Source organism: Variovorax sp. GW821-FHT09B05 (assembly GCF_059418265.1).
Genome location: NZ_JBWKPN010000004.1, coordinates 392,463 through 449,175, shown reverse-complemented (window position 1 = coordinate 449,175; position 56,713 = coordinate 392,463). Strand labels below are relative to the sequence as shown.

49 protein-coding genes (2 of these 49 only partly in view) are annotated in these 56,713 nt (G+C 70.5%); 27 read left to right on the top strand and 22 right to left on the bottom strand.

The window, feature by feature from the left end; genetic code table 11:
* On the bottom strand, positions 1-663 hold the 5' portion of the coding sequence (locus AC07RM_RS13805) for an ABC transporter permease (protein ID WP_209542168.1). Its footprint begins 264 nt before the window's first position; only the first 663 of its 927 coding nucleotides appear in the window; its start codon is at positions 661-663; its stop codon lies off the left edge, out of view.
* Between the two features lie 15 nt (positions 664-678).
* Complete coding sequence (locus AC07RM_RS13800; RefSeq protein WP_495334880.1) at positions 679-1,854, bottom strand: polyamine ABC transporter substrate-binding protein; 1,176 nt, start codon at positions 1,852-1,854, stop codon at positions 679-681.
* Positions 1,855-2,097: 243 nt separating this feature from the next.
* On the opposite strand from AC07RM_RS13800, the gene AC07RM_RS13795 reads away from it, so the two are divergent.
* From AC07RM_RS13795 to AC07RM_RS13785, 3 genes are read left to right on the top strand one after another with little or no spacing between them, the layout of a single operon-like run.
* On the top strand, positions 2,098-2,802 hold the full coding sequence (locus tag AC07RM_RS13795) for a DUF1989 domain-containing protein (RefSeq protein WP_495334879.1): 705 nt from the start codon (positions 2,098-2,100) through the stop codon (positions 2,800-2,802).
* Entirely contained in the window at positions 2,799-3,692 is an 894-nt protein-coding gene (locus tag AC07RM_RS13790) for a polysaccharide deacetylase family protein (RefSeq protein ID WP_495334878.1), read from the top strand. The genes AC07RM_RS13795 and AC07RM_RS13790 overlap by 4 nt, the downstream gene beginning before the upstream one ends.
* Positions 3,680-5,026 carry an amidase family protein gene (locus AC07RM_RS13785; protein ID WP_495334876.1) on the top strand — a complete coding sequence of 449 codons (1,347 nt, stop codon included), beginning with the start codon at positions 3,680-3,682 and terminating at the stop codon, positions 5,024-5,026. The genes AC07RM_RS13790 and AC07RM_RS13785 overlap by 13 nt, the downstream gene beginning before the upstream one ends.
* 25 nt (positions 5,027-5,051) lie before the next feature.
* Here the strand turns inward: AC07RM_RS13785 and AC07RM_RS13780 are convergent, their stop codons facing one another.
* Positions 5,052-5,960 carry a LysR family transcriptional regulator gene (locus tag AC07RM_RS13780; protein WP_208512720.1) on the bottom strand — a complete coding sequence of 303 codons (909 nt, stop codon included), beginning with the start codon at positions 5,958-5,960 and terminating at the stop codon, positions 5,052-5,054.
* Between the two features lie 141 nt (positions 5,961-6,101).
* Here AC07RM_RS13780 and AC07RM_RS13775 point away from each other — a divergent pair, with 141 nt between their 5' ends.
* From AC07RM_RS13775 to AC07RM_RS13760, 4 genes are all read left to right on the top strand, one after another.
* Complete coding sequence (locus tag AC07RM_RS13775) at positions 6,102-6,653, top strand: cupin domain-containing protein (RefSeq protein ID WP_209542178.1); 552 nt, start codon at positions 6,102-6,104, stop codon at positions 6,651-6,653.
* 20 nt (positions 6,654-6,673) lie between these two features.
* Positions 6,674-7,507, top strand: a complete 834-nt coding sequence (locus AC07RM_RS13770) for an alpha/beta fold hydrolase (protein WP_495334875.1) — start codon at positions 6,674-6,676, stop codon at positions 7,505-7,507.
* A gap of 44 nt (positions 7,508-7,551) precedes the next feature.
* Entirely contained in the window at positions 7,552-8,538 is a 987-nt protein-coding gene (locus tag AC07RM_RS13765) for a Bug family tripartite tricarboxylate transporter substrate binding protein (RefSeq protein WP_495334874.1), read from the top strand.
* Positions 8,539-8,625: 87 nt separating this feature from the next.
* Positions 8,626-9,858: an MFS transporter gene (locus AC07RM_RS13760; protein WP_495334873.1), complete on the top strand. Its 1,233-nt coding sequence runs from the start codon at positions 8,626-8,628 to the stop codon at positions 9,856-9,858.
* Between the two features lie 6 nt (positions 9,859-9,864).
* On the opposite strand, the gene AC07RM_RS13755 is transcribed toward AC07RM_RS13760, so the two are convergent.
* The 17 genes from AC07RM_RS13755 to AC07RM_RS13675 form a co-directional block, all read right to left on the bottom strand.
* A complete protein-coding gene (locus tag AC07RM_RS13755) occupies positions 9,865-11,022 on the bottom strand; it encodes a PepSY-associated TM helix domain-containing protein (RefSeq protein ID WP_495334872.1) in 1,158 nt (385 codons plus the stop codon).
* Between the two features lie 10 nt (positions 11,023-11,032).
* A complete protein-coding gene (locus AC07RM_RS13750) occupies positions 11,033-13,429 on the bottom strand; it encodes a TonB-dependent siderophore receptor (RefSeq protein WP_495334871.1) in 2,397 nt (798 codons plus the stop codon).
* A gap of 122 nt (positions 13,430-13,551) precedes the next feature.
* Positions 13,552-14,688, bottom strand: a complete 1,137-nt coding sequence (locus AC07RM_RS13745; protein WP_495334870.1) for a FecR family protein — start codon at positions 14,686-14,688, stop codon at positions 13,552-13,554.
* Positions 14,689-14,758: 70 nt separating this feature from the next.
* Positions 14,759-15,280 carry an RNA polymerase sigma factor gene (locus tag AC07RM_RS13740; protein WP_495334869.1) on the bottom strand — a complete coding sequence of 174 codons (522 nt, stop codon included), beginning with the start codon at positions 15,278-15,280 and terminating at the stop codon, positions 14,759-14,761.
* A 149-nt stretch (positions 15,281-15,429) separates the two neighbouring features.
* Positions 15,430-16,581, bottom strand: coding sequence for a helix-turn-helix transcriptional regulator (locus AC07RM_RS13735; RefSeq protein ID WP_495334868.1), 1,152 nt, complete (start codon positions 16,579-16,581; stop codon positions 15,430-15,432).
* A gap of 32 nt (positions 16,582-16,613) precedes the next feature.
* Positions 16,614-17,240, bottom strand: coding sequence for a hypothetical protein (locus AC07RM_RS13730; protein ID WP_495334867.1), 627 nt, complete (start codon positions 17,238-17,240; stop codon positions 16,614-16,616).
* A 256-nt stretch (positions 17,241-17,496) separates the two neighbouring features.
* A complete protein-coding gene (locus AC07RM_RS13725) occupies positions 17,497-18,000 on the bottom strand; it encodes a gamma-glutamylcyclotransferase family protein (RefSeq protein ID WP_495334866.1) in 504 nt (167 codons plus the stop codon).
* Between the two features lie 51 nt (positions 18,001-18,051).
* Positions 18,052-19,254 carry an amidase gene (locus AC07RM_RS13720; protein ID WP_495334865.1) on the bottom strand — a complete coding sequence of 401 codons (1,203 nt, stop codon included), beginning with the start codon at positions 19,252-19,254 and terminating at the stop codon, positions 18,052-18,054.
* Entirely contained in the window at positions 19,254-19,877 is a 624-nt protein-coding gene (locus tag AC07RM_RS13715) for an ANTAR domain-containing response regulator (RefSeq protein ID WP_495323244.1), read from the bottom strand. Before AC07RM_RS13715 ends, AC07RM_RS13720 begins: the two co-directional genes overlap by 1 nt.
* On the bottom strand, positions 19,877-20,995 hold the full coding sequence (locus tag AC07RM_RS13710; RefSeq protein ID WP_495334864.1) for a transporter substrate-binding domain-containing protein: 1,119 nt from the start codon (positions 20,993-20,995) through the stop codon (positions 19,877-19,879). The genes AC07RM_RS13715 and AC07RM_RS13710 overlap by 1 nt, the downstream gene beginning before the upstream one ends.
* The gene (locus AC07RM_RS13705; RefSeq protein ID WP_495334863.1) at positions 20,988-22,436 is read right to left on the bottom strand and encodes an amidase; all 1,449 of its coding nucleotides are present in this window, start codon (positions 22,434-22,436) and stop codon (positions 20,988-20,990) included. The genes AC07RM_RS13710 and AC07RM_RS13705 overlap by 8 nt, the downstream gene beginning before the upstream one ends.
* Positions 22,423-22,638 (bottom strand): hypothetical protein, encoded by a 216-nt coding sequence (locus AC07RM_RS13700; RefSeq protein ID WP_495334862.1) that lies wholly within the window; start codon positions 22,636-22,638, stop codon positions 22,423-22,425. The genes AC07RM_RS13705 and AC07RM_RS13700 overlap by 14 nt, the downstream gene beginning before the upstream one ends.
* 2 nt (positions 22,639-22,640) lie before the next feature.
* Positions 22,641-23,651, bottom strand: a complete 1,011-nt coding sequence (locus AC07RM_RS13695) for an alpha/beta fold hydrolase (RefSeq protein WP_495334861.1) — start codon at positions 23,649-23,651, stop codon at positions 22,641-22,643.
* A 43-nt stretch (positions 23,652-23,694) separates the two neighbouring features.
* Positions 23,695-24,390, bottom strand: a complete 696-nt coding sequence (locus AC07RM_RS13690) for an ABC transporter ATP-binding protein (RefSeq protein WP_495334860.1) — start codon at positions 24,388-24,390, stop codon at positions 23,695-23,697.
* A complete protein-coding gene (locus AC07RM_RS13685) occupies positions 24,374-26,221 on the bottom strand; it encodes an ABC transporter permease subunit (RefSeq protein WP_495334859.1) in 1,848 nt (615 codons plus the stop codon). The genes AC07RM_RS13690 and AC07RM_RS13685 overlap by 17 nt, the downstream gene beginning before the upstream one ends.
* A 19-nt stretch (positions 26,222-26,240) precedes the next feature.
* Positions 26,241-27,107 carry a branched-chain amino acid ABC transporter permease gene (locus tag AC07RM_RS13680; protein WP_398493517.1) on the bottom strand — a complete coding sequence of 289 codons (867 nt, stop codon included), beginning with the start codon at positions 27,105-27,107 and terminating at the stop codon, positions 26,241-26,243.
* A gap of 12 nt (positions 27,108-27,119) precedes the next feature.
* Positions 27,120-28,367: an urea ABC transporter substrate-binding protein gene (locus AC07RM_RS13675; protein WP_495323237.1), complete on the bottom strand. Its 1,248-nt coding sequence runs from the start codon at positions 28,365-28,367 to the stop codon at positions 27,120-27,122.
* A 386-nt stretch (positions 28,368-28,753) separates the two neighbouring features.
* On the opposite strand from AC07RM_RS13675, the gene AC07RM_RS13670 reads away from it, so the two are divergent.
* Both AC07RM_RS13670 and AC07RM_RS13665 read left to right on the top strand, forming a co-directional pair.
* On the top strand, positions 28,754-29,449 hold the full coding sequence (locus AC07RM_RS13670) for a TetR/AcrR family transcriptional regulator (RefSeq protein ID WP_495334858.1): 696 nt from the start codon (positions 28,754-28,756) through the stop codon (positions 29,447-29,449).
* Between the two features lie 51 nt (positions 29,450-29,500).
* Positions 29,501-30,019: a hypothetical protein gene (locus tag AC07RM_RS13665; RefSeq protein ID WP_495334857.1), complete on the top strand. Its 519-nt coding sequence runs from the start codon at positions 29,501-29,503 to the stop codon at positions 30,017-30,019.
* A 54-nt stretch (positions 30,020-30,073) separates the two neighbouring features.
* Here the strand turns inward: AC07RM_RS13665 and AC07RM_RS13660 are convergent, their stop codons facing one another.
* Positions 30,074-31,405, bottom strand: coding sequence for an aminotransferase-like domain-containing protein (locus AC07RM_RS13660; protein WP_495334856.1), 1,332 nt, complete (start codon positions 31,403-31,405; stop codon positions 30,074-30,076).
* 89 nt (positions 31,406-31,494) lie between these two features.
* Between AC07RM_RS13660 and AC07RM_RS13655 the strand changes: the two genes are divergently transcribed.
* Positions 31,495-32,253: a sulfite exporter TauE/SafE family protein gene (locus tag AC07RM_RS13655; RefSeq protein WP_495334855.1), complete on the top strand. Its 759-nt coding sequence runs from the start codon at positions 31,495-31,497 to the stop codon at positions 32,251-32,253.
* A 49-nt stretch (positions 32,254-32,302) separates the two neighbouring features.
* Here the strand turns inward: AC07RM_RS13655 and AC07RM_RS13650 are convergent, their stop codons facing one another.
* The gene (locus tag AC07RM_RS13650; RefSeq protein WP_495334854.1) at positions 32,303-32,968 is read right to left on the bottom strand and encodes a TetR/AcrR family transcriptional regulator; all 666 of its coding nucleotides are present in this window, start codon (positions 32,966-32,968) and stop codon (positions 32,303-32,305) included.
* Between the two features lie 180 nt (positions 32,969-33,148).
* Between AC07RM_RS13650 and AC07RM_RS13645 the strand changes: the two genes are divergently transcribed.
* The 17 genes from AC07RM_RS13645 to AC07RM_RS13565 all read left to right on the top strand — a co-directional run.
* Positions 33,149-34,981, top strand: a complete 1,833-nt coding sequence (locus AC07RM_RS13645) for a flavin-containing monooxygenase (protein ID WP_495334853.1) — start codon at positions 33,149-33,151, stop codon at positions 34,979-34,981.
* Complete coding sequence (locus tag AC07RM_RS13640) at positions 34,978-36,243, top strand: MFS transporter (RefSeq protein WP_495334852.1); 1,266 nt, start codon at positions 34,978-34,980, stop codon at positions 36,241-36,243. The genes AC07RM_RS13645 and AC07RM_RS13640 overlap by 4 nt, the downstream gene beginning before the upstream one ends.
* Positions 36,240-37,190 (top strand): alpha/beta hydrolase fold domain-containing protein, encoded by a 951-nt coding sequence (locus AC07RM_RS13635; protein ID WP_495334851.1) that lies wholly within the window; start codon positions 36,240-36,242, stop codon positions 37,188-37,190. Before AC07RM_RS13640 ends, AC07RM_RS13635 begins: the two co-directional genes overlap by 4 nt.
* A gap of 112 nt (positions 37,191-37,302) precedes the next feature.
* The gene (locus AC07RM_RS13630) at positions 37,303-38,445 is read left to right on the top strand and encodes an epoxide hydrolase family protein (RefSeq protein ID WP_495334850.1); all 1,143 of its coding nucleotides are present in this window, start codon (positions 37,303-37,305) and stop codon (positions 38,443-38,445) included.
* A complete protein-coding gene (locus tag AC07RM_RS13625) occupies positions 38,438-39,337 on the top strand; it encodes an alpha/beta fold hydrolase (protein ID WP_495334849.1) in 900 nt (299 codons plus the stop codon). Before AC07RM_RS13630 ends, AC07RM_RS13625 begins: the two co-directional genes overlap by 8 nt.
* A 78-nt stretch (positions 39,338-39,415) precedes the next feature.
* On the top strand, positions 39,416-40,075 hold the full coding sequence (locus AC07RM_RS13620; RefSeq protein WP_495334848.1) for a hypothetical protein: 660 nt from the start codon (positions 39,416-39,418) through the stop codon (positions 40,073-40,075).
* A gap of 504 nt (positions 40,076-40,579) precedes the next feature.
* On the top strand, positions 40,580-48,064 hold the full coding sequence (locus AC07RM_RS13615) for a non-ribosomal peptide synthetase (protein WP_495334847.1): 7,485 nt from the start codon (positions 40,580-40,582) through the stop codon (positions 48,062-48,064).
* A gap of 10 nt (positions 48,065-48,074) precedes the next feature.
* The gene (locus AC07RM_RS13610; RefSeq protein ID WP_495334846.1) at positions 48,075-49,388 is read left to right on the top strand and encodes a glycosyltransferase; all 1,314 of its coding nucleotides are present in this window, start codon (positions 48,075-48,077) and stop codon (positions 49,386-49,388) included.
* 36 nt (positions 49,389-49,424) lie between these two features.
* Positions 49,425-49,625 carry an MbtH family protein gene (locus AC07RM_RS13605; RefSeq protein WP_057591017.1) on the top strand — a complete coding sequence of 67 codons (201 nt, stop codon included), beginning with the start codon at positions 49,425-49,427 and terminating at the stop codon, positions 49,623-49,625.
* 28 nt (positions 49,626-49,653) lie between these two features.
* Positions 49,654-49,821, top strand: a complete 168-nt coding sequence (locus AC07RM_RS13600; RefSeq protein WP_398493477.1) for a hypothetical protein — start codon at positions 49,654-49,656, stop codon at positions 49,819-49,821.
* A 57-nt stretch (positions 49,822-49,878) separates the two neighbouring features.
* Positions 49,879-50,814, top strand: coding sequence for a LysR family transcriptional regulator (locus AC07RM_RS13595; RefSeq protein ID WP_495334845.1), 936 nt, complete (start codon positions 49,879-49,881; stop codon positions 50,812-50,814).
* Positions 50,815-50,984: 170 nt separating this feature from the next.
* Positions 50,985-51,992 carry an acrylyl-CoA reductase (NADPH) gene (gene acuI, locus AC07RM_RS13590; protein ID WP_495334844.1) on the top strand — a complete coding sequence of 336 codons (1,008 nt, stop codon included), beginning with the start codon at positions 50,985-50,987 and terminating at the stop codon, positions 51,990-51,992.
* On the top strand, positions 51,989-54,118 hold the full coding sequence (locus AC07RM_RS13585) for an acetate--CoA ligase family protein (protein ID WP_495334843.1): 2,130 nt from the start codon (positions 51,989-51,991) through the stop codon (positions 54,116-54,118). Before acuI ends, AC07RM_RS13585 begins: the two co-directional genes overlap by 4 nt.
* A gap of 12 nt (positions 54,119-54,130) precedes the next feature.
* Complete coding sequence (locus AC07RM_RS13580) at positions 54,131-54,949, top strand: enoyl-CoA hydratase/isomerase family protein (protein ID WP_495334842.1); 819 nt, start codon at positions 54,131-54,133, stop codon at positions 54,947-54,949.
* 34 nt (positions 54,950-54,983) lie between these two features.
* A complete protein-coding gene (locus AC07RM_RS13575; protein ID WP_209542205.1) occupies positions 54,984-55,751 on the top strand; it encodes an ABC transporter ATP-binding protein in 768 nt (255 codons plus the stop codon).
* Positions 55,748-56,587 (top strand): ABC transporter permease, encoded by an 840-nt coding sequence (locus AC07RM_RS13570; protein ID WP_495334841.1) that lies wholly within the window; start codon positions 55,748-55,750, stop codon positions 56,585-56,587. The genes AC07RM_RS13575 and AC07RM_RS13570 overlap by 4 nt, the downstream gene beginning before the upstream one ends.
* Positions 56,588-56,625: 38 nt before the next feature.
* Positions 56,626-56,713: the 5' portion of an ABC transporter substrate-binding protein gene (locus AC07RM_RS13565; RefSeq protein WP_093354963.1), read on the top strand. Its footprint extends 1,016 nt past the window's final position; 88 of the gene's 1,104 nt are visible here — the first part of the coding sequence; the start codon lies at positions 56,626-56,628; the stop codon falls past the right edge of the window.

Below are 56,713 nucleotides of genomic sequence, written 5' to 3'. Positions count from 1 at the left end.
GCGCAGCGGCGCGCAGCCGAGGTTGCGCGCGGCCTCGACCTGGCTGCGGTCGACCAGCAGCAGGCTCATGGTCTGGATCAGCACCACCAGCGGCAGCGTGAGCGTGAGGTAGCCGATCTGCGTGCCCAGCGCGGTGTTGAGCATGCGCGCCGGACCGAGCCCCAGCGCGCCGAGCAGCGCGTTGATCACGCCCTCGTCGCTCAGGAAGATCTGCCAGGCATAGACGCGCACCAGGTAGCTGGTGAAGAAAGGGATCACCAGCAGGAACATGCACAGCCGCCGCCGGCGTTCCGAGAGCTGGAAGGCGATCGCGAACGAGGCCGGGAACGCGATCAGCGACGCCAGCACGGTGGCGAGCAGCGCGTAGCCGAAGGTGCGCGCATAGGTCTGCCACACATGCGGCTGGCCGAGCATGCGCTCCCAGTTGATCCACGCGAAGGCGGGCTCGATGCGGAAGTCGCGCACGGTCCAGAAGCTCAGCACCAGCAGGAACAGCAGCGGGCCGAGGAAGAAGGCCAACTGCCACGCGGGCAGCGGCAGCGCATGCAGCAGCGCGAAGCGGCGCCGGCGCGCGCGCTCGTGCCGGGCTGCCTTCGCCCGGTCGGTGGCGACCGGGGTCGTCGCTGGCAACGGCGGGCCCGCCGTGGAAGTGAGGGTGTTCATGGCGTGCTCCCCGGCTCAGGCGTTCTTGTAGCGCGACCAGAAATCGCTCCAGTCCTCGAGCGACTGGCGCACCGGCAGCGCGCGGTTGGTGATGCGGCCTTCGCGGATGTCGTCCATCGCGTTGCGCTTGCCGGGCTCCATGCGCGAGCGCTTCGCCTCCTGCGGCTGCTGCTGCGCGAGCAGTTCCCAGCCCTTGCGGTTGGGCACCAGCGCGGGATAGGCCTGCATGGTGGCCGAGCGCACCTGCCCGGCCGGCGAGGCCATGTACTGGATGAAGGCACGGGCCAGCTCGGCCTTCCTCGAGCCCTTGCCGATCGAGAACGACTCGGTCCACTGCAGCCCGCCTTCGTCGGGCAGCACGGTGCGCACGGTGGCGCCGTTCTTCTCGAGCACGCCGGTGATCCAGTCGCCGATGCCGGCCATCAGCACCATCTGGCCGTTGCGCAGCGAGGCGAAGGTGCCGCCGTAGTCGAAGAAGCCGCCGACATTGCGGCGCATGCCCATCATCTGCTGCTGCACGCGGCCCCAGGCGGCGGCATCGATGTCGAAGGGCTTGCGCTGGCCGTCGAGCAGGCTGGCCTGGCCGATGCTCGGCAGGTGCCAGTCGAAATGGCCGACCCGGCCCTTGTACTTGGGATCGGCATAGACCTTGTAGCTGCGCGCCTCCTTCTCGCTCACGGCCGTGGTGTTGTAGGCCACGCCGAGGAAGCCGAAGCGGATCATCACCGCGTAGAGCCGGTCGCCGTCCCAGTGGCCGGGGAAGCGATGGAACTCGGGAAAGAAGTCGTCGAACGGATAGTCGGCCGGCTGCAGCCGCTCGACATGGCCCGCGCGCACCAGCTGCTGCACGTACTCGGCGTCGGCCTGGATCAGGTCGTAGGTGCCGGGCGGCGACTGCGAGATCAGCGCGAGCATGTTGTCGCCGCCCACGTAGTACTTGGGGCGGATCTTCACGTTGTGCTGCGCCTCGAACTCGGCCACCACGTCCTTCTCGGCATGGCCGTACCAAGCGAGCATGGTGAGTTCGGTGGGCTTGGCCTGCGCGAAGGCACGCTGCGCGAGGCCGGGCAATGCCAGCGCGGCACCGGCCGCGGCCGCGCCGCGGATCAGCCGACGCCGCGCGGTTTGCACGGCGCTCGCGTCGTCGGGCGAAGCCGGTGCGTCGGACACGGCGAAAGGAGGATTCTTCATGGACTTGTCTCCGGGGGTTCGGTTCGTCGAAGGCCGCGATGGATGCGGCCGGGGTCGAAGCTTCGGGGCCGCGGGCCGCGGCGACAACTGATGAGTTCTCGGCGTCGGGCTGAGATTTGTTCGTCGTGGCACCTGCGCACGGGCCATGGGTGAGCGGGGCTCATCCCCGGCTGAGAAATTCCCGTTTGTCGCGACCACGGTCCGCGCGAACACTCGCCGCCACGCACCACGGAGACGAAGCGCATGGACTGGATCAATCCCCACTACACCGACAACGGCCACGCCGACGGCGAGAACGACACGCTGCACACGCCGATCTCGCCCGACGGCACGCCCGAGCCCGGGCAGCTCTACACCCTGCCCGCGCGGCAGGGCCGCGCGGTCGCGCTGCGGCGCGGCCAGCAGCTGGCGCTGGTCAACACGCACGGCACCCAGGTCTGCGACCTCTGGGCCTTCTGCCGCGATGGGCTGCACGAGGCGCTGTCGATGGAGCACCTGCGCGCCGGCCTCGGCCGCACCACGCCGCGCGTGGGCGACGAACTCCTCACCAACCGCCGCCGCGCGATCCTGCGGCTGGTGGAGGACAGCTCGCCCGGCGTGCACGACACGCTGATCGCGGCCTGCGACCTGCCGCGCTACCGCGCGCTGGGCGTGCACGGCTACCACGACAACTGCAGCGACAACCTGCGCCTGGCACTGCGCGCCATCGGCCTTCGCACCACCGAAGTGCCCGCGCCCTTCAACGTATGGATGAACAACCCCGTGGCCGCCGATGGCACCATCGGCTGGGCGCCGCCGGTGTCCAGGCCCGGCGATCGCACGGTGTTCGAGGCTTGCCTCGACTGCGTCGTCGTGATGTCGGCCTGCCCGCAGGACATGGTGCCGGTCAACGGCGCCGACTGCGTGCCGAAGGCTCTGCAGTTCCGAGTGACGGGGGCCGCCGCATGAGCAGTTCGACGACCAAGGAGATCCTCTGCGCCTACAGCGTGGACTTCGATGCCGTGGCCGGCTGGCTCGGTTCCTACGGCGGCCAGGATTCGCCCAGCGATGTGTCGCGCGGCTTCTTCGCGGGCGAGGTCGGCGTGCCGCGCCTGCTGAAGCTTTTCGCGAGCCGCGGCATCGCCACCACCTGGTTCATGCCCGGGCACTCGATCGAGAGCTTTCCCGCGCAGGCGCGCGCCGTGGTCGAGGCCGGCCACGAGGTCGGCCTGCACGGCTACACCCACGAGAACCCCACCGCGATGAGCCGCCAGCAGCAGGCCGACGTGCTCGACCGCTGCATCGCGCTGATCACCGACCTCACCGGCCGCGCACCGGTGGGCCACAACGCGCCCTGGTGGGAGTTCAGCGCCGACACGCTCGAGCTTCTGCTCGAACGCGGCATCGTCTACGACCACAGCCTGATGCACCGCGATTTCGAGGCCTACTTCCTGCGCCGCGGCGACCGCTGGACGCCGATCGACTACGGCCAGCCCGCCGCGAGCTGGATGAAGCCGGTGGAGCGCGGCACCGAGACCTCGCTGCTCGAGATCCCCGCCAACTGGGAGCTCGACGACATGGAGGCACTGCTCTACATCAAGTCCTTCGCCAACGCGCAGGGCTACGTGGGCGCGCGCAACCTCGAGGTGCAATGGCGCGACCAGTTCGATTACGTCTGGCGCGAATACGACTTCGCGGTGTTCCCGATGACCATCCATCCCGACGTGTCGGGCCGCGCGCAGGCGGTGCTGATGCACGAGCGGCTGATCGACTACTTCCTGAGCAAGCCCGGCGTGCGCTTCTGCACCTTCGCCGAGATCGACCGGCGCGTGCGCGAACGGATGGCATGCGGCGCCTGACGGTCGCGGGCCTCGCGGCGGATTTCCGAAGCGGCGCGCGCGGGCCATCGGAGGTGCTCGACACCTGCCTCGCGGACGCGGCGCTGCCCGCGGCGCGGTCGGTCTTCATCGCGACCACCGCCGAACGCGCCCGCGTCGAAGCGGCCGCGGCCGACGCGCGCCTGGCGCGCGGCGCGGCCCTGGGCCCGCTCGATGGCGTACCCGTGTCGTGGAAGGACCTGTTCGATCTCGAGGGCCTGCCGACCACCGCCGGCTCGCGCGTGCTGCCGTCGGCGCCGCGCCCCGCCGACGCAGCGGCCGTGGCCCGCCTGCGCGCGGCCGGCGCGGTGTGCGTGGGCAAGACCAACCTCAGCGAATTCGCCTTCTCGGGCTTGGGCCTGAACCCGCATTTCGGCACGCCCGCCAATCCTTTCGGCAGCCAGGCCGAACCGCGCGTGTGCGGCGGCTCCTCGAGCGGCGCGGCGGCCTCGGTCGCGCTGGGGCTGTGCGCGGTCGGCATGGGCACCGACACCTCGGGCTCGGTGCGCGTGCCGGCCGCCTTCACGGGCCTGTGCGGATTCCGCGCGAGCCGCGGCCGCTATCCGATGGCGGGCCTGCAAGGCCTGTCGCCGCTGCTCGACACCCTCGGCGTGCTCGCGCGCAGCGTGGAGGACATCGCGCGGGTCGACGCGGTGCTTGCCACCCGCACGCCGCCGGACGAGGACATCGGCCCGCTGCGCATCGTGCTGCTCGACGACTTCATGGACGACACGGTGGACGCGGCGCAGCGCGCCCACTGCCTCACGCTGTTCGAGCGGCTGCGCCGCTCCGGCTTCGCCGTCTCGCGCGGTCGCTCCGCGCCGCTGACCGCCGCGCGCGAGGCCATGGCGCGCCACGGCACGGTGGTGGCCGCGCATGCCTTCCATCGCCGTCGCGCGCTGCTCGACGGTCCCGCGGCCGCGCGCATCGATCCGCACATCCGCGCACGCCTGGAAAGCGCGCGCGGCTTCCTCGCGGCCGACTACCTCGCGCTGCTCGCGGCGCGCGACAGCGGCCTGCGCGCGCTGCGTGCCTGTGCGCCCGGAACGCTGTTCATGTTCCCCACCACGCCCATCGTCGCGCCCACGATCGACCACGCCTCGGATCCCGCGCGGCACGCGGCCCTCAACGCACGCGCGCTGGCCCATTGCATGGTCGGCAGCCTGCTCGACATGCCGGGCATCGCGATGCCCAGCGGCTTCGATGCCCAGGGCCTGCCCACCAGCGTGCTCTTCAGCATGCCGCGCGGCCGCGATGCGGAGCTGCTGCGCGCCTGCGCGCGCATCGAGGCGATATCCGCCGCCGAGGCCGCCTGAGCCGACGCGGCGCCGGCCGCATCGCTCAGGCGTCGCGCGCGCAGGCCAGCATCAGCTCGCGCAGCCACTCGTGCGCCGGCGAATGGTCGGTGCGCGGATGCCAGACCATGCGCACGTCGAACAGCGGCAGGTCCAGCGGCAGGTCGAAGGCCTCGACCTCGGCCATGCGCGACATGCGGCGTGCGAGCCGCGCCGGCACGCTGGCCACCATGTCGGAGGTCTCGAGCACGAAGGGCAGCGCGAGGAAGCTCGGCTTGATCATCTGCACGCGCCGACGCAGGCCGTGCGGCTCGAGCGCGGCATCGATCTGCACGTTGTAGATCTGCGAGGCGTCGGGCTCGATCGTCACGTGCGGCAGCGCGCAGAACGAAGGCACGTCGAGCGCCGCGCCATGCACGGGGTGCGAGCGCGCGGCCAGGCCCAGGAAGCGGTCGGAGAACAGCTTGCGGCCCTTGACGTAGGTGGGCGCGTTCGGGAAGTAGGTCAGCGCCAGGTCGAGCTCGCCGGCCGCCATCATCTCGCCGAAGTGATGCGGGTTGGTCTGCAGCATGTGCACCCGCACGCCCGGCGCCTCCTGGCGGATGCGGCGCATGACCGAGGGCATCATCAGCAGGTCGATGTAGTCGATGACGATAAGCCGGAACACCTGCGTCGAGGTCGCGGGGTCGAAGCGCACGGGCTCGGTCAGGCGCTCGAGCGCGGCGATCGCCTCCTGCACGCGCGGCCACAGCACGAGCGCGAGCTCGGTCGGCATCCAGCCGGTGCCGGCGCGCATCAGCAGCTCGTCGCCCAGCAGGTCGCGCAGCTTGGCGAGCGAGACGCTCATCGACGACTGGCTCATCTCGAGCCGCTCGCCCGCGCGCGTGACGTGCCGCTCGCGCATCAGCGCATCGAAGGCACGCAGCAGGTTCAGGTCGAGGTCTTGCAGCTTCATCGGGGGCGATAGCGGGGCGCGGGCGGGTAAACCCGCATGGATCATCATGAACGCGATGCCGGGCATCGGCGGCTTCGATGGACCGCGCGGCCGCGGCCTCGAATACTGGCGGCCATTATTCACTCCGCCAGAAAGATCGCCATGGCCATTCCCCAGATCCGTGTCACCCGCGAAGAGATGCGCCAGCGCGTCGCCTACTTCAAGGACCTCAAGGGTTTCGACGGCGGGCTGCCCGACAGCCGCCATCCGAGCGCCGAGCGCAAGCTCTACAACGCGGTGGGCTTCCAGCCGCCGCGCGGCAAGGGCGGCGACGAGGTGGTCTCGCCGGTCGGCGCGCAGGCGGCCGAGAACGCCGCCATCCGCATCAGCGAGGGCTTCAACCTCGGCTTCTGCGAAGCGAAGCCCGGCAAGGGCCCGATGATGCACAACCACGACACCAACGAGACCTTCATGCCGCTCACGGGCCGCTGGCGCTGTTCGTGGGAGCTCGACGGCCGCGAGGAGTACTTCGACGTCGGGCCGTGGGACATCTTCTCGTTCCCGGCCGGCGTCAACCGCCGCTTCGAGAACATCACGCACGAGGAGCCGGGCAAGACGCACTTCCTGATGTTCGTGATCGGCGGCAACGCGCCCGAGGCGGACTTCACCGAAGAAGCAAAGAAGACGCTGCGCGAAGAAGGCCTGCTGGCCTGATGCGCGCGACGGCCCACCGCATGACAACGATCGCCGAAGACCTGCCCGCGATGCCCGAGGCCCTGCATCGCTTCGTCGCCGCGCAGCCGCTGCATCGCTTCACCGACACGCGGGGTTTGGCCTGGTCGCTGCGCGACAGCGGCGCGCGCGGCGACACGGCCACCGCCGAGCCGCCGCCGCTGGTCCTGCTGCCGGGCGCGCTGGGCAACGGCGACAGCGCCTGGCGCATCGCGCAGGCCTTCGCCGCCGAGCGCCGCGTGCTGAGCATCACCTACCCGGGCGGCGTCGCGCCCGAGCTGCTCGCGCTCGGGCTCGAGGAACTGCTGCGCGAACGGCGCACCGGCGCGGTCGCGCTCTGGGCCTCGTCGTACGGCGCCTGGTGGGCGCAGGCCTTTGCACTGCGTTTTCCTGATCAGGTGGCGGCGCTCTGGCTCGGCAACACCTTCGTCGACGGGCGCGACGTGGCGCAGCATCCGCTGTTCGACGCGGGCTGGCTCGCGGCCAGCGACAGCGCCACCGTGATCGCGCGCTGGGACCAGGCGCTGCGCGCGCGGCCCGACGACCTGCTGCGCGCGGTGCAGCTGCACATGCTGCATGCCGGCCTGCCCGCTTCGGACTTCCACGGACGGCTGCGCCAGGTGGCGGGGGCGGCCGAGCTGCCGGCGCCGCAGGCGATCGCCAACACCGTGGTCTTCGAATGCGAGGACGACGCGATCATCGCGCCCGCGACCCGTGCCCGCGTGCGGGCGCGCTATCCGAAGGCCCGCCATCTCGCGCAGGCGCAGGGCGGCCACTACCCGCACATCGTCGCGGCCGAATTGCTGGTCGAGCGCATGCGCGACTGGCTGCAATGACAACACTCATGACACCTGCATCGACCCACGCTGAGGAGTTCCCCATGCCCGTCTCTCGTTCCCGGCGCCTCGCGCTCCAGCGCCTGGGCCTCGCGGCCCTGGCCGCCACCACGGGCCGCGCGGCCTTCGCGCAGGCCGCCTGGCCCACCAAGCCGATCAAGCTCGTCGTGCCGTTCTCGGCCGGCGTGTCGCCCGACGTGGTGGCGCGCATCCTCAGCGAGCCGCTGGGCCAGGCGCTCGGGCAGCCGATCGTCATCGACAACCGCGCCGGCGCGGCCGGCATCATCGGCGCCGAGGTCGCGGCGCGCAGTCCCGGCGATGGCTACACCCTCTTCATGACCGTCAACTCGATCATGGGGATCAATCCCAACGTCTACGCCAAGCTGCCCTACGACACCTTCCGCGACTTCGCGCCCGTGACGCAGGTCGCGCTGGTGCCCTATGTGCTGATCACCGGCCCGGGCCAGCCCGACGCCAGCCTGCGCGAGCTGCTGGCGCGCGCCAAGGCCAAGCCGGGCTCGGTCGACTACGGCTCGCTCGGCGTGGGCTCGGGCCCGCACGTGGTGATGGAGATGATGAACAACATGGCCGGCGTGCAGATGGTGCACGTGCCCTACAAGGGCAGCCCGCTGGCCGACGTGATGGCCGGCCAGATGCCGATCGCCTTCGAGCCCGCGACCACGGCGATCCCGCTGGTGCGCAGCGGCAAGCTCCGCGCGCTCGCGGTGACGAGCGCCAGGCGCAGCGCGCTGCTGCCCGAGGTGCCGGCCGTGGCGGAACTGCTGCCCGGCTACGACGGCGACGGCTGGCAGGGCTTCTACGTGCCGGCCGCGACGCCCAAGCCCATCGTCGCGCGCTACAACCAGGAGTTGGTGAAGATCCTGCGCAACCCCGAGGTGCAGCGCAAGCTCACCGAGCTGGGGCTGGTGCCGGTGGGCAATTCGGTCGAGCAGTTCGGCGCGATCTCGCGCAGCGAGTTCGAGAAGTGGGGACGCATCGCGAAGGCGAATCGGATACGCATCGACGGCTAGCGCAGCCAATCGCGCCATCTTTGTTACTCCCCTTGTCACGTGCACGGGGGTAACCTGAGCCCTCGTTGAACCCATCGAGGACTCACCATGACTTCCTGGCCCGATGCAATGCGCACCCACTACCGCTGGATCATCGTGGCCGCGGGCGGCGCCCTCGGCTGCGTGGCGATCGGCGGGCTGTTCTCGCTGCCGGTGTTCCTGCGGCCGATCGCGCAGGACACCGGCTGGTCGAGCACCGGCATCTCCACGGCGATGACGCTCGCCTTCGTGGCGCTGGCGCTCGGCAGCATCGCCTGGGGCGCCCTCAGCGACCGCGTGGGTCCGCGCCTCGTGGTGCTGGTGGGTGCCGTGCTGCTCGCGCTCGGGCTCGCGCTGGCCAGCCTGGCGACGTCGCTGCTCGCCTTCCAGCTGCTGTTCGGCGTGGTCGTCGGCATCGGCGCGGCGGCGATCTTCGCGCCGATGATGGCCTGCGTGACCGGGTGGTTCGACACGCACCGCAGCCTGGCGGTGTCGCTGGTGTCGGCCGGCATGGGCGTGGCGCCGATGACCATGTCGCCGCTGGCCGCGTGGCTCGTGCAGACGCACGACTGGCGCAGCGCGCTGCAGATCATCGCGGCGCTGGCGGCGGTCACCATGATTCCCCTGGCCCTGCTGGTGCGCCGTCCGCCGGCGCTGCTGCAGGCCGCCTCCGCCGCGGCACCGGAGGCCTCGCGCGAATCGTCGCTGTCCGTCGCGCAGGCGCTGCGCTCGCCGCCCTTCCTGATCCTGGTGCTGACCAGCTTCCTGAGCTGCGCCACCCACTCGGGGCCGATCTTCCACACCGTGAGCTATGCGGTCACCTGCGGCATTCCGCTGATGGCCGCCGTGTCGATCTACAGCATGGAAGGACTCGCGGGCCTGGGCGGGCGCCTCGTGTTCGGGCTGCTGGGCGACCGGTTCGGCGCGGCGCGCGTGCTGGTGCTGGCGCTGCTGGCCCAGGCGATCGTGGTGCTGGGCTACGTGTTCGCGCGGCAGCTGGGCAGCTTCTACACCGTGGCCGCGCTGTTCGGTTTCACCTACGCGGGCGTGATGCCGCTGTTCGCGGTGATCGCGCGCGACAACTTCCCGCTGCGCATGATGGGAACGGTGATCGGGAGCACCACGATGGCCAGCAGCCTCGGCATGGCACTGGGCCCGGTGCTGGGCGGCCTGATCTACGACACGTACTCGAGCTACGCGTGGCTGTTCATCGGCGCGTTCTCGCTGGGCATCGGCGCCTTCCTGGCCGCCTTCGCGTTCACGCGGCTGCCGCGGCAACGGCCGATCGCCGCGGCCGCCTGAACGGCGTCAGGCCGGCCTCCCGAACCGCTCCGCTCGCCCGGCGCGCTGCCGGCGCCGCGACACCCACAGATAAACCCCGCTCCCCAACACCACGATCGTGATCAGGTCGAGCGCCGCCCAGATCAGCTTCAGCGGCAGCCCGCCGTAATCGCCGAAGTGCAGCGGCCGCGACACCTCGAGCGCGCGCAGGTACCAGGGCATGCGCACGACGGTGGTCAGCGCGCCGGTGCGCGCATCGACCAGCACGGGGCTGAAGAGCCGGCTGGTCAGCGCGGTGTCGCCCTGGGTCCACAGCAGGAAGTGATAGGGGCTGCCGAAGGGATTGCCCGGGAACACCACGCTGGTGATGCGCATCGTGGGCACGGCCGCCTGTGCCGTGTCGAACGCGGCCTGGGCCGAGGCCAGGTCCTCGAACTTCGGCGGCGGCTTGCCGGCGTACGGTGCGAGCATGGTGCGCACGTCGGTCAGTTGCCAGATGCCGAACAGCGGCTTCGAGAGCTCGTTGATGAAGCCGGTCGCGCCCACCACCAGCGCCCACACCAGCGTGACGATGCCCAGCAGGTTGTGCAGGTCGAGCCACTTCAGCCGCGGCGAACGCGTGTCGCGCACGGTGCCGAAGGCCAGCTTGCGCATGTAGGGCGCGTAGAGCAGCACGCCCGAGACGGTGGCGACGACGAAGCACAGCCCCACCACGCCGAGGAACAGCTCGCCCGCGAGCCCCGCGAACAGGTCGGTGTGCAGCGAGAGCATCACGTCCATGACACCGCGGCTGTGCGCGATCGGCAGCATCTGCTTGAGCTCGCGGCCGGTGTGCAGGTCGTAGCGGATGCGCCGCCGGGTCTCGATGCCGGCCGTGGCCGAGGGCCGCATGAAGACGGTGGCGTAGGGCTTGTCCTCGTCGAGCACGACGAAGTCGGTGGTCCAGCCCGGCAGGCGCTCGCGCGCGGTCGCGACGATACGGTCGATGCTCAGCGCCGGCGTGCCCGCGGGCACGGTGGCGGCGGGCAGGCCGTCGTCGAACCCCGCCTCGATCTCCTCCGAGAAGATCAGCGGCAGGCCCGTGAGGCAGATCAGCAGCAGGAACAGCGTGCAGGCCAGGCTGGTCCACTTGTGGAGGGCACTCCAGCGTTGCAGGGCCGTGCGGTGGCCGTCGCGCGCGTTCATGGCCCGGTGCCTACCAGTTGTACTTGAGCGTGGCGTAGACCGCGCGGCCCAGGCCGTAGCGGCAGCCGATGGCCGAGCAGATCGAGATGTACTCCTTGTCGAACAGGTTCGAGACGTTGAGCGCGGCCTTCAGCCCGCGCAGCGAGGGGTCGAGCACGCCGAAGTCGTAGCGGACCGCCGCATCGAACACGGTGGCGCCCGGAATGAGCTGCGTGTTGGCATTGGTGGTGTAGGCGGAGCCGATGCGGCGCACGCCGCCGCCGATGCTCAGGCCCTTGAGCGCCTCGCCGCGAAAGGCGTAGTCGGCCCACAGCGAAGCCTGCTCGGCCGGCGTGCCGGCCAGGCGGTTGCCCAGCGTCGAGGTGGTGGTGGTCTTGCTGATCTCGTTGTCGAGATGGCTGTAGGACGCGCGCAGCTTGAGCTGCTCGCCGAGGTTGGCGACGGCCGAGAGCTCGATGCCGCGCGAGCGCACCTCGCCGGTCTGCACCGTGAAGTTGGCATGCAGCGGATCGGGCGTGCCGACGTTGCTCTGCCGCAGGTCGTAGGCCGCGGCGGTGAACAGCATGTCGGTGTTCGACGGCTGGTACTTGAGGCCGATCTCGGTCTGCTTGCCCTTGGTCGGGAGGAAGGCGTTGCCGTCGAAGCCGGTGCCGGCCTGCGGCTGGAACGAAGTGGCGTAGCTGACGTAGGGCGCGACGCCGCTGTCGAACAGGTAGAGCAGGCCGGCACGGCCGGTGAAGGCATCGTCGCGCTGGCGCGTGACGCTGCGCGCCACGTAGTTGTCGGTGTCGGTGCGCGTCCAGTCCTTGCGCGCGCCGAGTTGCAGCCGCAACCGGTCCCAGGCGATCTCGTCCTGCGCATACAGGCCAATCTGGCTCTGCTTCTGGTGCGCGTTCTGGAAGATGCCCGGCAGCGCGATGACCTGGTTGTAGTTGGGCGCGAGGATGTCGAGCGTGGGCGCATTGCCGAAGCGCGTGAGGTTGTCCCAATCGAGGTGCTGGTAGTCGATGCCGGTCAGCAGCTTGTGCGCGAGCGCGCCGGTGCGGAAGCGCCACTCGGCCTGGGTGTCGAGCGTCAGCGTGTCGAGCTGCTCGTTGGCGGTGTAGGCCTGACGGTTCATCGTGCGGTAGTCCGCCTGCAGCCCGAGGCCCTGCACCGAGCGATAGTCGATGTCGAGGTGGCGATAGCGCAGGTTCTGGCGCACGGTGAGGTGGTCGTCGACCTGGTGCTCGGCGGCCCAGCCCAGCGAGTACTGCGTGCGCGCGAAATGCTCGAACGAGGACTGGCCGGTGTAGAAGCTGCGGTCGATGCGGCCATAGGGATTCGGCAGCAAGGTGCCCTGGTAGGGCAGCAGGTTCCAGAAGCCGCCCGAGGGATCGCGCAGGTAGTCCGCCATCAGCGTGACCTTGGTGCGCGCATCGGGCTGCCAGGTCAGCGAAGGCGCGATCGCGATGCGCCGCTCCTTGAGGTCGTTGACCTCGGTCTCGCTGTCGCGCACCACGCCGGCGATGCGCGCCGACAGCGTCTTGTCGGCATCGATCGCGCCGCCGATGTCGAAGGCGCCTTCCTTGAAGGCGTTGCTGCCGTACTGCAGCTGTACCTCGCGCACCGTCTCCGGGCTCGCGCGCTTGCTCACGAGGTTGAGCACGCCGCCGGGCGAGGCCTGGCCGTAGAGCACCGACGACGGCCCCTTGAGCACCTCGACGCGCTCGAGCAGGTAGGGCTCGACCTTGGTCACCGACCAGGTGCCGGCGATGGTCTTGAGGCCGTCGAGGTACTGGTCGAGCGCGAAGCCGCGCGAGCTGATGGTGTCGAGCCGGTTGTCGGCGTCGTCGCTGATGCTCACGCCGGGCGCGAAGCGCAGGGTGGCGCGCACGGTCTGCGCCTGCTGCGCATCCATTTCCTCGCGCGTGATCACCGCGACCGACTGCGAGGTCTCGAGGATCGGCGTGTCGGTCTTGGTCGCGGTCGCGCTGCGGCGCGCCACGAAGCCGGTGGCCGGGCCCCAGGGCGATTCCTGTTCCACGCCGGCCGTGACCGTCACCGCGGGCAGCGCCGAGGTGCCCGCCTCGCCTTCGCGCCGCACCGTGACGGCACCGCCGTCGATGTCGGCCACGAGGCCGCTGCCGGCCAGCAGCCGGTCGAGCGCCTGGCGCGGCGTCAGCCGGCCCGACACGGCCGGCGCCGTGCGGCCCGCCACCAGCGCGGGCGACACCACCAACGTGACGCCGGTCTGGCGCGCGAGCTCGGTCAGCGCTTGCGACAGCGGCTGCGCGCCGATGGCCACCTGCGCGGGCGCACCGGCCGAGGGCTGCGCCCGCGCGGGCAGCGCGGCGGCCAGGGCCAGGCAGGCCGCGAGCGCGAACGGCAACGGGCGCAGCGGAAAGGACGAATCACGGAACGACATCGAAACGATCTCCAGGGGAACGACGCAGGGCCGGAATCGGCGCCTTTCCGATGAAGACGGATCGCCGCGCGCGATCCTGACGTGGAGTGAAGAAAAAAGTTGGACGGCGCGCCGGCGCCTCGTCAGCGCTTCGCCAAGACGATTTCTGTCGTGCCCTGCCGGCGCTCCAGCCGCACCGGCAGCACCTGCGGCAGGCTGCGCACGAAGTCGCCCATGCGCTGCAGGTCGACACTGGCCGTCACCGGCAGCGCGGCCACGGCCGGGTCGTGCACCGCGATGCCGACGTCGCCGTAGCGGCCGAGCTCGGCCAGCACGGCGGACAGCGGCAGGTTGTCGAAGCTCAGGCGGTTGCTGCGCCACGCGGCGACGCCCTCGGGCTCGATCCGTGCGACCGGGCCGGGCCGGCCCTGCGCGTCGGCCGCCACCGTCTCGCCCGGTGCCAGCTCGATCGCGGCCGGCGCGGCTTCGTTGCCTGCCGCGGCCACGCGCACGCGGCCTTCCTGCACCGCGACCTGCACCTCGGGACGGCCGATGGACGGCGTGTAGCGCACCGAGAAGCGCGTGCCCACCACCGTGACGCGCGTGCCGCCCGCGCGCACGTCGAAGGGCCGCGCCTTGTCGGACTGCACGGTGAACATCGCCTGTCCCTCGGCGAGGCGCACCTCGCGACGGCCGCGGTACAGGCTGACCTCGGCCGTGGTGGCCGTGTCCAGCCGCATCTGGCTGCCGTCGGGCAGCGCCACGTCGAGCTGCTGGCCGCGCTGCGTCTGGTAGCGCTGCTCGAACACCGGCTCGCTGCGCCAGGCCTCCCAGCCGAACCAGCCGCCGCCCGCGGCCGCGAACACCGCCGCGGCGGCGGCGAGCGCGCGACGGCGCGTGGGGCGCGGCGGGGCCGGCGGCGTTGCGGGCGCAACGGGCGCGGCGGCATGGGTGGCCGATTCGCCGGCCCGGTCGATCGCCACGCGTGCCTGCAGCCGCGCCGCGCCCGCCGCGGGCATCGCATCGATCGCCTCGCTCACGCCGGTCATCTCGTCGTAGGCCGCCTGGTGCGCGGGATCGGCCCGGCGCCAGGCCTCGAACTCGGCGCGCTCGGCGGCATCGAGTCCGTCGCCGAGGCGCACCGACCAGCGCAGTGCCTCGAACTCCGCGGGCGACAGCTCCTCGAGCAGTTCCTCGCCCGCGGTGTCCGGCACGTCCGGCATGCGCGCGCCATCGCGCGCCGGCATGCCGGGGGCGGTGGGTCGCGTGCGATCGTTCATCGGGGTGCGGAAATTCGGTGTCTCGGCCTGGATGATGACGGATCGGGAGCGCCGATCCTGAGGCGGCGACTCAAATTTTCTCGGGCCGCGCCGGCATGGGCTCAGGCGCTTCGGCCGTGTCGCGCAGCCGCTTGCGACAGGCCGCGACCGCGATCATCACGTGCCGCTCGACCATGTTGCGCGAGATGCCCATGCGCTGCGCCACCTCGGCCTGCGGCAGGCCCTCGATGCGGTGCAGCACGAAGGCCTCGCGGCAGCGCGGCGGCAGGTTCTCGATCGCCGCGACCAGGAGCCGCATGCGCTGCGTCGCCGCATAGGCCACCTCGGGGTTGTCGGCATCGGGCGCCGGCATCTCGAGCAGCACGTCGTCGCTGTCGTGCGCGCGCACGATCTGCTGGCGATGGTGGTCGACCAGCAGGTTGCGCGCGATCTGGTAGAGCAGCCCGCGCACCTCGACCACCGGCTGCGCGCCATGGCGCTCGAAGGCGGCGAAGCGCGCGTAGACCTCCTGCACGATGTCCTGCGCCAGCGCGCGGTCGCGCAGGTACCGGTTGCAGAAATTGAAAAGCTCCAGGTAATAACGTGCCGCCACGATGCACTCCAGCCACACCGGCTCAGTTGAATCCGTCCGGGTGCTGGCGATGTGGCGGCGGCTGGATCTGGCGCGGGCCGGGCGGGAGGGTCGCGATTATAGGAAGGCGAGCGGATGGGCGTGGGCGGCTCGCGGCATCGCCCCCTGCTTCAACGTCCCGACAGCGCCAACGGCCCCAGCAACCGGATCAACTCGCTCTGCCGCCGCACGCCCGTCTTGTCGAAGATGTTGCGCAGGTGGGTGCGCACGGTGTTGATCGAGATGCCGCAGCGCTCGGCGACCTGGGCCGGCCGCGCGCCTTCCGAGAGCTGAACGACCAACTGGAGCTCCGAAGGCGTGAGCCGGTACTGCAGCGCGAGCGCCTCGAGCCGGCGGTCGCTGGCCTCGCGTTCGGGCGGCTCCTCGACCATCAGCAGCGCCACCGCATGCGGCCAGGCGAGGCGGCAGGCGTTGCCCTCGTCCAGCGGCACCAGCCGCGCGATGGCCGGCGCGCTCGGCCGCGCGGTTTCGGGTGTCCACAGCACGTGGGTCTGGATCAGGCCGCGCGCCACCTCGCGCAGCGAGGCCTCCACCGCTTCCGGTCCCAGCTGGCCCAGGCGCGCCAGCTTGCCGTTGCGGATGCCGATCCAGTCGCTGCGCGACAGCAGGGCCGCGGCCGCGACGTTGGCATGCAGGATCGCGCCCGTGGCCGCCAGCACCACGAGCGGCTTGGGCACCACGTCGAAGGCGTCGGCGGTGGCCTTCTCGACCGGCGTGGAGCGCACCAGCGACCAGTGCGCGTGCAGCGCGAGCTGCAGCGGCTTGTGCACCGCCTCGAAGGCGCGCTTGTCCTGGTAGCTGAACTCCTCGAGCCCGGGCCGGCGATAGAGACCGATCGCCGTGAGCGGCGCCTGCGCGGGCCGGCTGCCGTCGTCGACGATCATCGCCAGCAACCCGTGCACACCGGTCGGTGCCGCGAACTCGTGGTAGTAGTCCATGCGCTCCAGCTCGCTCCATTCGCAGAGTTCGCGGCCGATGCCGCATTCGCCGGTGCGCACGCAGATTTCCTTGGTCGCGGCGCCCGCGAACCACGGGTCTCTTTGCGACCAGTAGTCGATGTAGTCGGGCACCGTGTGCTGGGGCAGCCCGATGTCGACGAACAGCGGCTTGCCGGCCGGCGCACCGCGCGGCGTGTGGATGGCCGCGGCGGTGGCGCCGAAGCGTTCGCACAGCGCCTCGAGCATGGTCTCCCAGCGCGAGGCATCGGTGGCCGCCGCGCAGGCGGCTGCGATGGCGGGGTTCAGGCCGGAGTCCCAGCTCATGGCTTGTCGCGAACGTGTTCTCGGCGAACCGTTCAACGCCCGCCCTTGTAGGTGAAGACCTGGACCACGCCCTTGCCGGGCGCGTAGATGTACCCGTAGTCGAGGCCGTTGTTCGTGCGCCAGCGGTATTGCAACGCGCCGGCGATACCGTCGTAGGTGCACGAGAGCTTCTCGATCTCGAGCGACGACACGGCGCTGCGCGTGTTGTAGAGCGTGTCGTAGCTCTTCTTCTGGCCCTGCTGCCACTTGCCGACGGGAAACTTCCCCTCGTTGTAGGCGTTGCCGAAGCGCTGGTCGTACACCCGGCCGATGGCGCTCCTGTCCTCGGTCAGCGCGAAGCGCTCATGCGCCCGCGGTACCTTGCGCTCGTAGACCTCGAACTCGATGCCCCGGTAGCCCGACCACTTCATCGGTCCCTTGAGCGCGACCTCGCCGGACCCCACGCTGCCGTCGGGCAGCACGTCGACGAAGGGATAGGTGCGATCGACCTCGCCGAAAGTCAGCGCCTGCGACTCGGGCGCGGGCAGCGGCAGGCCGGTGAGCAGCTCGACGGGGATGAAGCGCTCGGTCACCGTGGTGTCGTGCGCGCACACGAGCGCATCGGCGGCATGGGCAGCGCCCGTGCCGGCCGCCACGAGCACCGCGGCGGCGACGGCCATTGCAGGCGACCGGGGCCGGCACGCCGCAACGCCGATGCAGGAACGCTGGAATGCACGCGCCATGGTGAGAAGCTCCTCGTTGTAGATCCTGGTATCCGGGCTCGCCCCTCCGAGCGCCCTGTAGGCCAGTGTTCTTGAATACGAAGGCACTCACATCATGCAAATGAATGAGAGGCGCAGGCCGGCGGGCCTGGGAGCGGCGCTACGGGATACGGTGGCGTTCCGTGGCGCTGCTATCGCCGAAAGCCGCCGTGGCTCAGGGCATGGCCGAGCGCGAGCGATAGAGCCCGGCATGCGCCATCGTGTATTCGGTCAGCGGGCCCAGCCTCGCCTGCGCCCCATCGAATTGCTCGGGCGGCTTGACATAGGCGTGAACGATCCTTGGCTGGCCGGATGCCTTGCCGATGCCTTCGACGCCGATCGGCACACGCCGATAGCCGTCCACCTCGCTGACCCGCTCGAGCAGGTCCATGGCCGCCAATACGGCATCGTCGACCTCGAACAACTGGCCGACGACGCGCTCCCCTTCGCCGGGCAGAAAGACCAGCCATGGCGAGAAGCGCTCGCCCATCAGGTACAGCGGATAGCGTTCGAGCGTGACGAAGTCGCCGGGGATGCGGCGACCGCGGTTGGTGGCGAAGTTGGGGTAGCCCTCTTTCAGAGTGCCGAAGACGAAGACGAGGTGGGGCATGCGAGATGCAAACTCGCCGCGCTTCATCTCCGCGATCGACTGGAGCAGATCCTTCTCGAACTGCTCCATCTCCTTATCCCTGGTCCTTGGCATCGATGGCCTCCTTCAGCCGAATGTAGATCAAGCCCTCGCCGTCTTGGTCCCATCGTCGGATGCGATCCGCCCCACCAACGCCAGCAGATCCCGATCCCTCCCCCGCCCCGCGATCAGCCCCAGCCCCACGGGCAGGCCATCGACCCACCCCAGCGGCAGGCTGAGCTGCGGCAAGCCGCACAGCCCCGCGATGCAGGTATGGGCCAGCACGCGCATGCGGGTCTGCGCATCGGGCTGCGTCGAAGCGCCCAGCCGCGGCGCCACGTCGGGCGCGGTCGGCAGGCACAGCACGCCGTCGTGCCCGAGCAGGTCGTCGATGTTCGCGCGCAGCGCGTCGGCCTCGCGCCGCGCGGCCTCGATCTCATGGGCCGTGACCTGCGACGCGGCGCGCAGCCGCGCCGCGATCTCGGGCGCCATCGATGGCCGGGTGCGCTCGAACCATTCGCCATGCGTGCGCCAGACCTCGGCGCTCTGCAGCACGCGGTAGGCCTGTGCCGCAGCGGCCAGCGCCAAGCCTTGCGCGGGCGCATCGAAGGCCAGGCCCAGCGACGCCAGGCGATGAAGCGCGAGACGAAGCGCTGCGGCCACGCCCGGCGCGGCATCGTCGAAGGCATCGACGATCGGCACGATGCGTCGCAGTGACCGTATCTCGCCCGGCGGCAACAGCACCACGCCCACGCGCTCGAGCACCGCCGCGGTCGCGGCGAACCAGCCGACCGTGTCGAAGGCCGGCGCCAGCGGCGTCACGCCATGCGCATCGATCGTGCCATGCGTGGGCCGCAGGCCGTACAGGCCGCAGTAGCTGGCCGGGATGCGCACCGATCCCGAGGTGTCGGTGCCCAGCGCGAAGTCGACGCAGCCACCGGCCACGGCAGAGGCCGAGCCGCTCGATGAACCGCCGGGCACGCGGCCGGGTGCGCGCGGGTTCAGCGGCGTGCCGTAGTGCAGGTTCTCGCCGGCGAGCGAGAACGCAAGTTCGTCGCTGAGCGTTCGCCCTTGCAACCGCGCGCCGGCCTCGAGCAGGCGCGCGACCGCGGGTGCATCGGCCTTGGCCGGCGCATGCGTGCGCAGCCAATCAGGGTTGCCCGAGCGCGTGACGTGGCCCGCGAGGTCGAACACCTCCTTGGCGGCGAAGCTGAGGCCGCTCAACGGGCCATCGCTGCACGGATCGCGCGCGAACGAAGGATCGAGTCCGAAGCGTTCCGGACTCTGGACGGGAGCGCGGGCCATCACTCGGCCGGGTCCGAAGCGCCGCGATCGGGCGGCAGCCCGTAGATCGCTTCCGCATGCACGATCGACTCGGCCATCGACGACACCGGCAACTGCTTGCGCATGGCCTCGCGCCGGATGATGGCGTAGGCCTCGTCCTCCGAGATGCCCTGGCGCGTGGCAAGGATCTTCATCGCGCGCTCGACGATGCGGCGCGTGCGCAGGGTCTCGTCGAGCTTGGCGATGCGGTTGAGCAGCCGCTCCTCGTAGCGGAACAGCATGCGCGCGACGTACAGCGTGGCGAGCACGCCGAAGGGCCGGATCGGCTTGGGCAGCACGCCGTGCACGTTGGCGGCCGCCGCGGCCTCGAGCACGGCCGGGTTCTCGTAGGCCAGCAGCGCGATCAGCACGGCGTGCGAGGAACCGGCCAACCACGGGTGCGCGGCATCGCGCTCCGACTGGATGCTGAAGAACACGGCCTCGGTGCCCTCGGGCAGGTGGTTCGGCTCGGGCCACAGCGCGGTGACGCGACAACCGAAGCGGCGCAGCTGCTCGCACAGCACGCGGGCGTCCTCGTCGTCGGGATGGATGACGGCGACCCGGATGTCACGCAGGGAGCGCAGCTGGATCGGATCGGGCGACATCAGAGGATCTTCCGTTCGTAGGCGACGAGGTAGGGATCGGGGCGGACGATGGAAGCATCCTCCCACAGCAGGTCGAAACCGCCATCCTCGCGCGAGCGCCCGATGCGGGCCTTGAGCGCGGTGTGGTTGGTGTCGGCGTCGATCTCGACCTCGCCCTGGGCCGAAGCATGGCGCGTGCCACCGAGGCTGCGCACGATGCGGTCGGGGTCGGGCGCGCCCTCGCGCGGCACGGCGCGTGCGAACAGGTGCACCTGCAGGTAGCCGGCCTCGGCATACATGTTGGGCCGGCGGCCGGCGCCGTAGCGCTTCTCGTAGAGCGCGGTGAAGCGCGCGCTGGCCGGGCTCTCGATGCCCGCGAAGTAGGGCGCGACCGTGAGGTGGCCCGCGCGCGCGGCCGGGCTCAGCGGCGCGATCTCGGCCTCGCTCGCGGTGAGGCTCGCGATCGGGTGCCCGGCCGAGGTGGCGCCGATGGCATGGCAGGCCGCATAGAGCCGCGCGGTGTCGGCGCCCACCACGGTGCTGAGCACCACGTCGGGCCGCGCGGCGGCGATGCGCTCGGCCACCTCGGCGAAGGCGCTGTCGGGCGCGCCCATGGGCAGGTAGGTCTCGCCCGCGACGCTGCCCGCGCTCTCGAGCAGGAACTCCTTCGCGATGCGCGAGATCTCGCGCGCGAACACGTATTCGGAACCGACCAGGAAGAAACGCCGCCCGTGATGCGCGAACAGGTACTTGATCAGCGGCACGATGGTCTGCGCGGGCGTGGGCCCGGTGTAGATCACGTTGGGCGAATACTCGAAGCCCTCGTACACAGAGGGATAGAACAGCACCGCGCCGTGGCGCTCGACCACCGGCAGCACGGCCTTGCGGCTGGCCGACGAGCAGCAGCCGAAGATCACCGGCACCTGGTGGTGCAGCACCATGCGGCGCGCGATGTCGCGGTAGCTCGCGGGATCGGGGCCCGGGTCCTCGATGATCGGCACGATGGGCCGGCCCGCGACGCCGCCGCCCGAGTTGATCTCGTCGATGGCGACCAGCGTGCCGCTCAGCAGCGCCTGCTCGGTCACGGCCATGTTGCCGGTCTGGGCGAACAGCACGCCCACGCCGATCTCATCAGACATGCGCACCCTCCTCGCGGCCCATCGCCGTCGCATGGCCGGGCCGCATGGCATGCCAGGCGGTGTCGTCCTGGAAGGCCGCGGCCAGCCCGAGCAGCGCGAACTCGCCGCCGGCATGGCCGATCAGCGTGAGACCCACCGGCAGGCCCGTGTCGCCGAAGCCGCAAGGCAGGCTCACCGCCGGCAGGCCGGTGAAGTTGGCGAGGCAGGGCATGGCGGTCATGGCGTCCTGGACGGTGGTCGTGCGGCCGGCGAATTCGATGCGCGATTCTGCCAAGGGCGGCGCGGTCACGGGCAGCGTCGGCAGCACGAGCGCGTCGAGCCCCGCCATGTCGCGCGCGAGCGCGGCGCAGAAGGCGCCGCGGAACTGCTGCGCCGCGAGGTAGTCGACGGCCGACACGCTCTCGCCCGCATGCAGCAGCGCGCGCACGTCGGGGGCGTAGTGCTGTGCCCGGTCGTGCATCAGCGGGCGGTGGAAGGTGCTGGCCTCCGCGTACATGATGGCCTTCCAGGCCGCGAACACCGCCGCCATGCCGCGCACCGGCACGGGCACGAGATCGCCGCCGCGCTGGCCGAAAACTTCGAGCGCCGCCTCGAAGGCCCGGCCCACGTCGGACGCGGTCTCGAAGCCATCGCCCGCCAGCACGCCGATGCGCAGCCGGGCGCGGCCGCGCGCCTCGCGGAACTGCGCGGCATGGCGCGACGAATCGCCAACCGAGCCGGGCAGCATCGCGTCGAGCCCCAGCCACAGGTCCTCGGCGCTGCGCGCCATCGGCCCGGCGGCATCGAAGCTCCAGGCCAGCGGCAGCACGCCCTCGCCCTCGACGCGGCCGGTGCCCGGCTTGATGCCCGAGATGCCGCAGGCCGCGGCGGGAATGCGGATCGAGCCGCCGGTGTCGGTGCCGATGGCCAGCGGCAGCAGCCCGTCGGCCACGCAGGCGGCCGAGCCGCCGCTGGAGCCACCAGTGATCGCGCGCGGGTCCCAGGGATTGCGCGTGGGGCCATGGTGCGATCCCTTGTTGGTCGCGCCGTAGGCCCACTCGTGCATGTTGGTCTTGGCCACCACGATGGCGCCGGCCCGGCGCAGCCGCGCGACCAGCGGCGCCTCGCCCTGCAGCGGCGCGTCGGCCAGCACGGCCGAGGCCGCGCCGCTGCCGAGGCCGGCGGTCAGCACGTTGTCCTTCACCGCGATCGGCACGCCATGCAGCGGCCCCAGCGGCAGGCCGCGCGCCAGCGCGCGGTCGGCCTCGCGCGCCTGGGCCAGCGCGCCTTCGGGGTCGACGGTCACGAAGGCATTGGTGCGCGCGGCGCGGCGCTCGATGTCGGCCAGCCGGCGTTCGGCGAGCTCGACCGCGCCGAGCTCGCCGCGGCGGATCAGCGCGGCCAATTGCGCCACGCCCGCGCGGTCGATGTCCTCGACGGGGGACCGCTCAACGATGGACATGATCGGTCTCCGTCGACGGTGGAACGAGCGCGAACCAGGCACGCCCGGGCAGCTCGCGCAGGCCCGTGCGCAGGTCCTCGAGGATCGTCGCGACCTCTCCGCACAGCGCGGGGTCGAGCGCCGCGAGGCCTGCGGCGCGGCGATGCGCGGCCACGCTGTCGGCGTTCCATGGCGCCGCGATCTTGGTGGGAAGGTCTGCCATGGTCATGCCGCCAGCAGTTCGCGCAGCGCGTTGTCGATGAACGCGTTGTCGGGTTCGTGCAGGCCCTTGCCCGCCAGGTGGCCCCAGTCGGAAGGCAGCACGCGCAGCTCGGCGTTGGGCATGTGCGCGACCTCGAAGGCCGAATCCTCGGACGGGAAGTAGAGATCGCTCGACGAGGGCATGACGATGGCGCGCGCCTTGATCGCCGACAGCGCCGCGACGAAGTCGCCCCGGTAGACCGGGTTGTCGGCGATGTCGCCGTGCTGCCCGGTCCACAGCGACGCGACCAGGTTGTTCGCATCCTTCGACAGCAGCCAGCCTTCCCAGAACTCGATCAGGAAGTCCTCGAGCGAGGCGAAGCCCAGTGCCTCGATGTCGAGCCGGTCACGCAGGAACTTCTGCGAGAAGCCCCAGCCCGCGTATACCCGGCCGGCGGCGCGCAGGCCGCGCTCGGGCTGGCGCTCGTAGAAGCCCTCGCGCCATTCGGCGTCGGCCTGCAGCGCGGCCTTCACGCCCGCGAAGAAGACCTGGAAGTGGCGCGACGCGCGCGCCGCGCCCTGGAACGGCAGCAGCCGCTGCACCATGTCCGGGTACAGCGCGGCCCAGTGGAACGCATGCACCGCACCCAGCGACCAGCCCGTGACCAGCCGCAAGGTGTCGATGCCCAGGTGCTCGGTCACCAGCCGGTGCTGCTGCACCACGTTGTCGTAGACGGTCACGTCGGGGAAGCGGCCGCGGTCGTTGGGCGCGGGCTGGTTGCTCGGCGAGCTCGAGACGCCGTTGCCGAAGGAGTTCGGCACGACGATGAAGTACTCCGACGGATCGAGCGCCTTGCCGGGCCCGATCAGCCATTCGTTGTCGGCGTGCGTGCTCGCGAACCAGGTCGGGTAGACGATGGCGTTGTCGCGCCTGGCATTGAGCTTGCCGTAGGTCTTGTAGGCCAGCTTCGCGTTGCGCAGCATGCGGCCCGATTGCAGGGCGATGTCGCCCGCCTCGAAGATCTCGTGGTCCATGGTGTTCGTTCCTCTCTTTGGATGTGTGCGTGGATGTGGGGGCTCAGACGCCGAGCAGTTCCTGGAGGAGCGCGCGGTCGCCCTCTAGCTCGGCCTTGCGCGTCTCGCGCACGATGCGGCCCTGGTCCATGACGTAGGCGCGCTCGGCGATCGAGAGGCAGAAGTTCAGGTCCTGCTCGGCGACCAGCACCGACAGGCCGTCGCGGCGCAGCCGCAGCAGCACCTCGGCGATCTCGTCGACGATCGAGGGCTGCACGCCCTCGGTCGGCTCGTCGAGCAGCAGCAGCCTGGGCCGCGTGGCCAGCGCGCGCGCCATCGCGAGGATCTGCTGCTGGCCGCCGCTCAGCCGGCCCGCGAGGTCGTTGGCCTTGGGCACCAGCGCCGGGAAGTCGGCGAAGGCGCGCGCGATCGCCTCGGCGCGCGGATGGCCGCAGGCCACGGCCGCCAGTGCGATGTTCTCGCTGACCGACAGCCGCGGAAACACGAAGCGACCCTGCGGCACGTAGCCCAGGCCGCAGCGCGCGCGGTCGTCGGTGCGCTCGGGCAGCGGCCGGCCGTCGAGCCGTGCGTTGCCGCCCATGGACGTGGCCTGGCCGACCAGCAGGCGCATCAGCGTGGACTTGCCCACGCCGTTGCGGCCCAGCAGCGCGACGATCTCGCCGCGCCCCACGCGCAGGCTGGCGCGCTCGACGATCGACGTCTTGCCGTAGCCGCCGCTGATCTCAATGGCTTCGAACATGCTGCTGTCTCCCGAGATAGATGTCCAGGATGCGTTCGTCCTGGCGCAGGGTGTCGAGGTCGCCCTGGGCGAAGACCTCGCCGCGGTGCAGGACGGTCACTTCGGCGTCGAGCGTGCGCACGAAGGCCATGTCGTGCTCGACCACCACCACGGCCGCCGTCTCGGCCAGCACGCGCACCAGCTGCGAGAGCTCGCGGCGCTCGTCGCCGGTCATGCCCGCGGCCGGCTCGTCGAGCAGCACCACCGAGGGCTGCAGGCACAGCACCATGCCGAGGTCCAGCCATTGCTGCTCGCCATGCGAGAGGTCGGCCGCATCGCGCTCGGCCAGCGCCTCGAGGCCGAGCGCGCGCAGCGTGCGCTCGCTGAGCCGGTCGGCGACCGCGGCATCGCGGTCACGGCTGTAGGCGGCGATCCAGAGGTTGGTGCGCACGCTCAGTTCGCCGAACACCTGCGCCACCTGCATCTTGATGCCCACGCCGGCCTGCACGCGGCGGTACGGCATCCAGCGCGTGACGGGTCGCCCGTCGAGCACGATCTCGCCCGCGTCGAGCAGGTGCGTGCCGGTGAGGCAGCGCAGCAGCGAGCTCTTGCCCGCGCCGTTGGGCCCGATCAGGCAGCGCACGCGGCCCGGCGCGAAGCGCTGGGTGACACGATTGACGGGCACCACGCCGCCGAAGCGCTTGACCCCGTCGCGGATCTCGAGCACCGGCGCCGGCACGGCCGCGCCTTCGCGCAGGCCGCGCACCAGGTCCACGTCCATCGCGGTCTTTGCCTGGCGCGCCTTGCCCTGCGCGCCGCCCGGCCCGCGCAGCGCCCACAGCCGCCCGAGGCCGCCGAGCAGCCCGCCGCGCAGGAACAGCACGAGCAGGATCAGCGCCACGCCCATGATCAGCGTGGTCTGCCCACCGACCACGCCGCCGCCCAGCCAGTACGACAGGCCGCCGACCGCCACCGCGCCGACAAAGGGGCCGGCCAGCGTGCCGAGCCCGCCGACCAGCACGTAGATCGGCACCAGCAGCGCCTGCTGCGCGCTGAACAGCGAGGGGTTGAGGTAGTTGGCCCAGGCACCGTAGAGCGCGCCGGCCAGGCCCGCGATGCCGCCGGCCAGCGTGAACACCACGAGCTGGCAGCGCCGCACGTCGTAGCCCAGCAGCTCGGTCTTGGGGCCGTCGAGGCGCACGCAGTCCACCACCGTGCCGAAGGGCGAGCGCAGCAGCGCGCGCACGCCCAGCAGCACCAGCGCCGAGACCGCCAGCACGCAGGCGAAGGTGCCCTGCGGCCCGAGCCCCTGCGCGTCGGCGCCGAAGCCCAGCACGATGCCCGGGATGTTCGACAGGCCGTTGTCGCCGCCCACCACCGCGTCGCCGAAGCGCGCCGAGAACGAGATGCTGCCGGTCCACAGCAGCAGGGTGACGGTGTAGGTCAGGATGGTGGCCTGCAGCGCGCCAAGGCGGCCGTGGAACAGCAGCCAGCCGACCGCGCCGGCGGCGGCCGCGCCCACGATTGCGCCAACCGGCAGCGACCACACCAGCGTGTTGCCGGTGATGCTCGCGAGGTTGATCGCCGCCACGCTGCCCGCGTAGCCGCCGAGGCCGAAGAAGGCCGTCTGCCCGAGGCTCAGCATGCCGCCGCGGCCCCACACCATGTCCAGGCTCAGGCCCAGCAGACCGAAGATCAGCCAGGAGCTCGCGAGGTAGGCAAGGTATTCGTCGACGAAGAAGGCGCCGGCGCCCAGCACGACGGTGCCGGCGACGGTGGCCAGCCACCAGGGCGCCGCACGGCGCTTGGTGGCCGGGGTCGTGGCCACGGGTGCGGCGAGGGTTCTGCTCATGTTCATGCGTCGCCTCCGTTCAGAGCTTCAGGCGCCAGCGCTCGGAGATGCCCTGCGGCCAGGCGCGCAAGGCCACGAGCGTGATCACGAAGAACACCACGTCGCCCGCGACGGTGGACCAGACGCTGGCCACCGCGCTCGCGGCCGAGCCCAGGATGCCGCCCGCGGCGATGGTGCCCGCGAGCGTGACCGGGCCCGCCACCACCACCGCCAGGAAGGCCTTGATGCCGAAGGCGAAGCCCATGCTGGGCGTGGCCGGCACGGCCGGCACCAGGATCGCGCCGGCCAGGCCCGCGAGGCCGCAGCCCAAAGCGAAGGTGAGGTTGTTGATGCGCACCGTGCGCACGCCCATCGCGGCCGCGGTGGTCGGGTCCTGGATCGCGGCGCGCGCCATCAGGCCGTAGTTCGTGCGCGTGAGCAGCGCATACACGGCCGCGATCAGCACCGCCGCCACCACGATCAGGAACAGCAGGTAGCTGGAGATCGTGTAGTCGCCGATGCGCACGTTCGACGCCGGCATGCCGATGCCCGGCGTGACTGTGCCGAACAGCAGCACCGCGCTCTGGTAGAGCGCGAGGCTCAGGCCCCACATGGCCAGCAGCGTGTCGAAGGGCCGGCCGTGCAGGCGCCGCACGATCAGCCATTCGACCAGCGCGCCGAAGGCCGCGGCCGCCAGCGCGGCCAGCGCCACCGCGAGCGGGAACGGCACGCCGGCACGCACCGCGGTCAGCGCCGCGTAGGCGCCGAACATGATGAATTCGCCGTGCGCGAGGTTCACCACGCCCATCAGCCCGAACACCACGGCCAGGCCGAGCGTCGCGATCAGCAGCACCGAGCCGCTGGCGACCGACGAGAGCACGCCGGTCAGCAATTGATCCCATGCCATCGGGGGCCTCGCTCAGTTCGACGCGCCGGGCGTGAAGTGCTGCGCCGTCTGCGGCTTGGCGACCAGGTCGCAGACCTGGTCCTCGAACTTCGGCGCCACCGAGGCATAGGTCTCGACGATGTCGAAGCTCTGCGTCTTCGTGCCCACGCCGATGTAGATGTTCTGGCGCACGTGGTGCGACTTCGGCTGCATCGACACCGGACCGGCCGGCGAGTCGAAGGCCACGCCCTCGCCCTCCTCGAAGGCCTGGATCACCTTCGCGGGTTCGGCCGACTTCGCCTTGTTCGCGGCCTTGGCCCACAGGTGCACCGCGTTGTAGACGTCGACCGCGACCGCGGTCACCGGCTCCTTGTTGCCGTAGGCCTTCTCCCAGGAGGCCTTGAAAGCCTTGTTGCGCGGCGTGTCGAGCCAGGCGAAGTATTCGAGCGCGGCCACGATGCCCTCGCCAGCCTGCGGCGACACCACCACCTGCTGGTTGCCGCCGCCGTAGTTGGTCGACACCACGCCCACGCGGCTCTTCAGGCCCGCGGCCGCCATCTGCTCGAGGAAACCGGTCTGGTTCGCGCCCACCGGCAGCGCGACCACGAAGTCGGGTTTGGCCTGCTGGATCTTGTTGATGGTGGGCGAGTAGTCGGTCAGCGTGAGCGGCAGGAAGTCGGCGCCGACCACCTCGCCGCCGAACTCCTTGGCGTAGAGCCGCACCCACTGCGCCGAGATGGTGCCGAAGTTGTAGTCGGGCGCCATGATGTAGACCTTGGGCCCGTACTTCTTGATCGCCCACTTCACGAGCACGCTGAGCTGCTGCGAGGCCGTGGCGCCCGTCACGAAAGTCTGCCGGTCGCAGGCACCGCCCTCGTAGAGCGAGGAATAGAAGTAAGGGATCTTCGAGCGCCGCACGATCGGGCGGATCGCCTCGCGGCTCGAGCTCGTGAGGCCCGCGAACAGTGCCTGCACCTTGTCCTTGAGGATCAGCGTGGTCGTGTACTGCGTGTACTTGGCGTCCTCCGACTGCGCGTCGGCCTCGGCCACCTCGACCTTGGCGCCGGCCACGCCGCCCGCCGCGTTGATCTCGTCGACCGCGAGCCGCAGCGCCCGGCTCTGCTGGATGCCGTAGATGTTGAGGCCGCCGGTCTTGTCGAAGATGGCGCCGATGCGCACGGGCTCGCCGGCGGCGAAGGCGTGGGTGCCGAAGGCGGCGAGGCCCGCGGCGAGGAAGAGTCCGGCAAGCCGCGCGAAGGGACGCGAAGAAGGGGTGTGCATGGTGGCTGTCTCCTGGGGTGTCTGGATGGATCGACGTGCCCGGGACGCCATGCCGATGCAGGCGCCGGCACGCGCGCATGGGCAGACCATGCGAAGCGCGCGCAAGCGCGTCGGCAATGCGGTGCGACCGCGGACACGAAGGGGACGGCAGAACTGCCGAGGGGAGAACCAGCGAAGCTGCCGGTTGCGCCGCGAGGGCGCCGAGGAAATCCGGCAAAGCTGCCGGAGAAGGGAACGGCGCGCAGGTTAACGCAGCGTGAGTGCGGGTGTCAACGGGATGACCCCCGAGGCCGCGCTGCGCTTCCACTGCGAGGGCGAAGGCGCTCCGAGTCGATCGAGGGTATCCGCTGATGCAGATGAATTAATCAACTTGCATTATTCCGCCCGTGCCCGCCCTCGCCCGTCGAACTTCCAAGCCCGCCCCCCCCGCGCCGCATGCCGACGCCCCCGGCGACAGCACGCATGCGCGGCTGCTCGCCGAGGCCATGAAGCTGATGGCGCGCGAAGGCATGAATGCGGTCTCGCTGCGGCGCATCGTGGTGGCGGCGGGCGCGAACAATGCCTCCGCGCTGCACTACCACTTCGGCAGCCGCGAGGGACTGGTGGGCGAGATCACCGCGATGCTGCAGCAATGGCTGGAGCCGCGTTCGTGCGCGGGCCTGGAGGCGTTGCGCGCGCGGCCGCATGGCGTGCGCGACATCATGGAAGCCGCCTTCGGTCCGATGATCGAGATGCTGCAGACGCCGGGCTTCGGCCGCGACGCGGTGAGCTTCATCGGCCGGCTCGGCTGGGACTTCGGCGAGGCCGGCCAGCGGCTGTCCGCGAAGCTGCACCGCAGGCTGCTGGGCCTCGCGGTCGAGCTGCTCGAGGCACAGTTGCCCGGCACGCCGCGCGAGACGATCCAGTACCGGCTCATCCTCAGCATGAACGTCGTGTACTACGGCATCTCCTACCGCAGCTACCTCAAGCGCTCGCCCTTCGGCGTGATGCCGATGTCGGAGCGCGGCAACGAGGCGCGCGAGCGGCGCGAGTTCATGGACTACCTGGAGGCCGGCGTGCGCAACGTGCCCGGCGTCGGCTGAGCCGTGTCGCACGTCGCATCCGGAAGCAGCAGCATGTCGATGAGCTTTCCCATGCCCACCTTCAGCGCGCCGCCATCGCCCGCGCTCGCGAAGACCAGGCGCCCGGCCGTCCCGCGGCAACTGGCACTGCAGTTGCGCGGCAGCTACGAGAAGCTGCGCGAGCGCCGCTGCGCCTGCGCGCGTGGCGAGGCGCTGATCTTTCACTGCCAGCAGCAGATCCTCGAATACGAAGCCGATCCGGAACAGTTCGCACGGACCTACTTCGCGGGCAGCGCGTCGAATGCATTCCCGGTGCTCGCGAGCCTCCGGCGCGCGCGTGAAACCCTGGCGCGCTACCAGGGCGAGATCGACGGCCTCCAGGCGGAACTGGCCGCGGCGGAAGCCGAATGCGCACGCACGGAGCAGGTGGTCATGGCGCGGCTCGCGGCCCTCGGCGCACCGCGGCCGAACTGGTGCCGCTGGCCCGAAGAACCGCATGCGCTCGAGAAGATGCGCAAGAGCCATCTGAGCCACGTCCGGCTGCGGCCGCAACCCGTCGTCGCTGCGGCCTCCGCGCACGAGCGAACCTAGCGCTGCCCCCCGACGCTCGACGCCGCGAGCGCTCCGTTCGAGGCAGGCACCGACTCAGCAGTCGAGACTCGCCACGACGCCGCCGACTTTTTCCAGGGCCCGCTTCAGGTCGGCATGCGACACCGAGCCCAGCGCCAGCCGGATGGCATGCGGCGGCTGAGAGCCCACGGCATACGGCGCGGCGGTGGAGACCAGCACGTTGTCCTCTTTCAGCCGCATGGCGACCGCGTCCGACCGCACCCCGGCGGGCAAGGGCAGCCAGACGAAGTACGAAGCCGGGTGGCGAACCATCTCGAACCGCGGCAGCACCGTGGACACGATGCGCTGGCGCGCGACGGCATCGCGCCGCTTCTCCTGCTCCAGCCGCGCGACCGTGCCGTCCTGCAGCCAGCCGCAGCACAGGGAGGTCACCAGGGTCGGCGTGTTCCAGACCGTGGCGCGGATCGCGCGATGGATCTTGGGAACGAGAGCGGCGGGCGCGCATGCAAAGCCGAAGCGCAGGCCGGCCGCCACGCTCTTCGAGAGGCTGGAGACGTAGACGGTGATGTCGGGCGCGAGCGCCGCCAGCGGCGCGGGCGCCTTCTTCTCGAGGAAGGCGTAGGTGCCATCCTCCAGCAGCAGCAGGCCGCGGCGGCGCGCCATCGCGATCAGGGCCTCGCGCTGCGCCAGCGGCATCACCCAGCCGAGCGGGTTGTGCAGCGTGGGCATGCAGTAGACGGCGCGGATCTTTCGCCGGCGGCACAGCGCGTCGAGCGCGTCCGGATCGAGCCCCGGGCCGGACGCCGGCAGCGCCACCAGTTCCAGCCCGCTGAGCTCGGCCACCACCTGGATGCCCGGATAGCTCAGGGCATCCACCGCCACCGCATCGCCGGGCCGCAGCAAGGACATCGCTGAGCAAGCGAGCCCATGGATCGCGCCGCTGGTGATCAGCACCTCGTCGGTAGCAACCGACAGGCCCCGGCTCTTCAGGTGCGCCGCCACGATGGCTTTCTCGTGCGGCCGGCCGCCATGCGGCTGGTAGCGCAGCACGGACTCGAGCTCGCCCGCCGAGGCCAGTTGCCGGAGCGCAGTGCGCAGCAGGTCCGTCTGCATCGGCAGCGCCGGATAGTTGAAGCTCAGGTCCAGCAGATCGCCGCTGGCCACGTGCATCTCCACGCCGTCGCCGAAGGGGATGGGCTCGCGCACGAAGGTGCCGCGGCCGACCTCGCCGGAGACCAGCCCCATGGCCTGCAGCTCCGCGTAGGTGCGCGTGGCCGTGGCCAGCGAGATGCCCTCGCGCGTGGCCAGCCGGCGATGCGTGGGCAGCGCCGTTCCGGGTTTCAGGCGGCCCTGGCGGATGTCCTCCGAGAGCCGGTCGACCAACTGCTTGTAGCGAGCCTGGGGCATTGCGCCATTGTATTCATGACAATAATTTGATTGTCTTGCATCGGGGAACTACGATCCGGGCCTTCCACCGATCCACCCGTTTCCGCCGCATGGAACTGACGCTCACCACCATCCTCGTCACCTTCGCCGGTGTGTTCCTGATCTGCTTCATGAAGGGCGCCTTCGGCGGCGGCTTCGCGATCATCGGCATTCCGCTGCTGTCGCTGGTGATGGATCCGGTAACGGCCGGTGGCCTGCTCGCGCCGCTGTTCATCGCGATGGACCTGTTCAGCCTGCGCTACTGGAAGCCTTCCACGTGGTCCAGGCCCGACCTGCTGCTGCTGGTGCCCGGGCTCGTGGTCGGCATCGGCGCGGGCTATGTGCTGTTCCGCGTGCTCGACCACCGTGCGATCGCCATCGTGATGGCGGCGATCACATTGGTCTTCGTCGGGCTGTGGTTCGTGCGTGGTGGCGAGGTGGTGGTGCGGCCGCGCTCGTCGCCCAAGGCGATCGCCGCCGGCCTGACATCGGGCATCACCACGATGGTGGCGCACTCGGGCGGACCGCCGCTGGCCATGTACCTGCTGCCGCTCGGCCTTAGCAAGCAGGTCTACGCCGGAACCACGAGCATGTTCTTCACGGTCGGCAACATCCTCAAGGCCGTACCGTGGCTGGCCCTGGCCCGGCCCGCGGGCAGCGTGTGGACGTTGATGGCCATCTGCCTTCTCGCCATTCCCTCGGGCGTCTGGCTGGGCTGGCGCCTGCATGCCCAGCTCGACCAGCGGCAGATGTACCGGGTCTGCTATGGCCTGCTCGTGATCACGGCCATCAAGCTGCTATGGGACGGCGTGTCGGGCTACCTGCACTGAGAAGGTGTGAATGAACCTGCTGCGCGACGGTTCCTTCACACCTTCTTAGTCAACGAAGCGGCGGTGCGCGGAAGCCCGCAGCGGCGAACTGCACCAGCTGCTCGATCAGCTCGTTGGAGTCCTGCGCCGTGGCGTTGCCCTGGGAGAGCCGCTTGAAGCTGCGTCCGTGCGGCCGCGTGGCGGTCAGGATCGCGCCCACGAGGAAGAAGAGCCGCCAGACCAGCGTGTCGCGCGGAATGCCCGGCAGGCAGGCCTCGAGCATCGAGAGAAAACGGAAATTGATGGCGTCGTATATCTCGACGATCAGCTGCTCCGACAGCTTGCCCTGCTCGGCATTCAGGCTGAATGACAGCGTGGTGACCGGGCTTTCCTTGGCCAAGGATCGGCCTTCGAACATCGGCGACACCCAGGCCCGCACGATCGATTCGACCGTGAGCGTGCCCGCTTGCTCGAGCTGCTCGAAGTTGGCGGCGCGCTTGTCGTTCAGCGGCGCGGCGACCTCCTTGAACACCTGCACGAACAGGCCTTCCTTGCCGCCGAAGTAGTAGGAGATCAGCGCGGAGTTGGTCTTGGCGCGGTCCGCGATCTCGCGGATCGATACGCCGCGGTAGCCGTTCTTGATGAACAGATGCGTCGCGGCCGCGAGCAGCCTGCGCTGCACATCCGCGTTCTTTTCCTCGGCGCCGTCGGCGCGGGACTTGGTGTTCGTGGCCATGAAATCCAGGGATGCATCCTTCTTAATCAATGATTAAAGCACGAAACGGCGTCGGCTTCCATAGGGGAAATCCGAGCCGGTGCGCCGCTTGTCTCCGTTTCATGGCCGAACCTATACTTTAATCATTGATTAAAACAGGCCGCGATCCACCACGGCCTCTCGACAAGGAAGCAGCTCCCCATGCATGAGACATCGACCGGGATCGGGACACCGAGCCACGACGCGCCAGACAGCGGCGCCCGCGAACGCAGGCAGATCGCGCAGCAATGGATCGAGGGCTTCGACGACGCGCTTCGACAGCGCGACTGCCATCGTGCGGCCAGCCTGTTCGGTGACGACGGCTACTGGCGCGACATCCTGAGCTTCACCTGGAAGATCGCCACGCGACAGGGAGCGCTCGAGATTGCGGAAGCACTGCAGTCCACGCTCGAGGCCTGCGGCGCGGCCAACTTCCGCCTCGAAGCGCAGGCGCCGATGCGCGGCCAACTCGGCGGCGTCGAGACCCTCGAGGCCTTTTTCCGCTTCGACACCCGTGTCGCGCACGGACGTGGCTTCCTGCGTTTGACGCCCGACCCGGCCCAGCCTGGCGGCTGGAAGGCGCTGAACTTCCTCACGACGATCCACGAACTGAAAGCCTTCCCCGAAGACCCGTTCCTGACCCGTCGCCGCGAGAGCACGGGCCGCCGCAGCGTGGACAACTGGCTCGACCGCCGCCAGGCCGCCGCCGAGTTCGCCGAGAAGGACCCCGAGGTGCTGATCATCGGCGCCGGGCAAGCCGGCCTCGCGCTGGGCGCACGCCTCGCGCAGCTCGATGTCGCCACGCTGATCGTGGACAGGCACGAACGCGTGGGCGACAACTGGCGCAAGCGCTACCACTCGCTGACGCTGCACAACGAGATCTGCACCAACCACCTGCCCTACCTTCCCTTTCCCAAGACCTGGCCGGTTTACATCCCGAAGGACATGCTGGCCAACTTCATGGAGTTCTATGCGATGAGCATGGAGCTCAACGTGTGGAACCGCACGAGCTTCCTCGATGGCACCTACGACGCCACGGCCAGGCGCTGGACGGTCCGCGTGCAACGCGCGGACGGTTCCATCCGGACGCTGCGGCCGAGCCAGGTCGTGATGGCGGTCGGCGCGAGCGGTGTTCCCAAGGTGCCGCGCATCCGCGGGCTGGAAGACTTCGGCGGTCAGGTGGTGCATTCGAGCCGCAGCACCGACGACCTCGAGGTCGCGGGCAAGTCCGTGCTGGTCGTCGGTGCCGGCACCAGTGCGCACGACATCGCGCAGGACCTGCATCTGCGCGGCGCCGAAGTCACCATGCTGCAGCGCTCCTCCACCACGGTGGTCGGCCTGGAGCCCGCATCGGTGCGCGCCTATGCGATCTACCGCGCCAACGAAGGCCTGCGGCCCATCGAGGAAACGGACCTGATGAGCGCCGCGATCCCCTTCGACCTGGTCCGGCAACTGCACGGTCCGCTGAGCCAACAGATGGCGCAGGACGACAAGGAACTGCTGGAAGGCCTGCGCAGCGTGGGCTTCATGCTCGACAACGGCGAGGACGACACGGGCTTCTTCATGAAGCTGCTGCGTTCCCTCAGCGGCTACTACCTCAACGTCGGCGCGTCCGACCTGATCGTCGAGCGCAAGATCAAGCTCAAGACCGGCGTGGGCATCGAGCGCGTGAAGGACAAGGAAGTGCTCTTCACCGACGGCGCTGCGATGCCCGCGGACATGCTGGTGATGGCGACCGGCTACCAGCCGCTGCAGGAGGCCGTGCGCACGATGTTCGGCAGCGAGGTCGCCGAGCGCGTCGGTCCGATCTGGGGCATCGGCCCCGATGGCGAGATGCGCAACATGTGGGTGCGCACGCGCCAGGAAGGCTTCTACGTCGCCGGCGGCACCTTGACCATGTGCCGCTTCTACTCGCACGTCACGGCGCTGCTGATCAAGGCGGCGCTCGAGGACTTGATCACGCCCGACGCGGGCACCCCGGAGGCACGGCAATGACCGATGCGGCACAGGGCCACGCGGTCGCGAAACCGCGCGCCGGCTTCTCGTCGCGCGCGCGCAGCCCCTGGTGGGTGGTCGTCGCGGCGGTGCTCGGCACGCTCGTGGGCAACGGGCCGCTGCTCCAGTTCAGCTTCAGCGTGTTCGTCAAGCCGCTGGCGGAGGCCTTCGCCACCGACCGCGCGACCATCTCCTCGGCGATCCTGGTGGGCTTCGTGGTGACGAGTCTCTCGACACCGTTCGCGGGACGTCTGGTCGACCGGTACGGCGTGCGCGCGGTCGTGCTGCCGGGGATCGTGCTGTTCGCACTGTCCATCGCGGCCCTCGGCGTGGTGCCGCAGACGCCGCTGCAGTTCATCCTCATGTACGGCGTGGCCGGCGTCTTCGCGGCGGCGCAATCACCACTGCCTTACGCCAAGGCGGTGACCGGCGCCTTCGAACGCCATCGCGGCCTCGCGCTCGGCCTGTCGATGGCGGGCGTGGGCCTCGGCGCGGCCCTGCTGCCGCATCTGGCCCAGGCGCTGATCGCGGCGCACGGCTGGCGCACCGCGTTCGTCGGGCTGGGCGCCACCGTGCTGCTCGTCGCCTTCCCGCCAGCCTGCCTGCTGCTGAAGGAACCCGTGCCCGCGGCCTCGCTCGCGCGGCAGGCCGCGCCGGGCCTGAGCGCGCGGGAAGCGTTCCGCACGAAGCAGTTCTGGTGCCTGGCCCTGGTCTTCTTCGCGGTCGTGATGGCCTGCGGCGGGACCATCGCGCACATCACGGCGATCCTCACCGACCGCGGCGTCTCGGCGCAGCTGGCGACCACGGCAATCAGCGCGGCGGGCATCGCGCTCATCATCGGGCGACTGCTCGCGGGCTTCCTGCTCGACCGCATCTTCGGTCCGTACGTGGCGCTGGTCTTCATCCTCATGCCGCTGATCGGCATCGTGCTGCTCCATGCGCCCGCGCATCCTGCGATCTACCTGATCGCCACCGTGTGCATCGGCCTGGGCCTGGGCGCCGAGGTGGACCTGATCGCGTTCTTCATCTCGCGCTACCTCGGGATGCGCGCCTTCGGCGAGATCTACGGCTATCTGTTCGCGGTCTTCATGTTCGGCTCCGGCCTCGGCCCGTTCCTGATGGGGCTGTCGTACAGCCGCCTGGGCAGCTACGGGCCCACGCTCGCCGGGCTGGCGATCGGCCTCGTGGTGGCGAGCGTGGCCATGATGCTGCTGGGGCCGTACCGGTATGCACTCGGGCGGCAGGGGGAGAAGCATCCATGAACGAGACCCTTTGGGGCGTGGATCCGGCGCTTCGCGAGGCCCTGCGCCAATCGGCCGAGCAGGCCGCGGCGCACGGCAACCCGAGCGATGGCATCGCGGCCGTTCGGCGCGGCATGGAACTGACCCGCCAGTACTGGAACGAGGGCGGTCCGTCGATGCGCGAGATCGAGCGCGTGCGCGTTCCCGTCGAGGGCGGCACCGTCTCGATCGTGGTCTACCGGCCGGAGGACGGACCGGCGCTTCTGCCGGCCTTCGTCTACCTGCACGGCGGCGGTTTCAAGACCGGCTCCGAATGGACCAACGACCGGCAGATGCGCGAGATCGCCAAGGCCTGGGGTGGCATCGTCGTGAGCGCGGACTATGCGCATGCACCCGAGCATCGCTTTCCCGTGGCGGTCGAGCAGACCGCCTCGCTGCTTCGCGCATTGCACGCACGCGGCGACGAATGGGGCATCGATGGCGACAGGCTCGCATGCGGCGGATGCTCGGCCGGTGCCAACGTGTCGTTCGGGGCGGCGGTCGCACTGGGACGCCAACCCTGGCTGCAGGCGGCCGTCGGCATCGTCGGCGCGTTCAACGGGGACACCTCGACCGACTCGATGCGCCGCCATGGCAACGCCGGCCTGTTCCCGGACCTCGCATCCGTGCCGTCCATCTTCGGCGACTACCTTCCCGACGAGGCCAGCCGGAACGATCCACGCGCCAACCTGCTGCTCGCGGACCCCGGCCTGCTGCCGACCACCTTCCTGGCCGCGGCGCAGTTCGATGTGTTCCTCGACGCGTCCTCGGCCATGGCGCGTTCGCTCGAGTCCGCCGGGCGATTGCACCGGCTCGAGATCTACCGTGGCATGACGCACCTGTTCTTCGGCTTCAGCCGCAGCGTGGAAGGCGCCGCGCAATGCACGCGCGACATCGGCGGCTTTCTCGCGCGGGTCCTGCCGCCTTGATGTCGAAGACGCGCCGATGTCGCACGGGAATGTAGTCCCAGGACGGACAAGGCCTGCACCCCACGAGAGCGTAGACATCTCGATTCGATCCACTGAAGAGCCGCTTCGAACCATGGTTTCGCCCTACACCCTCCATATTCCCGATACGCGGCTCGATGCCATCCGCAAGAAAGTGGAGGCCTTCGATTGGACGCAGCTGCCGGACGCGGGAGGTTGGAGCGCGGGCGTGGGAATCGAGGATCTCCAACGCCTCGTCGACCACTGGCTGAACCGCTACGACTGGCGCGCGGTCGAACAACGCCTGAACCGGCTGCCCAACTTCACGACCGACATCGAGGGCGAGCGCATTCACTTCCTCCATCTGAAGGGAGACGGCTCCAGGCCCCCCCTGCTCCTGCTGCATGGCTGGCCGGGTTCCTACCTCGAGTTCGAGCAGCTGCTGCAGCCTCTGGCGTCGGATGGGCACGACGTCATCGTCCCTTCCCTGCCGGGCTTTGCCTTCTCCAACCCGATCACCGGCGTGATCGGCCCTCGTCGGGCCGGCGAGCTCCTGCATGGATTGATGGGCCGGCTCTTCGGCCCGGCGCGCTACATCGTCCAGGGCGGCGACTGGGGTGCGCACATCGCGAGCTGGATGGCATTCACCCACCCGGAAGCGCTGCTCGGCTTCCACATCAACATGATGAGCATCTTTGCCCAGGACGCCACGCCCACGACCGCCGAAGAAAGGGAACGGGCCGCGCGCAGCGCCGTGATCCTCGACGAGGAGACCGGCTACAACCATGCGCAGGAGACGCGCCCGCAGACACTGGGCGTCGCGATGGCCGACAGCCCGGTCGGCGCGGCTGCATGGATCCTCGAAAAATTCGGCAAATGGGCCGACCTGCCGGCCCGGGCCGATGGCAGCCCGGACCTCTGGTCCAGGTTCTCGGAAGAGGAACTGCTGACCTCCATCATGCTGTACGTCGCACCGGCGGCGGTCGTCACCGCGACCTGGATCTACCACGGCAAGCGCCTCGAAGGATCCTCGCGCTTTCCCGCGGGCACGCGCATCCGTGTGCCCGCGGGTTTCGCCGCGTTTCCCGACCCCGTGTTCCTGCCACCGCTGCGCTCGTTCGCCGAGAAGACCTACGACATCGTGCATTGGACCGACATGGCTGCCGGCGGACACTTCGCCGCCTGGGAGCAACCCGAGCTGATGCTGGCCGACCTGCGGGCTTTCATCGCCACGGTGTCGGAAGCCGCTCGTGAATGAGCGGGCGCCGAGAAGCGTCGAGACCCGGACGCTGCGCATCGCGTACGAAGAATGGGGCGCCGACAGCGGCTGGCCCGTGATCCTGTCGCACGGATTTCCCTACGACGTTCGCGCCTTCGACGAAGTCGCCCCGATCCTCGCCGATGCGGGAGCCCGGGTGATCGCACCCTGCGCGCGCGGCTTCGGCCCGACCCGCTTCGTCTCCGACGCCACCCTGCGAAGCGGACAGCAGGCCGCGCGCGGCCTCGACATCCTTCAGCTCGCCGATGCGCTCGCACTGCAACGCCCCATCCTGGCCGGCTTCGACTGGGGCGGCAACGCCTCCTGCGTGGCAGCCGCCCTGTGGCCGCACCGCTTCGGCGGTCTCGTTTCCTACGCCAGCTACGACATCATCGACATCGGCGCACAGCGACGTCCCGCCTCGCCAGCGCTCGAACGCGTCTGCTGGTATCAACACCTCTTCCAGACCGAACGCGGCCGGCAGTGCCTGGCCGAGCATCGCCGCGATCTGTGCAGGCTGCTGTGGGAAGCGTGGTCACCAGGCTGGCGGTTCGACACGGCGACCTTCGAACGCAGCGCCGCGTCCTTCGACAACCCGGACTTCGTCGATATCGTGATCCATTGCTACCGCCATGTCTTCGGCCTGGAAGCCGGAGACCCCGCGCTGCAGCCGCTCGAAGATCGACTGGCCCGGCGGCCGGCGATCGCGATTCCGGCCGTGACCCTCGATGGGACGCAGGATCCCCTCAAGCCCGGCGGCACGAAGAGCGATGCGCCCCTGTTCCTCGCGGCGCACGAGCACCGCGTCGTCGAGGCGGGGCACAACCTTCCGCAGGAGAGGCCGCGTGACTTTGCCGACGCGGTGTCGAAGGTTCGCAGTTGGCTCGTTTGAAACGCCGACAGCGCGCCCCGGCGCAACCCACGCTCCCATAATCCCTGCCTTTCCCCCGCACCGGATCCCACAGCCCCCATGAGCGCCGCCGACTTCCTCCTGTCCCCCTCCGTCCAGAAGCTCCTGCAGGTGCTCTACGGGAACCCCGAGGAACCCTTCACCACGAACGAACTGGCCCAGAAAACCAAGCTCGACGCGGCCGAGGTCGAAGGCACGCTCGCGCACCTCGTCGGCAGCGGCATGCTGTCGCGGCAGGCCGCGAAGGAGGAACTGCCCGAGACCGTCATGCTCGACCGCGGCTTCGTCTTCTATCGCGAGCTGCGCCGCATCGCGCTGAAGTCCTTCGCGGCGGCCGAGCCGGTGCGCGCGATGCTGCGCGCGAAGTTCAAGGACTCAGTGGTGCGCGCCTTCGTGCTCGGCGAGGACAGGAACGGCATCGTGGAGGTGCTCGTCGTGCACGGCGCCGTGACACCCGACGAGGCGGCGATGACCGTCGCCTGCCAGAAGCTGTCGAAGGCCATCCATCGCCATCTGCAGGTGCACGTGATCTCGAGCGCGCGCTTCGAGCGCCTGACGCCGCGCGATGCGCTGGCCACGAAGCTCGCGGCCGACACGGCCTTCGAGATCGTCGCGCCGGGCGACACCAAGGCGCGCCTGAAGCCCGAGCGCGGCGGGCTGCTGCACAGCGCGAAGAAGACGCTGGCGGCGCTGTCGCGGTCGGCGCGCGGCGGCGCCTGATCGACCCCGCCGCGAGCCCCGATCCGGCGCGGCGGAAGGACGCGAATTAGGCGCCATTTAATTACGCCGAAAGTCCTCGCCACACTTTTCTATTACCCACGGAATTCCGTGGGAATTAGGCAGTTTTTATTCAGCCAATACGCTGCGCGGCATCTCCAACATATTTGCCATACCCCTGCTGGGCGTATTGAAGTTGCTGCGACGCAACAAACTTTTTCCTCCTGCTTTTCCCTCTGAAAGTAAGCCGAACCGCCTCGAAAATGAGGCTTTCTGGGTGCAGTGCGAAAAACCCCAGGAAACCTTTCTTGCTCAATTGAGAGCGTGAAATATTGCCGCACTCGAAACTGCCATCGAAGTGACTGCAACCGCTTGTACATTTGGTTTTGAAATGTCAACGGAATGTCAATTCGACCCGCTGCGGATGTGCGAGAAGGCAGCTTCTGGCAATTCGCTTCGCGCCTGCAATGCCCCGTTGGCAACCCCATGTCCAACTTGGAGCAGCGCATGCAAGGCAGTGGTCCCCTGAGCAGTTCGGCGCCTCTCACCTCGGGTCAGATGGCGATGTGGCTGGGCGCGAAGTTCGCGTCGCCCGACACCAATTTCAACCTCGCGGAAGCCATCGACATCGAGGGCCCGATCGATCCCGCCGTCTTCCTCGCGGCCATGCGCCGCATCACCGAGGAGGTCGAGGCCACGCGGCTCAACTTCGTCGACGCAGGCCAGGGGCCGCGCCAGGTGGTGGCCCACACCTTCGAGGGCGAGATCCCCTACCTCGACCTCAGCGCCGAGGCCGATCCCGCGGCGCGGGCCGAGCGCTGGATGCGCGCGGACTTCGAACGCAACATCGACCTCGCGCACGGCCAGCTGTGGCTGTCGGCGCTGATCCGCCTCGCGCCGGATCGCCACGTCTGGTACCACCGCAGCCACCACATCGTGCTCGACGGCTTCGGCGGCGGGCTGATCGCGCGGCGCTTCGCCGACATCTACAGCGCGATGGCCGAAGGCGCCGCCGAGGTGCCCGAGGCCTCGCGCCTGGCACCGCTGTCGCAGCTGGCTGAGGAAGACCGCGCCTACCGCGAATCGGGCCGCTTCCCGCGCGACCGCCAGTACTGGACCGAGCGCTTCGCCGACGCGCCCGATCCGCTGAGCCTCGCAGCGCAGCGCTCGGTCAACATCGGCGGCCTGCTGCGCCAGACGGTGCACCTGCCCGCGGCCAGCGTGCAGGCGCTGCAGCAGATCGCGCAGGAGCTCGGCACCACGCTGCCGCAGATCCTGATCGCCACCACCGCGGCCTACCTCTATCGCGCCACCGGCATCGAGGACATGGCGATCGGCATCCCGGTCACCGCGCGCCACAACGAGCGCATGCGGCGCGTGCCCGCGATGGTGGCCAATGCGGTGCCGCTGCGGCTCGCGATGCGCGCCGACCTGCCGATCCCCGAACTGATCCGCGAGGTGGGCCGCCAGATGCGGCAGGTGCTGCGCCACCAGTCGTACCGCTACGAGCACTTGCGCAGCGACCTCAACATGCTGGTCAACAACCGGCAGCTGTTCACCACCGTGGTCAACGTCGAGCCCTTCGACTACGACTTCCGTTTCGCCGGCCATGCGGCGCGGCCGCGCAACCTCTCGAACGGCACGGCCGAGGACCTGGGCATCTTCCTCTACGAGCGCGGCAACGGGCAGGACCTGCAGATCGACTTCGACGCCAATCCCGCGGTGCACACCGCGCAGGGGCTGGCCGATCACCAGCGCCGGCTGATCGCCTTCATCGATGCCGTGATCCGGCAACCGCAGCAGGCCATCGGCCATGTCGACCTGCTCGGTGCCGAGGAGCGCCGGCAGTTGCTGTTCGGCTGGAACGACACCGCGCACGCCGTGCCCGACACGCACCTGGTCGCGCTGATCGAGGCCCAGCTCGCCGAGCGGCCCGAGGCCGTCGCGCTGCGCTTCGAGGGCGAGGCGATGTCCAACGCCGAACTGAACCGCCGCGCCAACCGCCTCGCGCAGTTGCTGCGCGCGCGCGACGCGGGCCCCGAGCGCACGGTGGCGCTCGCGATCCCGCGTTCGATGGAACTGATGGTGGCGCTGCTCGCCACCCTGAAGACCGGCGCGGCCTACCTGCCGGTCGATCCCGATTTCCCGGCCGATCGCATCGCCTTCATGCTCGGCGACGCTGCGCCCGCGTGCCTGGTCACCACCGAGGCGCTCGCGCAGGTGCTGCCCGCCGATGCCCCGCGCCTGTTGATCGATGGGGCGCAAACGATTGCCGATCTGGCGAATTGCGACGAAGCCAACTTCGCCATCGCGATCGATCCCGCGCACCCGGCCTACGTGATCTACACCTCGGGCTCGACCGGCCGGCCCAAGGGCGCGGTGGTGTCGCACCGCGCCATCGTCAACCGCCTGCAATGGATGCAGGCGCGCTACGGCCTCGCGGCCGACGACCGCGTGCTGCAGAAGACGCCCTCGAGCTTCGACGTGTCGGTGTGGGAGTTCTTCTGGCCGCTGATCGACGGCGCCACGCTGGTGTTCGCCAAACCCGGCGGCCACAAGGACGCGGCCTATCTCGCGGGCCTGATCGCCGACGAGGGCATCACGACGCTGCATTTCGTGCCCTCGATGCTCGAGGTCTTCCTGCGCGAGCCCGCGGCCGCCGGCTGCACCACGCTGCGCCGCGTGATCTGCAGCGGCGAGGCGCTGTCGCCCGCGCTGCAGGCGCAATGCCACGAGCGCCTGGGCGCCGAGCTGCACAACCTCTACGGCCCGACCGAGGCCGCGGTCGACGTCACCGCGTGGGAATGCGAACGCGCGCAGGCCGCGCCGAAGAGCGTGCCGATCGGCCGGCCGATCTGGAACACGCAGATGTACGTGCTCGACAGCGGCCTGCAGCCGGTGCCGGCCGGCGTGGCGGGCGAGCTGTACATCGCGGGCACGGGCCTGGCACGCGGCTACCTGGGCCGGCCGCTGCTGAGCGCCGAGCGCTTCGTCGCCAATCCGCATGGCGCGCCCGGCAGCCGCATGTACCGCACCGGCGACCTCGCGAGCTGGCGCGCCGACGGCAGCCTGGACTACCTGGGCCGCGCCGACCAGCAGGTGAAGATCCGCGGCCTGCGCATCGAACCGGGCGAGATCGAGGCGGTGCTGCTCCAGCATCCGCAGATCGCACAGGCCGCGGTGGTGGCGCGCGAGGACGCTCCCGGCGAGAAGCGCCTGGTGGCCTACCTCGTGCCGGCCGAGTCCGCCGATCCACAGGCGGCCGAGCTGCGCACGCACCTCGCGCAGGCGCTGCCCGACTACATGGTGCCCTCGGCCTTCGTGAGCCTGCCCGCGCTGCCGCTGGGCCCGAGCGGCAAGCTCGACCGCAAGGCGCTGCCGCCGCCCGAGGTGCAGGCCGCCACGCCCTATGCCGCGCCGCGCACGCCCACCGAGAAGATCCTGGCCGGCCTCTGGGCCGAGACCCTGCACCTGCAGCGCGTGGGCATCCACGACAACTTCTTCGAGCTCGGCGGCCACTCGCTGATGATCGTGCAGCTGGTCTCGATGATCCGCCAGCAGTTCATGATCGACCTGCCGCTGGACACGCTGTTCCAGGTCTCGACCATCGCCGGCCTCGCCGAGCTGCTCGACCAGGAATCGGTGGCGCGGCCCAGCCTGGTGCCAATGCCGCGCCCGGCGCGCATCCCGCTGTCCTTCGCGCAGCGCCGCCTGTGGCTGATGAACCAGCTCGAGGGCGCCAACCCGGCCTACAACATGCCGCTGGCGCTGCGCCTGTCGGGCGCGCTCGACCGCACGGCCCTGCATGCGGCGCTCGACGACCTGGTGCAGCGCCACGAGAGCCTGCGCACCATCTACCCGAACGAGGACGGGCTGCCGTGGCAGCAGGTGCTCGACGGCGCGCAGGCGCGCCCCGCCGTGCTCGAGGCCGACAGCAGCGAGGACGAGATCGCCGCGCAGCTGCACGCGGCCGCGGGCCATGCCTTCGACCTCGGCAGCACCGCGCCGCTGCGCGTCTCGCTGTTCAAACTGGCCGACGACGAGCACGTGCTGCTGCTGCTCACGCACCACATCGCCGGCGACGGCGCCTCGTTGCTGCCGCTGGCGCGCGACCTCAGCGTGGCCTACGCGGCGCGCTGCGAGGGCAAGGCGCCGGGCTGGACGCCGCTGCCGCTGCAGTACGCCGACTACGCGCTGTGGCAGCAGGAACTGCTGGGCAGCGAGGACGATGCAGAGAGCATGGCCGGACGCCAGCGCGCCTTCTGGCAGGCCACGCTGCAGGACCTGCCCGAGCAGCTCGCGCTGCCGGCCGACCATTCGCGCCCGCTGGCGCCGAGCTACCGCGGCGACGTGGTGCCGCTGCAGATCGCGCCGCAGGTGCACGAGCGCATCCTGCAGCTGGCGCGCGACGGGCAGGCCAGCGTCTTCATGGTGCTGCAGGCCGCGCTCGCGGGCCTGCTGAGCCGGCTCGGCGCGGGCAACGACATCGTGATCGGCAGCCCGGTCGCGGGCCGCAGCGACCACGCGCTCGACGAGCTGATCGGCTGCTTCGTCAACACGCTGGTGCTGCGCACCGACACCTCGGGCCGGCCCAGCCTGCGCGAGCTGGTTTCGCGCGTGCGCGCCACCAACCTCGCGGCCTATGCGAACCAGGAGTTCCCGTACGACCGCCTGGTGGAGCTGCAGCGCAGCGGCGCGGGCCGCGCGCGCACCAACCAGCCGCTGTTCCAGGTGATGCTGGGCTTCCAGAACAGCAGCCGGCTGTCGTTCAGCCTGCCGGGCCTGTCGATCACGCCGCAGCCGGTGGAGATCGACACCGCGAAGTTCGACCTGTCCTTCATCCTCAGCGAACAACGCGGCGCCGACGGCCTGCCGGGCGGCATCGGCGGCGGCATCCAGTACAGCAGCGACCTGTTCGAGCGCGCCACCGTCGAGGCCATGGCCGCGCGGCTGGCCCGGTTGCTCGAGGAGGCCTGCGACGCGCCCGACGCGCCGATCGCCGAGCTCGCGATCCTGAGCGCCGAGGAACGGCACCGGCTGCTCGCGCAGTGGAGCGGCCAGCCGCGCGAACTCGCACCGCGCTCGCTGGCGGCCATGGTGGCCGCGCATGCCGCCGAACGCCCGCAGGCGCCCGCCGTGGTGCTCGACGACGCGACCGTCGGCTACGCCGAACTCGACGCGCGCGCCAACCGGCTCGCGCAGTTGCTGCGCGCCCGCGGCATCGCGCCCGGCGCCATCGTCGCCACGGTGCTGCCGCGCTCGCTCGACCTGATCGTGGCCCACCTCGCGATCGTCAAGGCCGGCGCCACCTACCTGCCGATCGATCCGAACCACATGGCGGCGCGCAGCGCCTTCGTGTTCCAGGAGGCCGCGCCCGCGGCGGTGCTCACGCATGCGGCGCTGCTGCCGCAGCTGGCCGACGTCGCGCGTTGCATCGCGCTCGACGCTTCCGACATGCTTGAAGCGATCGCGGCCCAGTCCGAGGCCGCGCCCTCGGCACCGCCCGCCGATCCGCGCGAGGCCGCCTATGTGATCTACACCTCGGGCTCCACCGGCCTGCCCAAGGGCGTGGTCGTGCCGCATGCGGGCCTGGCCAGCCTCGGCGCCGCCATGCAGGAGCGGCTGGCGATCGCGCCCGACTCGCGCGTGCTGCAGTTCTCCTCCTGCGGCTTCGATGCCTCGGTGATGGACCAGCTCATGGCCTTCCACGCGGGCGCCGCGCTGGTGGTGCCGGGCGCGCAGCAGCTGCTGGGCAGCGACCTCGCCGAGCTGCTCGAAGCCCGGGCCGTGAGCCATGCGCTGATTCCGCCGGCCGCGCTCTCGACGCTGCCGCCCGGCGAGTTCGCGGCGCTGCGGACGCTGATCGTCGGCGGCGATGCCTGCTCGGCCGAGCTGGCCGCGCGCTGGGCGCCGGGTCGCCGCATGGTCAACGCCTACGGCCCGACCGAGATCACCATCTGCGCGAGCATGAGCGCGCCGATGGAAGCCGGCCGGCAGCCCTCGATCGGCCAGCCGATCTGGAACACGCGCATGTACGTGCTCGACGAACTGCTGCAGCCGGTGCCGCCCGGCGTCGCGGGCGAGCTCTACATCGCGGGCGCCGGCGTGGCACGCGGCTACCTGAACCGCGCCGCGCTCAGCGCCGAGCGCTTCGTGGCCGATCCGCATGGCGCACCCGGCAGCCGCATGTACCGCAGCGGCGACCTCGCGCGCTGGCGCGCCGACGGCAACCTCGATTTCCTCGGCCGCGCCGACCAGCAGGTGAAGATCCGCGGCTACCGCATCGAGCCCGGCGAGATCGAGTCGGCGCTGCTGCAGCATCCGCAGGTGACGCAGGCCGCGGTGATCGCGCGCGAAGACACGCCCGGCGACAAGCGCCTGGTGGCCTACTTCGTCGCCGCCGCCGATCCGCAGCCGACCGAGCTGCGCGCCCACATGGCGCGTGCCCTGCCCGACTACATGGTGCCCTCGGCCTTCGTGCACCTGCCCGCGCTGCCGCTCACGCCAAGCGGCAAGCTCGACCGCAAGGCGCTGCCCGAGCCCGAGCAGCAGGCCGCGGTGCAGTACGTCGCGCCGCGCACGCCCACCGAGGAACTGCTGGCCGGCCTGTGGCGCGAGACGCTGCGGCTGGAGCGCGTGGGCATCCACGACAACTTCTTCGAGATCGGCGGCCATTCGCTGATGGCGATCCAGCTCGGCATGCGCATCCGCCAGCAGGTGCGCGCGGACTTCCCGCATGCCGAGGTCTACAACCGGCCCTCGATCGCCGAGCTCGCCGCCTGGATCGACGACAACGCGGGCACGGCCGAGGCGCTGGACCTGTCGCGCGAGGTGGTGCTGCCCGCGCATGTGCAGGCGCAGGCGGTCGCGCCCACGCTGGCACCGCGACGCGTGTTCCTCACCGGCGCCAGCGGCTTCGTCGGCAGCCACCTGCTGGCCGCGCTGCTGCGCGACACCGAAGCCCGCGTGGTCTGCCACGTGCGTGCCGCCGACGCCGAGGCCGGCGCGCTGCGGCTGAAGCGCACGCTGGCCACGCGCCAGCTCGCATCGATCTGGGACGACGCGCGCATCGAGGTCGTCACGGGCGACCTCGGCAAGCCGCGCCTGGGCCTGGACGACGACGCGGTGCGGCTGGTGCGCGACGGCTGCGACGCGCTCTACCACTGCGCGGCGCAGGTCGACTTCCTGCATCCCTACGCCAGCCTCAAGCCGGCCAACGTCGACAGCGTGGTCACGCTGCTCGACTGGACCGCGCAGGGCTGCGCGAAGACGCTGCACTACGTCTCCACGCTGGCCGTGATCGACCAGGCCAACAACCAGGAGGGCACCGTCACCGAGCGCTCGGCGCTGAACTCGTGGCGCGGCCTGGTCGACGGCTACAGCCAGAGCAAATGGGTGGGCGACGCGATCGCGCGCGAGGCGCAGGCGCGCGGCATGCCGGTCGCGATCTACCGGCTGGGCGCGGTCACCGGCGACCACACGCATGCGATCTGCAATGCCGACGACCTGATCTGGCGCGTGGCCCATCTCTACGCCGACCTGGAAGCCATCCCCGACATGGACCTGCCGCTGAACCTCACGCCGGTGGACGACGTGGCGCGCGCCATCCTCGGCCTCGCGGCGCAGCGCGCCTCGTGGGGCCAGGTGTTCCACCTGATGGGGCAGGCGCCGCTGCGCGTGCGCGACATCCCACCGGTGTTCGAGCGGCTGGGCATGCGCCTCGAGCCGGTGGGACTCGACCCCTGGCTCGAGCGCGCGCATGCGCGGCTGGCGGTGGGGCAGGACCGCGACCTCGCGGCGGTGCTCGCCATCCTCGACCGCTACGACACCTCGGCCACGCCGCCGCAGGTGTGCGGCGCGGCCACGCAGGCGCAGCTCGAGGCGATCGGCACGCCGATCCGCCCGGTCGACCGCGACCTGCTGCAGCGCTACTTCGTCGACCTTGGCATCCACACCAAGGCGCGCCGCGCCCTGGAAACCACCGCTTCCTAAGGAGCATCCCATGGCACGCTATCTCATCGCGGCAACCGCCCTGCCCGGCCACGTCCTGCCGATGCTGGCCATCGCCCAGCACCTCACGGGCCTCGGCCACGAGGTGCGGGTGCACACCGCGAGCCAGTTCAGGGCCCAGGCCGAGGCGACCGGCGCGAGCTTCACGCCCTTCGCGCGCGCCATCGACGGCGACTACCGCGATCTCGACGAACGCTTTCCCGAGCGCCGCCGGCTGAACTCGCCGCATGCGCAGCTGTGCTTCGGCCTCAAGCACTTCTTCGCCGACGCGATCGAGGCGCAGCATGCGGGCCTGCGCGCCATCCTCGAGGACTTCGAGGCCGACGCCATCGTGGTCGACACCATGTTCTGCGGCACCTTCCCGCTGCTGCTGGGGCCGCGCGACGAGCGGCCCGCGGTGGTCGCGGTCGGCATCTCGGCGCTGCCGCTGTCGAGCTGCGACACCGCCTTCTTCGGCACCGCGCTGCCGCCGTCTTCCACGCCCGAGGGCCGCGCGCGCAACAAGGCGATGAACGCCAACCTGCAGCAGGCGATGTTCGGCGACGTGCAGCGCCACTTCGACGCCGTGCTGCGGCGCCTGGGCGCCAGCGCGCTGCCGGCCTTCTTCGTCGACGCCATGGTGCGCATGCCCGACCTCTACCTGCAGCTCACCGGCCCGTCCTTCGAATACCCGCGCAGCGACCTGCCGGCCTCGGTGCGCTTCGTCGGCCCGCTGCTCGCGCCGGCCAGCCGCGACTTCACGCCACCCGACTGGTGGGACGAACTCGACGACGGCCGCTCGGTCGTGCTGGTCACGCAGGGCACGCTGGCCAACCAGAATCCCGCGCAGCTGATAGTCCCCACGCTGCAGGCACTGGCCGGCGATCCGAACTTGCTCGTGATCGCCACCACCGGCGGCCCGGTGCCGCCCGCGCTGTCGGCCAACGTGCCGGCCAATGCGCGCGTGCTGCCCTTCCTGCCCTACGACCGCCTGCTGCCCAAGCTGCATGCGATGGTCACCAACGGCGGCTACGGCTCGGTCAACCATGCGCTGAGCCTCGGCGTGCCACTGGTGGTGGCCGGCAGCTCGGAGGAGAAGCCCGAGATCGCCGCGCGCGTGGCCTGGTCGGGCGTGGGCATCAACCTCGGCACCGCGCAGCCGGCCGCCCGCCAGGTCGGCGATGCGGTGCGCAAGCTGCTCGCCACGCCCAGCTACCGCGAACGCGCGAACGCCCTGCGCGAGGAGTTCGCGCGCCACCGCGCGCTGCACGGCATCGCGCAGGCGCTCGAGGCCCTGCCGCGCGTCGAATCCCTGGAAGCGGCCTGAGCGCCAGCCCCTTCGCATCCCATCGAAAGAACCGCCATGACCAATCCCTTCGACGACAAGAACGCCAGCTTCCAGGTGCTGGTCAACGACGAGGGCCAGCACTCGCTGTGGCCCGCCTTCATCGCCGTGCCCGCGGGCTGGCGCGTGGCCCTGCCCACCACCGACCGCGCCGCGTGCAGCGCCTACATCGAGGCGAACTGGCAGGACATGCGGCCGCTCTCGCTGGCGGGACGTTGAGCGCGTCCATCGCATCGGGCCCCCGGCCATGATCTTCCTGTTCCTGCGCAGCCGCAGTGCCGCCGCGGTTCATGTGCGGCGGCTGCGAGCGCTCGGCCCCGAGGCCGCGGGCATGGCCTCGGCCGTGGAGAAGCGCCGGGCCGACAAGCCCCGCCGCCGGAAGGCCGAGGCCGGAAAGAAACGGCTCGCGGAATAGCGCCTGGACGTCTGCGCATAGCATCGGCCTCGCCACAGGATTTCCAGGAGGCCCGCGATGTCCCGCGAATTTTCCGCCCAGCTCAAGAACCCGACCGCGCTCCACTACTTCCGCGAGGTGGCGAAGGCCGGCTCGTTCCGCAAGGCCGCCGAGGTCACGCATGTCGCGGCCTCGGCCATCAACCGGCAGGTGAAGAACCTCGAGGACGAGGTCGAGGCGCCGCTGTTCGAACGCGGCCGCGGCCGTTCGGGACTCAAGCTCACGGCCGCCGGCGAGATCCTGCTGCTGCACGTGCGCACCATCGCGAACGAGCTCAATGCGGCGAAGACCCAGATCGATGCGCTCAAGGGCCTGAAGCGCGGCAACATCCGCATGGGCGTCAACGAGGGCTTCGCGCGCGAGCTGCTGCGCGAGACGCTGACGCCGTTCAACCAGCGGCATCCGCAGGTCACCTTCGAATTGCTGGTGGCCGCGTCGCCCCGATTGGTGGAGATGGTGATGGCCGACGAGGTCGATCTCATCATCGCCTACAACGTCGCGCCGCATGCGGGCCTGCAGGTGCAGGCGCGCTGCCTCGTGGGCTCCTGCATCATGGTGCCGCGCCAGCATCCGCTGGCCTCGAAGAGCTCGGTGCGGCTGGCCGATTGCGCACCCTACGGTTTCATCATGCCGCACGAGAGCATGGCGCTGCGCCCGACCATCGACCGCATGTTCGCCAGCGTCGGCATCCAGCCGAGCATCGCGCTCACCACCGACTCCTACGAAATGATGCGCAGCGCGGCCTCGGCGGGGCTGGGCATCGCGATCGTGAGCCAGTACCTGCACGGGCTCGATCCCAACTATCCGCATGCGGTGTTCGTGCCGATCCGCGACACGCGCGTGAAGAAGCAGGCGGTGTCGTGCTGCGTGCGCAAGGGACGCCATCTGTCGGTGGCCAGCCTCACGCTGCTCGAGAGCATGGCCGCGGTGCTGCAGGCGCGCAGCGAACGCTGAACGGCACCGGCACGCGGCGCCGAGCCGCGCCTTCAATGCGCTAATAAAGAGAACGCGTATCGACGTTTATTGATCTTGAGTAGAGCGGACCTCGCTCATAGAGTGGCGCTTCCCATCGCGCTGTGTCCATCGAGTTTTTCGATGCAGTGCAGCAAAAAGCAGGAGCCCACGTGTTCAAAGCCATCCATCTGTCCCGGCCTGAAGGCGGCTTCGCAGCCGCCGAGGTCGAGCTCGACCGGTCCGTCCTGCCGCAGGCCGACGTGACCGTGCGCATCGAGCATTCGTCGCTCAACTACAAGGACGCGCTGGCCATCGCGAACCGCGGTCCCGTGGTGCGCCAGTGGCCGATGATTCCCGGCATCGACGGCGCCGGCGTGGTCGAGGCCAGCGACAGCGAGGAGTTCCGCGTCGGCGACCGTGTGATCCTCAACGGCTGGGGTGTCGGCGAGCACTGGTTCGGCTGTCTCGCGCAGTACGCACGGCTGAAGAGCGACTGGCTGATCCCGATGCCCGACCGGCTCGATTCGCGCTCGGCCATGGCCCTGGGCACCGCCGGCTACACCGCGATGCTCTGCGTGCAAGCCATCGAGCGCCATCACGTGCGGCCCGGCGCGGGCGAGGTGCTGGTGACCGGCGCCGCGGGCGGCGTGGGCAGCATCGCCGTCGCGCTGCTGGCCCACCTCGGCTATCGCGTGGTGGCCTCGACCGGCCGCGCCGCCGAGGCCGACTACCTGAAAAGCCTGGGCGCCGCCGAAGTGATCGACCGCGCCGAACTCGCCGCGCCCGGCAAGCCATTGGCGCGCGAACGCTGGGCCGCGGCGGTCGACACGGTCGGCAGCCACACGCTGGCCAATGCCTGCGCGGCCACGCGCTACGGCGGCGTGGTGGCGGCCTGCGGCATGGCGCAGGGGCTGGACTTCCCGGCCTCGGTCGCGCCCTTCATCCTGCGCGGCGTGACCTTGCGCGGCGTGGACTCGGTGATGGCGCCGCGCGCCGAGCGCATCAGCGCCTGGCAGCGGCTGTCGCATGTGCTCGATGCACTGCGGCTCGGCGACATCGCCCACGAGATCGGCCTGTCGCAGGTGATCGCGCATGCGCACAAGCTGATGGCCGGCGAGGTGCGCGGCCGCATCTGCGTCGACGTCAATGCGTCGCACATCGCCGGGAGCCGCGCATGAGCATGAACCTGCAGGCGCTGTTCCGACCCGCCGCCGTCGCGGTGCTGGGCGCCTCGCCGCGCGCCGATGCCATGGGCACCTATGTCGCGCGCAACCTGCGCGACGGGGGCTACGCGGGCGAGATCTACCCGATCCATCCGACGGCCACCGAGGTCGAGGGGATGCGCTGCTACCCCGACCTGGCCTCGCTGCCGCGCGTGCCCGATTGCGCCGTGGTCGCGCTGTCGGCCGACAAGGTGATGGGCGCGCTGCGCGATGCCGCGGCCCAGGGCGTGAAGTCGGCGGTGGTGTTCGCGAGCGGCTTCGCCGAACTCGGCGCCGAGGGCGCGGCGCTGCAGCGGCAGTTCGCCGAGCTGCATGCGCGGACCGGCCTGCTGGTGTGCGGCCCCAACTGCCTGGGCCTGATCGACGTGCATGCGCGCACCGCGCTCTACAGCGCGCCGCCGCCCGATCCGCTGCCCGCCGGCGGCGTGGCGGTGGTGTCGCATTCGGGCTCGGCCTGCATCGCGCTCGGCGGCACCGGGCGCCTGGGCCTGAGCCACATGGTCTCGGTCGGCAACGCGGCGGTGCTTGACATCCACGACTACCTCGCCCACTTCGCGGGCGACGACAAGGTGAAGCTCGCCGCGGTGTTCATGGAGACCGTGCGCCACCCCGAAGGCTTCGCGCGTGCCGCGCGGCTGATGCGCGCGGCCGGCAAGCCCATCGTGCTGCTGCGCGTGGGCCGCTCGAGCCAGGGCGCCGCGGCCACGGCCGCGCATACCGGCTCGCTGGCCGGCTCCGACGAGGCCTACCTCGACTTCTTCCGCGGCCTCGGCGTGGTGGTGTCGAACGACATGGACGAGTTCGTCGAGACCTGCGTGCTGTTCGAGAGCGGCGCCCGGGCGCCACGGGGCGACGGCGTGGCGGTGCTCAACGTGAGCGGCGGCGAGATCGCGCTGACCTGCGACCTCGGCGAGGCCGCCGGCCTGCGCTTCGCCAGGCCGGCCGCGGCCACGCTGCAACGCCTGGCCGAGGTGCTGCCCTCGTTCGCCACGCCGAGCAATCCGCTCGACGTGACTGGCGCAGCGGTGTCCGATGGCAGCCTGTACCGGCAATGCGTCGACATCCTCGCGGCCGATCCCGACGTGGCGGTGCTCGCGATCTCGCAGGACTGCCCGCCGGGCATCGGCGAACGCGCGGCCAGCAACTACCGGCTGATCGCGCAGGCGGCGGCACAGGCGGCCCAGGCGCTTTCGAAGCCCGTGCTGTTCTACAGCAATGTCGGCGGCGGCATGCATGCGGATGTCGTCGCACCGCTGCACGAGTCGCGCGTCGCGGCACTGCAGGGCGCGCGCCCCGCACTGCAGGCGATCGCGCACTGGCTCGCCTGGCACCGCTGGCAGCCCGAGCCGGCCTTCGAGCCCGCTCTCTCGCAGCCGCAGCCCGCCTGGCGCGACCGCTTCGCGAGCGGCGAGCCCCTGTCGGAAGGCGAGGCCAAGCGCTTCCTCGCCGACCACGGCATCGCCACGACGCGCGAGCGCCTGTGCACCAGCGCCGAGCAGGCGGTCGCCGCCGCGCGCGAGATCGGCCATCCGGTGGTGATGAAGATCGAGTCGCCCGACATCGCCCACAAGACCGAGGCCGGCGGCGTGGCCCTGGGCCTGGCCGACGACGCCGCGGTGCGCGCGGCCTTCGACCGCATCCTGGCCGACGTGAGCCGCCACCAGCCGCAGGCCCGCCTGCGCGGCGTGGCCGTGCAGGAGATGGTGCGCGGCGGCGTCGAGATGATCGCCGGCACCTCGCGGCGCGCGCCCTTCGGTCCCGCGCTGGTGGTCGGCACCGGCGGCATCTGGGTCGAGCTGGTGCGCGATTCGGTGCTGGCGCTGGCGCCCGTGAGCCCGGCACGCGCGCACCGGATGCTGCGCGCGACGCGCGCGGCGGCGCTGCTCGACGGTTTCAGGGGCGCGGCACCCGCCGACGCCGCGGCCCTCGAGGCCCTGATGGTGCGACTGTCGGAGATCGCCGCGGCCTATGCGGACCTCGTGGAGGCCATCGAAATCAACCCGGTCGCCGTGCTTGCCGCGGGACAGGGCGTGCGCGTGCTCGACGCCCTGGTCGAGCTGCGCGGACCGACGCTCAACTGAAAGGAAGTACCCATGGACTACCAGGCCATCCAGCTCGCCATCGACGGCAGCATCGCCACGCTCACGCTCAACCGCCCCGAGAAGATGAACGCGCTCGACGACCAGCTGCTGCGCGAGATGCAGCATGCGCTCGACAGCCTCGAGGCGAACCTGGCCGTACGCGCCCTCATCGTCACCGGCGCGGGCCGCGCCTTCAGCGCGGGCTTCGATCTCAGCCCGCGCGAGGAGCCGTTCACCACCGTGCAGGACTGGCGCGAGCACGTGAAGCTGGGCAACGACACCTGGTCGCGCATCTGGCGCTCGCGGCTGCCGGTGATCGCGGCGGTCAACGGCTTCTGCCTCGGCGGCGCCTGCGACCTCTCGATGGTCTGCGACATCACGCTGGCCGCCGACACCGCGCAGTTCGGCGAGCCCGAGATCCAGTTCAAGTCGGCCCCGCCCTACGCGATCATGCCCTGGGTGCTGGGCATGAAGAAGACCAAGGAGCTGCTGCTGACCGGCGACCGCGTGGACGCGCAGGAGGCGCAGCGCATCGGCCTTGCCAACCGCGTGGTGCCGGCCGACCAGCTGCTGGCCGAGGCCCGGCGGCTGGCGACCAAGCTGTCGATGATTCCGCCGCCCGCGATGCAGCTCAACAAGATGGGGCTGAACCGCGCCTACGAGATGCGCGGCTTCCAGTCCACCATCGACTACGGCGCCGAGGTCTTCACGCTGGTGCTGATGGCGGAATCGGCCGAGGCCGACGAGTTCTTCAAGGTGGCCGGCGCGCAAGGCCTGAAGGCCGCCTTCAAGTGGCGCGACGCGCGCTTCGCACTCGAAGGCCCGCAGTGAGGCCAGGCCGGGCGCACCTCGAAAGGCACGCACCATGATCGAGATCTCGGGACTCAACAAGCGCTACCTCACGCGCGACGGCGTGGACATCGACGCGCTGAAGGACGTGAACCTCTCGGTGGCCGACGGCGAGTTCGTCACCGTGGTCGGGCCCAGCGGCTGCGGCAAGTCCACCCTGCTGAAGATCCTGGCCGGCACGCTGCGGCGCAGCTCGGGCTCGGTGAAGGCGCGCGACATCCCGCTCGACGGACCGAGCCGCGACGTCGGCGTGGTGCTGCAGGCGCCGGTGCTGCTGCCCTGGCGCACGGTGCTCGAGAACGTGATGGTGCCGGTCGAGATCCAGCGCCTGGACCGCAAGGTCTACGAGCCGCGCGCCCGCGCTCTGCTCAAGCTGGTGGGCCTCGAGGGCTTCGAGGGCAAGTACCCGTCCGAACTCTCGGGCGGCATGCAGCAGCGCGTGGGCATCTCGCGCGGGCTGGTGCACGACCCGGCCTTCGTGCTGATGGACGAGCCCTTCGGCGCGCTCGACGCGATGACGCGCGAGACCATGAACCTCGAGCTGCTGCGCATCTGGAAGGAGAGCGGCAAGACGGTGGTGCTGGTCACGCACAGCATCCCAGAGGCCGTGTTCCTCGCCGACCGCGTGGTCGTGATGTCGCCGCGGCCGGGCCGCATCACCGAGATCCTGCCGATCGACCTGCCGCGCCCGCGGCGGCTCGAGATGATCAATTCGGAACGCTTCGGCGGCTACGTCTCGGCCATCCGCAGGCACTTCCATTCGCTCGGAGCACTCGACGCATGAACATCCGCACCGCTTCCACCGTGCTGCCCGCCGCGCCTTCGGCGCCTCCCGCGCGGCGCATCGCCCGGCCCGAGATCCCGCTGGCCATCGCGCTGTTCGTCGTCGTGGTCGGCGGCTGGGAGCTCGCGGTGCGCGCGCTCGACGTCTCCGCGCTCGTGGTGCCGCCGCCCTCGGCGGTCGCGCTGGCGCTGTGGAGCGGACTGATCTCCAACGCCTTCACCTACCACTTCGGCGTGACCGCCTACGAGACGCTCGCGGGCTTCGCGGTCGGCGCGGGCCTCGGGCTGGTGCTGGGCTCGCTGGTGTCGCAGTTCGTGCTGGTCGAGAAGACGCTCTATCCCTACATCGTCGCGTTCCAGACCATCCCCAAGGTGGCGATCGCGCCGCTGTTCGTGATCTGGTTCGGCTACGGCATGACCTCGAAGGTGATCATCACCGCCACCATCGCCTTCTTTCCGGCACTGGCCAACACCATCGTCGGGCTGCGCGCGGCGCCGGCGGACCAGATCGAGCTGCTGCGGGCCTTCACCGCGACGCGCTGGCAGATCTTCCGCATGGCGCGCGTGCCGCATGCGCTGCCCTACATCTTCGCGGGGCTCGACGTGTCGATCGTGCTGTCGGTGATCGGCGCGGTGGTCGGCGAGTTCGTCGGCGCGCAGGCGGGGCTGGGCTACCTGATCCTGCAGCGCACCTTCTCGATGGACACGGCGGGCATGTTCGCCATCCTCATCCTGCTGTCGGCCATGGGCATCGTGCTGCATGCGGTCATGAAGTACGCCCGCAAGCGGGTCGTGTTCTGGCTCGAGACACAGAAGGACGCCACGCTCGGCGCCTGAGCCCCGGTTTCCCCTCGCACTTCACTTCTGGAGTCTTCATGACCACTCGCATCCTCGCCGGCGGCCTGCGCGCCCTCCTGCTGCTGCTCCTGGCCTGCGCGCTGCACGCATCGGCCCAGAGCGCCA

What these genes read in the sequence shown, in the direction of transcription:
- AC07RM_RS13650 (WP_495334854.1), bottom strand. Translation starts at nt 32,968, where the DNA reads ATGGCCACGAACACCAAGTCCCGCGCCGACGGCGCCGAGGAAAAGAAC.
- AC07RM_RS13735 (WP_495334868.1), bottom strand. Translation starts at nt 16,581, where the DNA reads ATGAGCTGGGACTCCGGCCTGAACCCCGCCATCGCAGCCGCCTGCGCG.
- AC07RM_RS13745 (WP_495334870.1), bottom strand. Translation starts at nt 14,688, where the DNA reads ATGAACGATCGCACGCGACCCACCGCCCCCGGCATGCCGGCGCGCGAT.
- AC07RM_RS13600 (WP_398493477.1), top strand. Translation starts at nt 49,654, where the DNA reads ATGATCTTCCTGTTCCTGCGCAGCCGCAGTGCCGCCGCGGTTCATGTG.
- AC07RM_RS13775 (WP_209542178.1), top strand. Translation starts at nt 6,102, where the DNA reads ATGGCCATTCCCCAGATCCGTGTCACCCGCGAAGAGATGCGCCAGCGC.
- AC07RM_RS13765 (WP_495334874.1), top strand. Translation starts at nt 7,552, where the DNA reads ATGCCCGTCTCTCGTTCCCGGCGCCTCGCGCTCCAGCGCCTGGGCCTC.
- AC07RM_RS13750 (WP_495334871.1), bottom strand. Translation starts at nt 13,429, where the DNA reads ATGTCGTTCCGTGATTCGTCCTTTCCGCTGCGCCCGTTGCCGTTCGCG.
- AC07RM_RS13620 (WP_495334848.1), top strand. Translation starts at nt 39,416, where the DNA reads ATGAGCGCCGCCGACTTCCTCCTGTCCCCCTCCGTCCAGAAGCTCCTG.
- AC07RM_RS13700 (WP_495334862.1), bottom strand. Translation starts at nt 22,638, where the DNA reads ATGGCAGACCTTCCCACCAAGATCGCGGCGCCATGGAACGCCGACAGC.
- AC07RM_RS13580 (WP_495334842.1), top strand. Translation starts at nt 54,131, where the DNA reads ATGGACTACCAGGCCATCCAGCTCGCCATCGACGGCAGCATCGCCACG.
- AC07RM_RS13665 (WP_495334857.1), top strand. Translation starts at nt 29,501, where the DNA reads ATGCCCACCTTCAGCGCGCCGCCATCGCCCGCGCTCGCGAAGACCAGG.
- AC07RM_RS13715 (WP_495323244.1), bottom strand. Translation starts at nt 19,877, where the DNA reads ATGTCGCCCGATCCGATCCAGCTGCGCTCCCTGCGTGACATCCGGGTC.
- AC07RM_RS13655 (WP_495334855.1), top strand. Translation starts at nt 31,495, where the DNA reads ATGGAACTGACGCTCACCACCATCCTCGTCACCTTCGCCGGTGTGTTC.
- AC07RM_RS13610 (WP_495334846.1), top strand. Translation starts at nt 48,075, where the DNA reads ATGGCACGCTATCTCATCGCGGCAACCGCCCTGCCCGGCCACGTCCTG.
- AC07RM_RS13790 (WP_495334878.1), top strand. Translation starts at nt 2,799, where the DNA reads ATGAGCAGTTCGACGACCAAGGAGATCCTCTGCGCCTACAGCGTGGAC.
- AC07RM_RS13575 (WP_209542205.1), top strand. Translation starts at nt 54,984, where the DNA reads ATGATCGAGATCTCGGGACTCAACAAGCGCTACCTCACGCGCGACGGC.
- AC07RM_RS13570 (WP_495334841.1), top strand. Translation starts at nt 55,748, where the DNA reads ATGAACATCCGCACCGCTTCCACCGTGCTGCCCGCCGCGCCTTCGGCG.
- AC07RM_RS13755 (WP_495334872.1), bottom strand. Translation starts at nt 11,022, where the DNA reads ATGAACGCGCGCGACGGCCACCGCACGGCCCTGCAACGCTGGAGTGCC.
- AC07RM_RS13695 (WP_495334861.1), bottom strand. Translation starts at nt 23,651, where the DNA reads ATGGACCACGAGATCTTCGAGGCGGGCGACATCGCCCTGCAATCGGGC.
- AC07RM_RS13660 (WP_495334856.1), bottom strand. Translation starts at nt 31,405, where the DNA reads ATGCCCCAGGCTCGCTACAAGCAGTTGGTCGACCGGCTCTCGGAGGAC.
- AC07RM_RS13795 (WP_495334879.1), top strand. Translation starts at nt 2,098, where the DNA reads ATGGACTGGATCAATCCCCACTACACCGACAACGGCCACGCCGACGGC.
- AC07RM_RS13720 (WP_495334865.1), bottom strand. Translation starts at nt 19,254, where the DNA reads ATGGCCCGCGCTCCCGTCCAGAGTCCGGAACGCTTCGGACTCGATCCT.
- AC07RM_RS13585 (WP_495334843.1), top strand. Translation starts at nt 51,989, where the DNA reads ATGAGCATGAACCTGCAGGCGCTGTTCCGACCCGCCGCCGTCGCGGTG.
- AC07RM_RS13630 (WP_495334850.1), top strand. Translation starts at nt 37,303, where the DNA reads ATGGTTTCGCCCTACACCCTCCATATTCCCGATACGCGGCTCGATGCC.
- AC07RM_RS13785 (WP_495334876.1), top strand. Translation starts at nt 3,680, where the DNA reads ATGCGGCGCCTGACGGTCGCGGGCCTCGCGGCGGATTTCCGAAGCGGC.
- AC07RM_RS13675 (WP_495323237.1), bottom strand. Translation starts at nt 28,367, where the DNA reads ATGCACACCCCTTCTTCGCGTCCCTTCGCGCGGCTTGCCGGACTCTTC.
- AC07RM_RS13800 (WP_495334880.1), bottom strand. Translation starts at nt 1,854, where the DNA reads ATGAAGAATCCTCCTTTCGCCGTGTCCGACGCACCGGCTTCGCCCGAC.
- AC07RM_RS13635 (WP_495334851.1), top strand. Translation starts at nt 36,240, where the DNA reads ATGAACGAGACCCTTTGGGGCGTGGATCCGGCGCTTCGCGAGGCCCTG.
- AC07RM_RS13730 (WP_495334867.1), bottom strand. Translation starts at nt 17,240, where the DNA reads ATGGCCGTCGCCGCCGCGGTGCTCGTGGCGGCCGGCACGGGCGCTGCC.
- AC07RM_RS13780 (WP_208512720.1), bottom strand. Translation starts at nt 5,960, where the DNA reads ATGAAGCTGCAAGACCTCGACCTGAACCTGCTGCGTGCCTTCGATGCG.
- AC07RM_RS13645 (WP_495334853.1), top strand. Translation starts at nt 33,149, where the DNA reads ATGCATGAGACATCGACCGGGATCGGGACACCGAGCCACGACGCGCCA.
- AC07RM_RS13615 (WP_495334847.1), top strand. Translation starts at nt 40,580, where the DNA reads ATGCAAGGCAGTGGTCCCCTGAGCAGTTCGGCGCCTCTCACCTCGGGT.
- AC07RM_RS13710 (WP_495334864.1), bottom strand. Translation starts at nt 20,995, where the DNA reads ATGTCTGATGAGATCGGCGTGGGCGTGCTGTTCGCCCAGACCGGCAAC.
- AC07RM_RS13595 (WP_495334845.1), top strand. Translation starts at nt 49,879, where the DNA reads ATGTCCCGCGAATTTTCCGCCCAGCTCAAGAACCCGACCGCGCTCCAC.
- AC07RM_RS13770 (WP_495334875.1), top strand. Translation starts at nt 6,674, where the DNA reads ATGACAACGATCGCCGAAGACCTGCCCGCGATGCCCGAGGCCCTGCAT.
- AC07RM_RS13760 (WP_495334873.1), top strand. Translation starts at nt 8,626, where the DNA reads ATGACTTCCTGGCCCGATGCAATGCGCACCCACTACCGCTGGATCATC.
- AC07RM_RS13680 (WP_398493517.1), bottom strand. Translation starts at nt 27,107, where the DNA reads ATGGCATGGGATCAATTGCTGACCGGCGTGCTCTCGTCGGTCGCCAGC.
- AC07RM_RS13690 (WP_495334860.1), bottom strand. Translation starts at nt 24,390, where the DNA reads ATGTTCGAAGCCATTGAGATCAGCGGCGGCTACGGCAAGACGTCGATC.
- AC07RM_RS13705 (WP_495334863.1), bottom strand. Translation starts at nt 22,436, where the DNA reads ATGTCCATCGTTGAGCGGTCCCCCGTCGAGGACATCGACCGCGCGGGC.
- AC07RM_RS13685 (WP_495334859.1), bottom strand. Translation starts at nt 26,221, where the DNA reads ATGAGCAGAACCCTCGCCGCACCCGTGGCCACGACCCCGGCCACCAAG.
- AC07RM_RS13605 (WP_057591017.1), top strand. Translation starts at nt 49,425, where the DNA reads ATGACCAATCCCTTCGACGACAAGAACGCCAGCTTCCAGGTGCTGGTC.
- AC07RM_RS13725 (WP_495334866.1), bottom strand. Translation starts at nt 18,000, where the DNA reads ATGGAGCAGTTCGAGAAGGATCTGCTCCAGTCGATCGCGGAGATGAAG.
- AC07RM_RS13640 (WP_495334852.1), top strand. Translation starts at nt 34,978, where the DNA reads ATGACCGATGCGGCACAGGGCCACGCGGTCGCGAAACCGCGCGCCGGC.